Origin of the sequence: Floridaenema fluviatile BLCC-F154 (assembly GCF_041929135.1) — a bacterium.
Taxonomy (GTDB): Bacteria; Cyanobacteriota; Cyanobacteriia; order Cyanobacteriales; family Aerosakkonemataceae; genus Floridanema; species Floridanema fluviatile.
Window position 1 is genome coordinate 57,672 of record NZ_JBHFNS010000079.1, and the last position, 44,771, is coordinate 102,442.

At 39.6% G+C, this 44,771-nt stretch carries 52 protein-coding genes (1 of these 52 only partly in view); 30 read left to right on the top strand and 22 right to left on the bottom strand.

Translation table 11 applies throughout. The annotated features are described in order from the left end of the window. The 5 genes from ACE1B6_RS21825 to ACE1B6_RS21845 all read left to right on the top strand — a co-directional run. Positions 1-367, top strand: the final stretch of a protein-coding gene (locus tag ACE1B6_RS21825; RefSeq protein WP_413259380.1) for a WD40 domain-containing protein. Its footprint begins 1,469 nt before the window's first position; the window shows 367 of its 1,836 coding nt (coding positions 1,470-1,836); the start codon falls outside the window, past its left edge; its stop codon occupies positions 365-367. Positions 368-1,046: 679 nt separating this feature from the next. Further along, complete coding sequence (bchL, locus tag ACE1B6_RS21830; protein WP_413259381.1) at positions 1,047-1,913, top strand: ferredoxin:protochlorophyllide reductase (ATP-dependent) iron-sulfur ATP-binding protein; 867 nt, start codon at positions 1,047-1,049, stop codon at positions 1,911-1,913. A gap of 34 nt (positions 1,914-1,947) precedes the next feature. Continuing rightward, positions 1,948-2,874 (top strand): DUF5331 domain-containing protein, encoded by a 927-nt coding sequence (locus tag ACE1B6_RS21835; protein WP_413259382.1) that lies wholly within the window; start codon positions 1,948-1,950, stop codon positions 2,872-2,874. A 226-nt stretch (positions 2,875-3,100) separates the two neighbouring features. After that, positions 3,101-4,501, top strand: a complete 1,401-nt coding sequence (locus ACE1B6_RS21840) for a ferredoxin:protochlorophyllide reductase (ATP-dependent) subunit N (protein WP_413259383.1) — start codon at positions 3,101-3,103, stop codon at positions 4,499-4,501. 372 nt (positions 4,502-4,873) lie between these two features. Further along, a complete protein-coding gene (locus ACE1B6_RS21845; RefSeq protein ID WP_413259384.1) occupies positions 4,874-5,284 on the top strand; it encodes a late competence development ComFB family protein in 411 nt (136 codons plus the stop codon). Positions 5,285-5,713: 429 nt separating this feature from the next. Here ACE1B6_RS21845 and ACE1B6_RS21850 read toward each other — a convergent pair whose 3' ends face one another. Both ACE1B6_RS21850 and ACE1B6_RS21855 read right to left on the bottom strand, forming a co-directional pair. After that, positions 5,714-6,541 carry a glycosyltransferase family 2 protein gene (locus ACE1B6_RS21850; RefSeq protein WP_413259385.1) on the bottom strand — a complete coding sequence of 276 codons (828 nt, stop codon included), beginning with the start codon at positions 6,539-6,541 and terminating at the stop codon, positions 5,714-5,716. A 19-nt stretch (positions 6,542-6,560) separates the two neighbouring features. After that, positions 6,561-7,337 carry a class I SAM-dependent methyltransferase gene (locus ACE1B6_RS21855; protein ID WP_413259386.1) on the bottom strand — a complete coding sequence of 259 codons (777 nt, stop codon included), beginning with the start codon at positions 7,335-7,337 and terminating at the stop codon, positions 6,561-6,563. Between the two features lie 360 nt (positions 7,338-7,697). Here ACE1B6_RS21855 and ACE1B6_RS21860 point away from each other — a divergent pair, with 360 nt between their 5' ends. Next, entirely contained in the window at positions 7,698-8,003 is a 306-nt protein-coding gene (locus ACE1B6_RS21860) for a hypothetical protein (protein ID WP_413259387.1), read from the top strand. A gap of 196 nt (positions 8,004-8,199) precedes the next feature. Then, positions 8,200-8,394: a hypothetical protein gene (locus ACE1B6_RS21865; RefSeq protein ID WP_413259388.1), complete on the top strand. Its 195-nt coding sequence runs from the start codon at positions 8,200-8,202 to the stop codon at positions 8,392-8,394. 14 nt (positions 8,395-8,408) lie between these two features. Here the strand turns inward: ACE1B6_RS21865 and ACE1B6_RS21870 are convergent, their stop codons facing one another. The 3 genes from ACE1B6_RS21870 to ACE1B6_RS21880 form a co-directional block, all read right to left on the bottom strand. Further along, complete coding sequence (locus ACE1B6_RS21870; protein WP_413259389.1) at positions 8,409-9,407, bottom strand: radical SAM protein; 999 nt, start codon at positions 9,405-9,407, stop codon at positions 8,409-8,411. Between the two features lie 13 nt (positions 9,408-9,420). Next, positions 9,421-9,939, bottom strand: coding sequence for a DUF1622 domain-containing protein (locus ACE1B6_RS21875; protein ID WP_413259390.1), 519 nt, complete (start codon positions 9,937-9,939; stop codon positions 9,421-9,423). A 62-nt stretch (positions 9,940-10,001) separates the two neighbouring features. Continuing rightward, a complete protein-coding gene (locus tag ACE1B6_RS21880; RefSeq protein ID WP_413259391.1) occupies positions 10,002-10,994 on the bottom strand; it encodes a glycosyltransferase family 2 protein in 993 nt (330 codons plus the stop codon). A 13-nt stretch (positions 10,995-11,007) separates the two neighbouring features. Here ACE1B6_RS21880 and ACE1B6_RS21885 point away from each other — a divergent pair, with 13 nt between their 5' ends. Further along, positions 11,008-11,643 carry a metallophosphoesterase family protein gene (locus ACE1B6_RS21885; protein WP_413259392.1) on the top strand — a complete coding sequence of 212 codons (636 nt, stop codon included), beginning with the start codon at positions 11,008-11,010 and terminating at the stop codon, positions 11,641-11,643. Here ACE1B6_RS21885 and ACE1B6_RS21890 read toward each other — a convergent pair. The 3 genes from ACE1B6_RS21890 to ACE1B6_RS21900 are packed head-to-tail and all read right to left on the bottom strand — an operon-like array spanning position 11,611 to position 15,133. Further along, positions 11,611-13,347 (bottom strand): carbamoyltransferase family protein, encoded by a 1,737-nt coding sequence (locus ACE1B6_RS21890; protein ID WP_413259393.1) that lies wholly within the window; start codon positions 13,345-13,347, stop codon positions 11,611-11,613. The genes ACE1B6_RS21885 and ACE1B6_RS21890 overlap by 33 nt on opposite strands. Positions 13,348-13,394: 47 nt before the next feature. After that, complete coding sequence (gene waaF / locus ACE1B6_RS21895) at positions 13,395-14,582, bottom strand: lipopolysaccharide heptosyltransferase II (RefSeq protein WP_459563083.1); 1,188 nt, start codon at positions 14,580-14,582, stop codon at positions 13,395-13,397. Next, positions 14,582-15,133: a PfkB family carbohydrate kinase gene (locus ACE1B6_RS21900; protein ID WP_413259395.1), complete on the bottom strand. Its 552-nt coding sequence runs from the start codon at positions 15,131-15,133 to the stop codon at positions 14,582-14,584. The genes waaF and ACE1B6_RS21900 overlap by 1 nt, the downstream gene beginning before the upstream one ends. A 285-nt stretch (positions 15,134-15,418) precedes the next feature. On the opposite strand from ACE1B6_RS21900, the gene ACE1B6_RS21905 reads away from it, so the two are divergent. Both ACE1B6_RS21905 and ACE1B6_RS21910 read left to right on the top strand, forming a co-directional pair. Next, a complete protein-coding gene (locus tag ACE1B6_RS21905; protein ID WP_413259396.1) occupies positions 15,419-16,612 on the top strand; it encodes an ImmA/IrrE family metallo-endopeptidase in 1,194 nt (397 codons plus the stop codon). A gap of 18 nt (positions 16,613-16,630) precedes the next feature. Next, on the top strand, positions 16,631-17,182 hold the full coding sequence (locus tag ACE1B6_RS21910) for a hypothetical protein (protein WP_413259397.1): 552 nt from the start codon (positions 16,631-16,633) through the stop codon (positions 17,180-17,182). 102 nt (positions 17,183-17,284) lie between these two features. On the opposite strand, the gene ACE1B6_RS21915 is transcribed toward ACE1B6_RS21910, so the two are convergent. The 5 genes from ACE1B6_RS21915 to ACE1B6_RS21935 all read right to left on the bottom strand — a co-directional run bounded on the left by ACE1B6_RS21915 (position 17,285) and on the right by ACE1B6_RS21935 (position 21,777). Next, on the bottom strand, positions 17,285-17,674 hold the full coding sequence (locus tag ACE1B6_RS21915; RefSeq protein ID WP_413259398.1) for a hypothetical protein: 390 nt from the start codon (positions 17,672-17,674) through the stop codon (positions 17,285-17,287). Between the two features lie 32 nt (positions 17,675-17,706). Then, a complete protein-coding gene (locus tag ACE1B6_RS21920) occupies positions 17,707-18,063 on the bottom strand; it encodes a HEPN domain-containing protein (protein ID WP_413259399.1) in 357 nt (118 codons plus the stop codon). A 244-nt stretch (positions 18,064-18,307) separates the two neighbouring features. Continuing rightward, positions 18,308-19,540 (bottom strand): PucR family transcriptional regulator, encoded by a 1,233-nt coding sequence (locus ACE1B6_RS21925; RefSeq protein WP_413259400.1) that lies wholly within the window; start codon positions 19,538-19,540, stop codon positions 18,308-18,310. Positions 19,541-19,576: 36 nt separating this feature from the next. Beyond that, positions 19,577-20,674 carry a glycosyltransferase family 9 protein gene (locus ACE1B6_RS21930; RefSeq protein ID WP_413259401.1) on the bottom strand — a complete coding sequence of 366 codons (1,098 nt, stop codon included), beginning with the start codon at positions 20,672-20,674 and terminating at the stop codon, positions 19,577-19,579. A 26-nt stretch (positions 20,675-20,700) separates the two neighbouring features. Beyond that, positions 20,701-21,777: a glycosyltransferase family 9 protein gene (locus ACE1B6_RS21935; protein WP_413259402.1), complete on the bottom strand. Its 1,077-nt coding sequence runs from the start codon at positions 21,775-21,777 to the stop codon at positions 20,701-20,703. A gap of 512 nt (positions 21,778-22,289) precedes the next feature. Between ACE1B6_RS21935 and ACE1B6_RS21940 the strand changes: the two genes are divergently transcribed. Continuing rightward, a complete protein-coding gene (locus tag ACE1B6_RS21940) occupies positions 22,290-23,852 on the top strand; it encodes a metallophosphoesterase family protein (protein WP_413259403.1) in 1,563 nt (520 codons plus the stop codon). 229 nt (positions 23,853-24,081) lie between these two features. Further along, the gene (locus ACE1B6_RS21945; RefSeq protein WP_413259404.1) at positions 24,082-24,627 is read left to right on the top strand and encodes a Dps family protein; all 546 of its coding nucleotides are present in this window, start codon (positions 24,082-24,084) and stop codon (positions 24,625-24,627) included. A 61-nt stretch (positions 24,628-24,688) separates the two neighbouring features. Here ACE1B6_RS21945 and ACE1B6_RS21950 read toward each other — a convergent pair whose 3' ends face one another. Next, positions 24,689-25,144, bottom strand: a complete 456-nt coding sequence (locus ACE1B6_RS21950; protein ID WP_413259405.1) for a regulatory protein RecX — start codon at positions 25,142-25,144, stop codon at positions 24,689-24,691. 133 nt (positions 25,145-25,277) lie between these two features. On the opposite strand from ACE1B6_RS21950, the gene ACE1B6_RS21955 reads away from it, so the two are divergent. After that, positions 25,278-26,066, top strand: a complete 789-nt coding sequence (locus ACE1B6_RS21955) for an SAM hydrolase/SAM-dependent halogenase family protein (protein ID WP_413259406.1) — start codon at positions 25,278-25,280, stop codon at positions 26,064-26,066. A gap of 206 nt (positions 26,067-26,272) precedes the next feature. Here ACE1B6_RS21955 and ACE1B6_RS21960 read toward each other — a convergent pair whose 3' ends face one another. Then, the gene (locus ACE1B6_RS21960) at positions 26,273-27,961 is read right to left on the bottom strand and encodes an alpha-amylase family glycosyl hydrolase (RefSeq protein WP_413259407.1); all 1,689 of its coding nucleotides are present in this window, start codon (positions 27,959-27,961) and stop codon (positions 26,273-26,275) included. 449 nt (positions 27,962-28,410) lie between these two features. After that, positions 28,411-28,821, bottom strand: coding sequence for a DUF6335 family protein (locus ACE1B6_RS21965; RefSeq protein WP_413259408.1), 411 nt, complete (start codon positions 28,819-28,821; stop codon positions 28,411-28,413). Between the two features lie 182 nt (positions 28,822-29,003). Here ACE1B6_RS21965 and ACE1B6_RS21970 point away from each other — a divergent pair, with 182 nt between their 5' ends. The 14 genes from ACE1B6_RS21970 (at position 29,004) to ACE1B6_RS22035 (ending at position 37,791) form a co-directional block, all read left to right on the top strand. Next, the gene (locus ACE1B6_RS21970; RefSeq protein WP_413259409.1) at positions 29,004-29,414 is read left to right on the top strand and encodes a DUF2267 domain-containing protein; all 411 of its coding nucleotides are present in this window, start codon (positions 29,004-29,006) and stop codon (positions 29,412-29,414) included. A gap of 35 nt (positions 29,415-29,449) precedes the next feature. After that, positions 29,450-30,550: a DJ-1/PfpI/YhbO family deglycase/protease gene (locus ACE1B6_RS21975; protein WP_413259410.1), complete on the top strand. Its 1,101-nt coding sequence runs from the start codon at positions 29,450-29,452 to the stop codon at positions 30,548-30,550. An 83-nt stretch (positions 30,551-30,633) separates the two neighbouring features. Continuing rightward, on the top strand, positions 30,634-31,512 hold the full coding sequence (locus ACE1B6_RS21980) for an SDR family NAD(P)-dependent oxidoreductase (protein WP_413259411.1): 879 nt from the start codon (positions 30,634-30,636) through the stop codon (positions 31,510-31,512). Between the two features lie 17 nt (positions 31,513-31,529). Next, on the top strand, positions 31,530-32,186 hold the full coding sequence (locus ACE1B6_RS21985; RefSeq protein WP_413259412.1) for a phosphoribosyltransferase: 657 nt from the start codon (positions 31,530-31,532) through the stop codon (positions 32,184-32,186). Positions 32,187-32,207: 21 nt separating this feature from the next. Further along, positions 32,208-32,570 (top strand): hypothetical protein, encoded by a 363-nt coding sequence (locus tag ACE1B6_RS21990; RefSeq protein ID WP_413259413.1) that lies wholly within the window; start codon positions 32,208-32,210, stop codon positions 32,568-32,570. 49 nt (positions 32,571-32,619) lie between these two features. Beyond that, complete coding sequence (locus ACE1B6_RS21995) at positions 32,620-33,789, top strand: zinc-dependent alcohol dehydrogenase (protein WP_413259414.1); 1,170 nt, start codon at positions 32,620-32,622, stop codon at positions 33,787-33,789. A 35-nt stretch (positions 33,790-33,824) separates the two neighbouring features. Beyond that, complete coding sequence (locus ACE1B6_RS22000; RefSeq protein WP_413259415.1) at positions 33,825-34,034, top strand: acetyltransferase; 210 nt, start codon at positions 33,825-33,827, stop codon at positions 34,032-34,034. A 99-nt stretch (positions 34,035-34,133) separates the two neighbouring features. Continuing rightward, positions 34,134-34,472 carry a cupin domain-containing protein gene (locus tag ACE1B6_RS22005; RefSeq protein ID WP_413259416.1) on the top strand — a complete coding sequence of 113 codons (339 nt, stop codon included), beginning with the start codon at positions 34,134-34,136 and terminating at the stop codon, positions 34,470-34,472. Positions 34,473-34,711: 239 nt separating this feature from the next. Continuing rightward, positions 34,712-34,897: a tetratricopeptide repeat protein gene (locus tag ACE1B6_RS22010; protein ID WP_413259417.1), complete on the top strand. Its 186-nt coding sequence runs from the start codon at positions 34,712-34,714 to the stop codon at positions 34,895-34,897. 290 nt (positions 34,898-35,187) lie between these two features. Further along, entirely contained in the window at positions 35,188-35,421 is a 234-nt protein-coding gene (locus tag ACE1B6_RS22015; protein ID WP_413259418.1) for a type II toxin-antitoxin system HicB family antitoxin, read from the top strand. After that, complete coding sequence (locus tag ACE1B6_RS22020) at positions 35,414-35,656, top strand: type II toxin-antitoxin system HicA family toxin (RefSeq protein ID WP_413259419.1); 243 nt, start codon at positions 35,414-35,416, stop codon at positions 35,654-35,656. Before ACE1B6_RS22015 ends, ACE1B6_RS22020 begins: the two co-directional genes overlap by 8 nt. Positions 35,657-35,791: 135 nt before the next feature. Continuing rightward, the gene (locus tag ACE1B6_RS22025; protein ID WP_413259420.1) at positions 35,792-36,127 is read left to right on the top strand and encodes a DUF4870 domain-containing protein; all 336 of its coding nucleotides are present in this window, start codon (positions 35,792-35,794) and stop codon (positions 36,125-36,127) included. A gap of 75 nt (positions 36,128-36,202) precedes the next feature. Beyond that, on the top strand, positions 36,203-37,222 hold the full coding sequence (locus ACE1B6_RS22030) for a VOC family protein (RefSeq protein ID WP_413259421.1): 1,020 nt from the start codon (positions 36,203-36,205) through the stop codon (positions 37,220-37,222). Positions 37,223-37,239: 17 nt separating this feature from the next. Next, positions 37,240-37,791, top strand: a complete 552-nt coding sequence (locus tag ACE1B6_RS22035) for a hypothetical protein (protein ID WP_413259422.1) — start codon at positions 37,240-37,242, stop codon at positions 37,789-37,791. Positions 37,792-37,803: 12 nt separating this feature from the next. On the opposite strand, the gene ACE1B6_RS22040 is transcribed toward ACE1B6_RS22035, so the two are convergent. The 3 genes from ACE1B6_RS22040 to ACE1B6_RS22050 all read right to left on the bottom strand — a co-directional run bounded on the left by ACE1B6_RS22040 (position 37,804) and on the right by ACE1B6_RS22050 (position 40,814). Then, positions 37,804-38,610 (bottom strand): DUF1838 domain-containing protein, encoded by an 807-nt coding sequence (locus ACE1B6_RS22040; protein WP_413259423.1) that lies wholly within the window; start codon positions 38,608-38,610, stop codon positions 37,804-37,806. Further along, on the bottom strand, positions 38,585-39,751 hold the full coding sequence (locus ACE1B6_RS22045) for an AbrB family transcriptional regulator (RefSeq protein WP_413259424.1): 1,167 nt from the start codon (positions 39,749-39,751) through the stop codon (positions 38,585-38,587). Before ACE1B6_RS22045 ends, ACE1B6_RS22040 begins: the two co-directional genes overlap by 26 nt. 187 nt (positions 39,752-39,938) lie before the next feature. Beyond that, a complete protein-coding gene (locus tag ACE1B6_RS22050; RefSeq protein WP_413259425.1) occupies positions 39,939-40,814 on the bottom strand; it encodes an isocitrate lyase/PEP mutase family protein in 876 nt (291 codons plus the stop codon). Positions 40,815-40,914: 100 nt separating this feature from the next. Between ACE1B6_RS22050 and ACE1B6_RS22055 the strand changes: the two genes are divergently transcribed. Together ACE1B6_RS22055 and ACE1B6_RS22060 are read left to right on the top strand one after the other, a co-directional pair. Next, positions 40,915-41,274, top strand: a complete 360-nt coding sequence (locus ACE1B6_RS22055) for a DUF6972 family protein (RefSeq protein ID WP_413259426.1) — start codon at positions 40,915-40,917, stop codon at positions 41,272-41,274. Further along, positions 41,237-41,479: a hypothetical protein gene (locus ACE1B6_RS22060; protein WP_413259427.1), complete on the top strand. Its 243-nt coding sequence runs from the start codon at positions 41,237-41,239 to the stop codon at positions 41,477-41,479. Before ACE1B6_RS22055 ends, ACE1B6_RS22060 begins: the two co-directional genes overlap by 38 nt. Positions 41,480-41,628: 149 nt before the next feature. Here the strand turns inward: ACE1B6_RS22060 and ACE1B6_RS22065 are convergent, their stop codons facing one another. From ACE1B6_RS22065 to ACE1B6_RS22075, 3 genes are read right to left on the bottom strand one after another with little or no spacing between them, the layout of a single operon-like run. Further along, complete coding sequence (locus ACE1B6_RS22065) at positions 41,629-42,090, bottom strand: DUF29 domain-containing protein (protein ID WP_413259428.1); 462 nt, start codon at positions 42,088-42,090, stop codon at positions 41,629-41,631. 59 nt (positions 42,091-42,149) lie between these two features. Then, the gene (locus ACE1B6_RS22070) at positions 42,150-42,413 is read right to left on the bottom strand and encodes a hypothetical protein (RefSeq protein ID WP_459563081.1); all 264 of its coding nucleotides are present in this window, start codon (positions 42,411-42,413) and stop codon (positions 42,150-42,152) included. Continuing rightward, a complete protein-coding gene (locus ACE1B6_RS22075) occupies positions 42,364-42,699 on the bottom strand; it encodes a DUF6972 family protein (protein ID WP_413259430.1) in 336 nt (111 codons plus the stop codon). Before ACE1B6_RS22075 ends, ACE1B6_RS22070 begins: the two co-directional genes overlap by 50 nt. A gap of 110 nt (positions 42,700-42,809) precedes the next feature. On the opposite strand from ACE1B6_RS22075, the gene ACE1B6_RS22080 reads away from it, so the two are divergent. After that, a partial coding sequence (locus tag ACE1B6_RS22080) for a CHAT domain-containing protein (RefSeq protein WP_413259431.1) occupies positions 42,810-44,771 on the top strand: 1,962 nt, incomplete at its 3' end.

Here is a 44,771-nt window from a genome sequence, read left to right on the forward strand (position 1 = left end):
AAACACTCTCGGAGGTCATTCTGGCTCAATTTGGGCGATCGCACTCAGTCCCGATGGCGAACTTTTAGCCAGCATCAGCGGCGATAACACAATTAAACTCTGGCAGTTAAACAACGGAAATTTACTCAACACTCTCACCAGTAGTTCCGGTTCTGTTTGGTCGATCGCTTACAGTCCCAACGGTGAAACGATCGCCTGTGACAGTGGCGATAACACCATCAAAATCTGGCAAGTAGAACAAGGCAAACTACTCCGCACCCTCAGCGGTCACTCCGCCCAAGTCCGCACCCTCGCCTTTAGTCCCGATGGCAAAATTTTAGCCTCCGGCAGTGACGATCGCACCATTAAACTGTGGCGACATGATTAGTGCTAGGGACTGGGGATTGGGTACTGGGTACTGGGTACTGGGGATTGGGGACTGGGTACTGGGTACTGGGTACTGGGTACTGGGGATTGGGGACTGGGTACTGGGGACAAGGAGATAGGGCACTGGAGACATGGGTAAAGAAATAATTTAACTACATCTTCAACTCTCCCCAGTCCCTAGTCCCCAATCCCCAGTCCCTAGTCCCCAATCCCCAGTACCCAGTCCCCACCAAATCTTTAATAATAATTTACGAAAATTCTGGACATTTGAAAGAAAGGGCTTTTCGGAGTCTGCGATCGCCATTTACCTCCCCAGAAATCTAGGAACGTAGGGTGCGTTAGTGCAGCTTAACGCACCATTAACAGGCTTTTCCGTATCTGCTTTCCTTACCCAGAGCCGAGTCTGTTTTTGTCTTTTGTACCCAAATACAAAATTTACAATCATAAAACTTTAAATATAAATTTTTTATGGATTGAGAGATTTTCACAGAGATTTAATATATAAATTGAGAGTTTATCAGCAAAATAATCGATATTACATAGCCATTCGTTCTGCTAGACCCTTTCTTTTCCGCGAAACTTGGTCAATAATGCAGACAAAGAGCTTAAAAAAACGCGCCCTCAAGCAGCGAATCAGATTCCCAGAGTTAGAAAAAGCACCATTTAAGGAGAACACAAGCGTGAAACTTGCAGTTTACGGAAAAGGCGGCATCGGCAAATCAACAACAAGTTGTAATATCTCCGTAGCCCTAGCGAAACGAGGCAAAAAAGTCCTACAAATTGGTTGCGATCCGAAACACGACAGCACCTTTACCTTGACAGGATTTTTAATTCCGACAATCATTGACACGCTGCAAGCCAAAGACTACCACTACGAAGACGTTTGGCCGGAAGATGTAATTTATAAAGGCTACGGTGGTGTTGACTGCGTAGAAGCTGGTGGGCCACCTGCTGGTGCGGGATGTGGTGGTTACGTTGTGGGCGAAACGGTAAAATTGCTGAAAGAACTGAACGCTTTCGACGAATACGATGTAATTTTGTTTGACGTTCTTGGTGACGTAGTGTGTGGTGGTTTTGCGGCTCCCCTCAACTATGCTGATTACTGCATGATCGTCACAGACAACGGTTTTGATGCCTTGTTTGCCGCTAACCGTATCGCTGCATCTGTCAGGGAAAAAGCCAGGACTCACCCTTTGCGCCTTGCCGGATTGATTGGCAATCGGACTTCTAAGCGAGACTTGATTGAAAAGTACGTCGAATCAGTACCCATGCCAGTGTTGGAAGTACTGCCGTTAATTGAAGATATTCGGGTTTCTCGCGTCAAGGGCAAAACTCTGTTTGAAATGGCAGAGAAAGACCCTTCGTTAAATTATGTGTGCGATTATTACCTAAATATTGCAGATCAGATTTTGGCTCATCCAGAAGGAGTAGTGCCAAATGACGCTCCAGATAGGGATTTATTTGCTCTGTTATCAGATTTTTACTTAAATCCGACAAAACCACAGATCAAGACGGAGGAAGAAGAACTAGACTTAATGATGGTTTAGAAAAGTCTAGTTATCAGGATGAGGGAGAAGATCAGTGGCTTTTTTTGATGACTTTACATCAGCTTTAAAACAAAAATGGTTGCAATATTACCAGCTTAATCATTCTTGGCTGGCTCTACAAATGGAAGTAGAGAATGTGAAAACACCAGATGGGGGTCGGCGACCATCTTCTTACCTCATCCTGGGGGTTCTCAACGCACTGGAGCCAAAACTGGCGCAGTTGATGTTACCGTTTTCCAAACTCAACTCCGATCCAGATTCGCTAATTGAGGTTTTAGAGTTGAATTTTGACCCGGATGTAGCTTTAGGGAAACGTCCACCCATGAAAGCTGCACCAACAGCGCCTTCTGCTGAAGCAACTTCGGCAACTGAAGAGGAAGCAGAATCGGAATTAGATGATTTGTCGGGCTTTGGTGAGTCAGAAGAGTCTGATTCTGATGCCGCAGTACTGGGTATTGCCGCAGTTAGTGGGGCAACAGTGGGCGCTGGGGTATTCGCTGCCTCGGAACTGATTCAGGAAGAGGAAAGCGGATTAGAAGAGATGGATCTTGATGACTTGGGAGATGAATCAAGTTTTGCGATCGAGGAGTCAGCTGAGGAAGGTTTAGATGATATCGTCGTCGGTGATTTGGGCACAGAGGAGTCTTTGGAACTCAGCGATGAGGACAGCGAGGAAGGCTTTGCTGATATCTCGCTGGATGCCTTTGGCGATACTTCTGATACTGAAGAACTCAGCGAAACTTCTGATTCGGAATTTGGTGAATTAACAGATGTTTGGGGTGGTGACACTACTGAAGAATTAAGTGAGGAGTCCCTAGCAGATTTTGGCGATCTCTCACTTGATGACTTTGGCTCTGAGTCAGAGAAGAAGTCCGAAGATGAAGAAGATGCCTTTGGCAGTTTAGATTTCGATCCTTTTGCCGATCCAAATCAAAATAGCCTAGATGATGAGTGGAAATAGCTAAATTGAGGAGAGTTTGAAGTTGTAGGGGTGGGTTTAGCATAAAATCCTCTACTCACAGCAGAAGGGTTGAGAACAAAACCCGCCCAAGAGAGAGTTTTGAGTTAATTCTTGATTTAATTTAAAACTCATCACTCTCTTTTTCTCCTACTTCTGTGTCCCCCTATTCCCACTTCAGATTTAACCAAAAAATTATTGACATAACTGGAAGGAAAGAGGTTATTTTATGACTGTTGCTCAACCTGAAGGGCTAAATTTCGATTGCGAAACTGGGAATTATCACACTTTTTGCCCGATTAGCTGTGTGGCTTGGTTGTACCAAAAGATTGAGGATAGTTTCTTTTTGGTAATTGGAACTAAGACTTGTGGCTATTTTCTGCAAAATGCGATGGGGGTGATGATTTTTGCTGAGCCTCGCTATGCAATGGCGGAGTTGGAGGAGGGTGATATTTCGGCGCAGTTGAATGATTATGAGGAGTTGAAGCGGCTGTGCGTGCAAATTAAGCGCGATCGCAATCCTAGTGTTATTGTTTGGATCGGTACTTGCACTACCGAAATTATCAAAATGGATTTGGAAGGTTTAGCTCCGAAGTTGGAATCGGAAATTGGCATTCCGATCGTAGTTGCCCGGGCTAATGGTTTGGATTACGCTTTCACTCAAGGTGAAGATACGGTTTTGGCGGCAATGGCGGCTCGTTGTCCTGATAAGGCTCCGGTGGTGGAAGCGGAGAAGAGTGAGCGAAATGCGATCGCTAAATTACTAAATTTTGGTAAAAAGAAAGAAGAAGTGCAAGCCGAAGAGTCGGAATATGTCGATCATCCGCCTTTAGTTTTGTTTGGTTCTTTGCCCGATCCAGTGGTGACTCAATTAACTTTAGAATTGAAGAAACAAGGTATTAAAGTTTCTGGTTGGTTGCCTGCAAAACGATTTACGGAATTGCCAACTTTGGAAGAAGGTTATTATGTGGCTGGTGTTAATCCTTTCTTGAGTCGCACTGCTACTACTTTAATGCGTCGTCGGAAGTGTAAGTTAATTGGTGCGCCGTTCCCGATCGGTCCTGATGGTTCTCGTGCTTGGATTGAAAAGATTTGTTCGGTGTTTGGTATTGAGCCGAAAGGTTTAGCAGAAAGAGAACAACAAATTTGGGAAAATTTAGAGGATTATATCCAATTAATTCGCGGTAAATCTGTCTTTTTCATGGGCGATAATTTGCTGGAAATCTCTTTGGCTCGTTTCTTAATTCGCTGCGGCATGACTTGTCCTGAAATTGGCATTCCCTACATGGATAAGCGTTATCAAGCTGCTGAGTTGGCAATGTTAGAAAAGACTTGTCAGGAAATGGGTGTTCCGCTGCCAAGAATTGTGGAAAAGCCGGATAATTATAATCAAGTGCAACGGATTTATGAGTTGAATCCAGATTTGGTAATTACTGGTATGGCTCATGCTAATCCTTTGGAAGCTAGGGGAATTAATACTAAGTGGTCAGTTGAGTTTACTTTTGCTCAAATTCACGGTTTTACTAATGCTAGAGATATTTTGGAATTAGTAACTCGTCCTTTGCGTCGGAATAATAATTTGAAGGATTTGGGTTGGGATAAGTTGGTGAAGGAAGAGGCGAAGGTTTAGTTTTCCTCCTGATTGACTTTGGTATGATTTGGGGCGATCTTTTGGCGATCGCTCTTTTTTTGTTTGGCATTCTTTGCTTTCCCAAGCTAGGAAATAGTATATTTACTTATTAATTAATTTCTCAACCCAACTATTTATTATAACAAAACTCTACACAAAACTACTAAACTGCAATGATGAACTTACCGAATTCTTAATAAATCGCTCTGCTTGTTAAGTGCCTGGAAACCAGGTAAAACAAAATCTTTACCAACTATACCAGTTCAGTCTGTAATGTAAAATTTTGATGAACTTAGGAGCGGACAATTGACTACCTTGCCTAAATCTCGGTATATTTCCTTACGTAGGTTAAAATACATTTCATTTGTTCTCATGAGTGCATCAGATTATCAAAATATTGTTTATCGCAATGCGATCGAGCCATTAGTAATTCAAGAAGTAGAACAACAACTGGAAAAGCTATCACCAAATATCCTGCAATATGTTAACTCTGCACAAATTGTTGCCTACGCCCTAAATAGATTACCCGCTTTGTATGCTACCAGTCAAGAGGGCTGGAATGCTCAACAATTACGGGCGAAAAAGCAGATGAAACAGCAAATTACTACTGCTGTGCGTCAAGGTTTGGCAGCTGTGCAAAGAGATCCTTTAAAAATTTCTACTCCTTTGTTTGTGGAGGAGAAAGTTAAACCAGAAGTTACAGAGGCAGAGGCAGCGGCAGCGAAAAGTTTTTACCAGAGACAGAAAATTACCTCTTTTGTTGATGGATGGGATGTTGGTTAGTCAGCTTTTTCCTGTGAATTTGAAGAGACGCAGGCATATTTTTGGATAATAGTTTTAAATAATCACTTTTTTGTGTGGTAGTAGGAGAAATGCTACCCTTACCTTGAACAATACTCTGTCTCATCTTGACAATAAGCTGTTACGCATTTAAATCACTTATTAACGAGTAGGGTGCGTCAGACGGTAAAGCCTATGTAGAAAGGAAAATATCTAAATCTGACGCACCCTACAATATGACTTTTAAATGCGTAACAGCTTAGTTTCTCGAACAGGAAGTATTGCCAGAGTTGACGGCAGCACAAGGTAGGGTAGCTGTTTCCTCATTGGAGAGATGGTGAGGAATTAGATTAACTCCATTGTCTCGCAAAACTATTGATTTTGCCAAGGCTAATCAGAAAATTTACTTAAATTTGCCATAGAAAATGCAGTTTACTGGACATATTTTTCAATCATGTTGGGTAACAGATCTAAGGCGTGCGCGTCAACTGTTCCCCGATCGTTAAGTACAGTTGATGGCACTTCTGCGTGATAGGTTCCAGAAGGAATAATGGCACATCCGCCCCATTTTCGCATTAAAATGTTTTGCACTAAAACTTCTTCTCCCGAATGATACCTTGGCAACTTTGTCCAAAAGGAAAAGCCGCCAATTTCTAATAATTTTTCGCGATCGTAAAGGATGCAAGAAGCAATCCAAGCAACTTTATAAAGTCGCGTTTCTTCTGGTGGTAAAGTTTGACTAACATGATATAAATTAGCTGCCCGATGTAAATGCCATCTTTCCCATTGTGGAGAATTTGGATTAACAATTTCTGGATGTACGGAATCTTCCCAAAATTCAATGATTTGTTGTTGAGGGCGCACATCTTCACGATAAGATAAACCAGTGGGAAAAGCGCCAACAAAACCGCATTTTTGAGTTTGCAAAGTTTGCCAAAGTTGCTCAATTACCCAAGGTTCCATAAATACGTCATCGTCGAGATACAAAACACTCTCAGCAGTGGCACTTTTGAGTAAAAAATCGCGTTGTTCGGTAATTCCTTGGGAAGGAAAGCGATAATGATATTCTACAGAACCGCCTCTAGTTTCTATTAGGCGAGTGAAGGTTTTAACTATTGGTGAATTTTCAACGGTTTGGGAACTTTGATCGGCAATAATTACATGAATATCGGTTAATGTTTGGGAGGCAATACCGGAGAGGGTAAAAATTAGAGATTCTAAACGGTTACAAGTTGGAAGCAGAATATCGACGGTTGCCATGATTCAGAAATGGGGAAATTTAAAGGTTAATATCAATCTTTCTGGCTACAATTAAGCGACCTCCACCAGTTGTAGAAGTGGAAAGATCTAATTGAGAAAACCACTCTGCCATTTTATCTATTGTGGATAATGGAATGCGCCGCCAAATGACTCCAAAAACCCGTTTTTTAGCAATCCAAATTTGCTGCAAGAGTTCTAAACTATCCCAAATACTAACTAATTCTCGGTTTAAAATTGGTTGGACGATTTCCACTTTTAAACCTACTTTTTCTAATTGTTCTGTCCAGGTTTCTACCGACCACAAATTTAAGTGTTCCAATTGGCGGTTTCGCCAATTGGAGTAGGGTTTAATGGGTAGGGTAAGCCATTGGCTGAAGGCTTCTGTGGGTGTGGTTAAAATTAATTTTCCACCGGGTTTTAAGATTCGGGCAACTGTCTGAAGGATGATATCTAATTCGGGTATGTGTTCTAATACGGAGTTACTAATAATTGTGCTGATACTGGCATCGGGAATATTTGCTTTTTCTAGGGGGAGGGGAATTAGGCGATCGTATATTTTGCGACTTTCTGCTTGAATTAATGCGCTTTCGTTGGGGTCAATTCCGATTTCAACTTGTGGTAATACCATTGAGGTTACTAAGCCATCACCACAACCTAAGTCTAGGATAGGGCGATCGTATTTTTGTTGCCGTAAAACTGCTATTTCCGCTGCTCGCCATAAGCCTAATGATGGCCCTTGTAATTGTAGTAATTTGCGGAAAGTTTCGGTGTCTAAGTGAAGGGGAGGAGAAGTCATATTTAAAGTAAAATTTCAACTAGAAATTTCATTTTTTGCCTGTAGTTCCTCTTTCAGATTTAATTCAAGTGAAGTGAACCTTGCATTAGTTATAGCAGCTTTACAGGGAGACGATCTAATTCTTTGTGATGATTATTAGTATTCAGTGTTAGAAACTGCTTTTTGGCGTGGAAGTATTCGGAAAACTGAAGTCTACCCTTGTAGTAATCAATAAGCGTTATGAAATCAAATAGTTAATGCTTTTGAACCCTTTTGTCCGCGCAATTAAAGCTGTTGGGTGCATAGTGAACTTGCTCTCAGAACTATAACGGAGCAAGGAAATAGGTAGATAATAACTAAAAAAAGTTAAGGAATCAAATAATGGTGATTAATTATACTTTAACCACTGAAACAACTATACCCAAAAAGCAACCTACTTCTCCTGTGAAAAGTGCGATCGCAAATCGTTGCGTTAGCAGTATCGTTAATTCAGTCAAACTAGGTTGGATATTAGTAAATAAAAAGATTATTTCCCAAGCACAGTTAGAATCCGTCTTGACTGTTCAATTTCGTCGTGATAAAAAATTAGGTGAATTGTTACTTGAGCAAAAGCTAATTTCTCATCAACAGTTAGAGCAAGCTTTGAAAGAACAATATTGGCGCAGGAATGGATATTGGGTAATTTAATTTTAGAAATACTCAAGCTTAATTAGCTGAAAAGCCGATGTCATGTTTTGCCCATAGTTCCTCTAAAGCTTCTCGTGCGGGTCGTCCTTAAAACATGAAATTATATGTTAATTCTATGTTGCTAGATTTAAACAGGTTTGTCAAGACGCACTAAATTTAGCTTAAAATATGTCTAAACGTAACTAAATAAAGAGAAATGACTGCAAAAGACTTGATTCTTCAAGAAGTTGAGAATATGCCGGACTTTCTTTTAGATGAAGTTTTGGATTTTCTCCAATTTATTAAAGCGAAATATCAACAAGAAAAATTAGAAACAACCATTTTAAGTGAATCTTCTCTCCAAAAAGATTGGTTAAGACCTGAAGAGGATAGAGCATGGCAAAATTTGTAAAAGAAATAACTGCATCAAAAAGTACCTGAATAAATGGAACAAGAACGACAAATTTCTGGTGGTTGATCTGAGGCTAATTTATCTCGAAATGACTGATAATCTTTGCTGTTCCAAGTGTTATCAACTCCTTGTTCTGTTACGTTGCCAAAATTTATGCGATCGGGCGTAGAAACCATACAACAAGGCATTGCATAACCCTGATAACTAATATAAGCACCTCTCCAAGGCCAATCACATCTTTTTTGCCCCGGTGTCCCTGGTGGATGCAGGCGTGGTTTTGTGCGAGGTAAACGCAAATTTACACCCAAATTTTGGGCTAAATTTCGGGCTTCATTAAAGTAAGTTTCTACTTTTTGGGAATCTTCTTCTAGTAGGGTTTGCGATCGCACAAAATCTCGCATTGGTTGATAATTCGCTGGTAAACTTGACTCGCCAAAATCATGACATAAGTGCTGCACAAAAAACTGTTCTACTGACCATTTATGTGCTAATTTCACTAAATCTGGTAATTCATGTAAGTTTTGCCGCATGATTACCATTACTAAGTGAATATGGGGAGTTTCACTAGCAAGTTTTTGCCGCTTTTCTAAGACTAATTCTAAGTTCTTAACTACCTGTTCAAAATTGGAACCTACGCGAATTTTGTTATAGGTTTCTGCGGTTGCGCCATCAATGGAAACATGGAGACAATTAAGACCGCTAGTAATACATTTTTCCGCACGTTTTTGATTTAAAAGTGTCAAATTGGAGTTAGTTGTAACCCGAATTCCTTTGTTAGCGGCGTAAGTTACCATATCAAAAAATTGTGGGTGCATCATCGGTTCTCCTAATCCCTGAAGATGCAATTCTTCTAAGGTGTAAAATTGGTCAATAATGCGAGTAAAAGTGTCAAATTTCATGAAAGCTGGGGGGCCAAAGGGAGGGCCATCTTGACGAAATTGAATTGCACACATTTGACAGCGTAAATTACATTGTCCAACGGGTTCAATTTGTAAATAAGTGGGTAGTTGCATGGTTTTTACCTAATTAAATATCTATTGATTGATTGGGTGGTTGGTTCTCTTCTGTACTCGATTGACGACGTTTTTCTACTTCTTGAATTTCTTGTTCTAAAAAGTAGTTAAGTAAAGTTCGCAAAAAAACAATGGTAGCTAAGTTTAGAATATCTGGTCTAGTGGGAGCGACAACAGTACGTAAAATGTCAGCAGCTACGGTAAATTCTAATCCTAAAACTAGGGTGCGACCTAATCGTAATCTGATAGATTCTGTAGTGTTAAAGCGTCTTTGTGAGCGAGAAAATAAAGTACTAACATAAGCAAAAACACTGCGAAAAACTCCAAATCCAATAATTGCTGCGGCAGCTATTTCTGCACCAGCAGCTAAGTAACTTACAATTGGATTAACCCAAACTTCTACAGGATTTGCTGATACAGGTTCTTTAGTGGGGTTTTCTATGTCGAGATTAAGTAATAGAACTAAACCTAGAATTAAGGCTAATGGTACTAAAATATTAAACAATGAATTAGGGGAAGAATTTCGTTGCATTTTTGTTAGAAATGATAGTTCTGCAATAGCAAGTATAAACTACCCACTGCTCATTAGTTACGTTAAAGAAAAAACACGCGAAATTTTAAAGCACCGAAAATGCGCCAAAATATTGAGAGAAATGGTATTAGTAAAGATGTAAAAATCATTTCAGCAATATGTTTTGGGGTATGAGATGTTTGCTGTAATCTTTTTATACAAAACCGTCCAGTCATTATTACCCATATCATCAAAGCCACAATAGCAAGATATAGATTTTCAGTTAAAATTGTTAACAGAAATACAATAAAAGAGCTAATTATTAAGTAATAATGCCAAGGGGTGACAGGTGGGAGTTTTTCTTTATATAAATTTGGATGTTTTTTATAGAGTAAAGCGTTAAACATACTTTTATGTTGCTGACTTAAACTAATTCCCCAAGATGCCGATCGCACTGGATGAGTTACGATCGCATCTGGCGCATAAACAAATTTACCACCTTGTTTTAAGAGAGTAAAAAATAGGTCGCTATCTTCGCGCCAAGGCATAGTAAAACGTTCGTCAAAACCGTTTATGGATGCGATCGCTTCCCGGCGATAAAAACAATTAGCGGTGACAAATTCCGCTTTTTCTAACCCAGCAGTACTTAATTCATAATCAGTTGGTGGATTTGGCAAAGGCACAATTATTCGTCCTCTAACTCCGACAATTTCATCTTTAAAAGCACTAATTCCGGCTTTTAACCAATTAGAATCGGGTATACAATCATCATCAGTAAAAGCAATAATTTCGCCACTAGCTGCACGCCAACCGACGTTTCGCGCCGCCGCAGGGCCATGTTTTTCTGTTACTGGAATGTAGCGCAATAAAGGTGTATTTTCCGTCTCTCCAGGGACGTAACCAATGCGTTCTAACCAGTATTCAACTAATCTTTTTGTTTCCTCGGTTGCGGCATCGTCAGCGATAATTATTTCGTAGGCAGTGCGATCGAAGTTTTGCTGAGTAAGTGCAGCTAAACAGCGGTTTAAAAGTTCAGGACGCTTAAAAGTTGGGATGACGACAGAAACAAGGATCATTTGGCTAAAAAATATGGAAAAAATTGCAATTATTTCTGATATTCACGGAAACTTTTCTGGACTACAAACAGTTATGACAGACATAGAAAACTGTGGATGTAACAGAATAATATGTTTGGGTGATTTGGTGGATGGCGGAGATTACAATGATGAAGTTGTCAGATTTTTGCGAGACAATCAAATTGCTTGTGTCCGAGGTAATCACGATGAATTTAATAATTTGGAATTGGCTAAAGATGTACAAGAGTTTATCGATTCCCTCCCAAATGAAATAGTAGAATTAGATAGAATTTATACTCATATATCTCCTAGAATCAAGAAAAATACAATTAGCAGCCCTGTTGAAGCATGGAATGTATTTTGTGAAATATCTTATAGAATCGTTTTTGTTGGTCACGTTCATGTTCCTTTGATTTTTGGGGAAAAATGTGAAGAATTTGGTTCATCAACGGTTTATGAATTTAACTATGGGGAACCATTTCACTTAGATCTTAAAGACAGATATGTAATTTCAGTTGGTGCAGTTGGTTATGGGCGAGATCAAATTAAGAAACTACGCTATGTAATTTATAATCAAACAGAAAATTCTGTTGAATTTAGGGCGGTTGATGGAGAATTACTCCCTTTGGGATTTTGGGCATTTTTCTAACAGAAATGAACCGATTATTAAAGCATCCAGGGGTGATGTCCAAAAACATTCGATCGCATCTCTAGGCGAACAAACAATAGGTTCACCTCTAGTATTAAAAGAAGTGTTAACCAAAACGGGCACACCAGTTCGCATTTGAAACGCTTTAATTAAGTCATAATAAAGCGGATTTTGTTGACGGTTAATAGTTTGAATTCTGGCAGTACCATCTACGTGACGAACTGCGGGAATTTTCTTAGCTTTTTCCGGCAAAACATCGTAAATAAATAACATAAATGGAGAGGTTTTTGCATTAACAAACCAATTTGCTGCTTCTTCTTCTAAAACCACAGGCGCAACAGGTCGAAAATCTTCTCTATCTTTAATTTCATTCAACTTTGCTTGCATTTCTGCATCAATTGGTGAGGCTAAAATCGATCGTCCTCCTAACGCCCTTGGCCCAAATTCCATCCGACCTTGAAACCAACCGATAATTTTATTTTGCGCTAAAATTTCCGCAGTTTCTTCAGCAATATTTGTCAATTTTCGATAGGGAAGTTTCGACCATTGCAGAAACTTTTCAATTTCATCATCGCTGTAACTTGGGCCAAGGAAAACATGATTCATCTGGTAAGAACGATAATGATTTTCACCTTTTTTAGCATCAATCCAAAGGGCTGCACCTAAAGCCGTTCCCGCATCTCCCGCAGCAGGTTGCACCCACAGATTTTTGAATGGGCTATTGTCACGTATTCGCGCATTCATCACACAATTAAGCGCCACACCTCCAGCCATACAAAGATTATCTAATTTAGTGGTTTCATGCAACCAATTAGCAATTTGTAAAACTGTTTCTTCCAATACTAACTGTAAAGAATGAGCGAGATCGTAATGATACTGTTCTAAAGGTTCTCCTTTCTGGCGTGGTGTTCCGAAATGCTCTTTTAATTCAGGTGTTTTTATAGTATATTGACCATCAGTTTTTAAAGTGATAATTTCTCGGAAATAATCTACATATTTGGGTTGACCAAAAGATGCTAATGCCATTACTTTGTACTCGTCCGAAGATTGCAGAAAACCCAAATATTCGGTAACTTGTTCGTAGAGAATTCCCAGAGAATCAGGCATATTTACTTGCCCTAAAATTTCCAGATTATTACCCTTACCAACAGCATAGTTTGTGGTGGCTTTTTCTCCTCTTCCGTCGAGAGTTAAAACAGCAGCTTCTTCATAAGGTGAAGGGTAAAAAGCACTAGCAACATGGGCTAAATGATGGGGGACAAAATGCCATTGTAAATTATTTAATGAAATACCTTTAAATCGGGCTTTTAAATGATGGGGAACACCACCTACTAAATGCCTGGGCGCATTGACAATATAGGACAAAAATAGCGGTTCCCAAACTGATTCCCATTCGGCGGGTATGGGGTGGGCGCTTGGTTCTAAAGGTAAAGTAATTGTTGCTTCATTATTGTATTTGCCAAGCGAAATAAAGGGATCGTAAGAGTAGGCAATATGGTTAACTTCGGTGAGAATTATTCCCGCTTCTTGCAAGCAGTAATTAATCGCATGAAAGGGTAGTTCATAAGTGGAAAAAGGAATGGGGCGCTTGGCGTGTTTGATGTGTGTAAAACGTTCTTCCTCGGCTGCGGCAATTACTTTTCCATCTTTAACTAAACAAGCAGCGGAGTCATGATAAACGGCATTAATTCCTAGTGTATACATAAGTTAACTTGCTAATTAAAAAGTGTTTGAAGGAGAGAATTTCGCTATCATTTCCAAATTTGTTTGGCAGAACTTAAAGGATTTGTAACTAGTAATTGAGAGAAATTTTGCCCATTTACTAGTCCTGTAGGAGAAATTTTTGGTAATTGTTCAACACCAGTTTTGCTATTTTCATAAAGTTCCCAAGCCGCACGCACAATTTCATCAGGAGTAACTAATTTCAAACAATTATTATGTCCTTCGGGGCAAATGCTTTTATAACAAAACTTGCAGGAAACATCGTGAAATAAAACACGATTGGGAACTGCCCAAGGTGTGTGCTGAGGATTAGTTAAAGCGTAAAGGTCAACAACCGGAGTACCTACAGCAGCAGCAATATGAACAGGGCCAGTATTATTAGAAATTAATAAAGGTGCTAATTGAATTAATGCTGCCATTTCGGTTAAATTAAGACAACCGACAAGGGAATGAGAGGTAACATTAACTGCCTTTTGAATAGTGGCAATTAACTCTTTTTCTGACTCAATTCCTGTGAATAATACTTGAAAGTTTCTATCTAAAATTAAGCTGCGTGCAACTTCGGCAAAACCCTCTGGGGGATAACGTCTTGATACAGCAGTAGCACCAGGATGAATCACTACCCAAGGTTTTTCTAAGTCAATATCTAATGATTTTAAAATATTAAAAACTCGGTAACGTATTGCTTCGGGAACTTGCAATGACATTCGCTCATTTTGGGTGGTACAACCAACCGTTGCAACTAAGTCAAGTTGTCGTTGAACTTCATGGCGAATACCGTTAGATGGTTCGGGATCTAAAACCCAATTTGTGAGTAATTGATAGGGGTTTTCGTGACAATGAGCGAGTCTTAAAGGGATATCTGCTAAATAACATAAAAAAGCCGAAGGTAAAGGGTTTTGACTAAAAACTGTGAAGATAACAGCAGCATCAAATTTACTTTCTCGCAGTTGTTCTACCATTGCAAATTCGGGGCTACTATTTGTCCTTAATGCAGTGGCTTTCATCCAAGGTGCATCGTAAACAATTACCTCATTAATTTCGGGAATAAGTGAGGCAATTTCTTTGCCAGATGGCGATGTTAAAAGGGTGATTCTTCTGCCGGGAAGCGATTCTTTTAAGGCGCGAATAGCGGGAGTTGTCATTAATACATCGCCGATCGCATCAAGTCTAACACAGAGAATATTTTCTGCTTCATCCCAGTTATTTTGGCTCATCATGCTACCTCCAGAGGAGTTTTTTTCATCCTATTTAAATTGCTGGATAAATGCTGTTGTAATTCAGCAAAAGAACAAGTTGCAGTTCCTTGTTTAGCAACAACAATTGCGGCAGCCATAGATGCTATTTCCGCTGCTAAGTTTACAGCATTACCTGATGCTAAAGCTAGAGATAATGCACTGATAAAAGTGTCGCCCGCACCTGTAACATTGGCGTGATTTATTGGTTGGGCAAAGGTGCGGTAAGGTGAGTTACCTTGGGCAAAAATCAAAGCGCCATCACTATCAAGGGTGACAGCGGCAATTTTAGCACCTGTAATGTCTAAAATTTGTTTTCGGTTTTGCAGAATGTAGGAAATGCGGCTTTGGTTTTCTGGTAATTCGCTTTCTCCTAATAAACGCATGGTTTCTTGATAGTTTGGTTTGACTGCGGTAGCGCCAACTTTGCGATAAGCAGCGAGATTTTTTGAGTCAATTACTAAAGTTTTGGGGAAGTTTTGTTGGAGATTTGCGATCGCCCACACACCCTTTTGTGCATTTGCACAATTCAAAAAAAATCACAACTTATCTAAATTAATGATTTCATCACTGACACCCCGACGCTTTAAACTGCCTCAGCAGCTTGCTGGAAAGTATAGCCCACTCAATAATTCTGACATTTTTGCTGAAAAAATCTCTTAATAGTTGACAATGTTATTATCCATGTTTACCATCATAGTAGAAAAAACTCCAATAATGAGAGGGATCGCATTATGCCTGATGGAGATATTTCACAGCAGTCTTGGACAGGTATATCAGAAGCCATACAAGTTGCTTTGTGAGGGAAAAAAAATGCTATGACTATCAACATTCTGGACAATATTGATCTGCGGAAATTGGGGGAACTTCTGCAACAGGCGCGTAAGAAATGCGGCATGACTCAGGCTGATGCGGCTCAAGTTATTGATGCTGCACGAACTACTATTGTTGCTATTGAAAAAGGAGAACGTCGCCTTAAACCAAAAGAGTTAATTAAACTGGCTCGTGCTTATGGAAAGGCTGTTAGTGATTTTGTTAGACCTAACCCTGTAATTGAGCCTTTTGAAGTTCAATTTCGAGCAGTTTATCGGCGCAGTGAAGAGGAAGAAGCGCAGATTAATCCGATTATTTTGCGTTTAGAAGAGTTGTGTCGAAACTATTTGGAACTTGAGAAAATTATGGACGCTCCTCTTCCTCGGAATTACCCTCAAGAGTATGAGGTAACAAATATGCCGATCGCAGCTGCCGCCGAAAGTATTGCTATTGCAGAACGTCAACGTTTAGGGCTTGGTGATGGGCCGATTCCTGTGCTTCGGAACGTTTTAGAACAAAGTGTTGGACTGCGTATTTTTTACTTAGAAATGCCCTCTAAATATTCAGGGATTTACAGTTACGATGAACAAATTGGCGGCTGTATAGCTATTAATGCCAACCATCCAGAAGAGCGAAGACGTTGGTCGCTGGCTCATGAATATCTTCACTTTCTTGCCCATCGCCGTAAACCAGTATTTGACTATGAAAATCAGTACCAAAGAAAGCCGGAAACTGAACGATTAGCTGACTCTTTCCCTGACTATTTTTTGATGCCAACTAGTGGTTTGTTAAAACGTTTTAATGATATGTACCAAACTCATAATAAGTTTACTCCCACTAATTTATTTACTTTGGCTCATTACTATGGTGTGTCTATTGAAGCTCTTAGCAATCGATTAGAATCTATCCAGCTGATACCATCTGGAACTTTGGATCGGTTGCGCGATCGCGGTTTGAAAGTGAGAAAAGTACAACAAGAACTAGGTTTAGAAGAAATTCCTCAGCGAACTGATATCGTTCCAACTCACTATCAACATTTGGCGATCGAAGCTTTGGATCAAGGACTGATCGCCGAAGGACGTTTTGCAGATTTTCTTGGTGTCGATCGTTTGGAAGCTCGCCGTATTGCAGAAATACTCCGCGAATATTCAAGCGGAATCATGGAGGAAACTGCTCATTTAGATCTGCGTCAAGCGTAGAATTTTGGGAGAATTTTAATGTATATTAATCACTCCCATGTAGTTCTTGATGCTTGCTGCATTTTGAACTTTTGCGCTTCGGGAAATTTCATCAACATTTTGAAAGCTATTCCGGCTCAAGTTGTAATTAGTGAAGTTGTAAAAAGCCAAGAATTGCTCACACTCCAGCGTCTTGAAAATGAGGAAAATCAGGGTGCAATTCAGTTTGAAACAGCTATTTCACAAGGTTTACTTGCAATAGTCGATTTTGCATCAGAAGCAGAGGAAGAAACTTTTGTGAACTATGCTTTTGAATTGGGAGATGATGGGGAGTCTGCTACTTGTGCGATCGCCTTTCACCGAGGTTGGGCGATCGCCACTGATGACAGAAAAGCAATCTCATTTTTTCAAAAAGAGGCTCCACATTTACAGATTTTGTCAACCTTGGAAGTCATAAAGCATTGGTCGGAAGAAGTAAATCTTGATGCAACAGAATTGCGCCTTGCACTCAATAATATACGAATCAAAGGGCGATATGTACCTCAGAGAAATCATCCTTTGCTTACTTGGTGGCAAACTTCTATCAAGTGATACTAACCTTTAAGAAGCAGTTAAATTAAGGAATTGATTAGAATTAGGCTTTTAGAGCGTCTATTAATATTTGACCTTTTTCTATTTCTTGATTTACCATTCTCACTTGAGTTGATAAATGTAAGCATCTTCAATCCACATTTGATTAACCAGATTATTGGTCAACCTTTTTCCTGATAAATTTAATTTCCTATGCTGTTGTAACTGACGTAAACCCTGGATTAATTCATGTTTTGGACTTACTGCTACAATTGCTGTCCAATCGATTTTTAATTCTGGTTTAACTTGACGAAATACTGACAGGATCTCCTCATAAGTTTTAAGTGGCCCTTTGGTATCATACAGCGTTGAGGTAAGCATCAATCGCCATGTTTCCCTTTCTGATGAATAGATCCAAAGCGCCGAATCAACTGATACACCTGCGGCTTTGAGAGCGTCTATTAATCTTTGACCTTCTTCTATTTCTTGATTTACCAATGTTGCTGTAGCCATTGTAAAACTCCGTGATTTGGGTCAGTAATTGCTCAATAAATATCGATCGCTTCTTGTCGGGTATGTTTTTGGTAACGGCTTTCTTCTGACCAGTCTTTAACCACTGACCATCGAGACGCAAAATCTGGATCGTTGAGGAGAGACTTTATTTGTGTATCTAGTTTAGCAACTTTAACTAACTTTTCTAAATCGTGAGTGTAACTATCCAGCGTAATTTTCTTGTCAGGAAAATCAAATTTCCGAGTTTGTTTGGCAATGCAAGCTTTTAAAGCGCATTCAATCACATAACCGCTCAGATAATAAGCCCCTGAGTATTGACGATTTTTGAGCAACACTTCTACTTCTCTAAGTCGAGTGAGTGCTAAATTCTTTAAGTCTCGCCTATTCAAAAAATTTGCTTACCTCCATCACTGTTTCGTTTTCAACTCGCTCTAAATCGTTACGCAATCCCTGACCAATATAAGCGCGAATCAACGGCTCATATCCCTTCATACACCAGTTCTGATGTTACCTGTTTTCCCAATTCCCAACTGATATTCATTGTAAATCACAGGGTTTTACTCCAGCCGATCGAACTTGCGAAAACAAGTTAAAGATTGCCCTTTTCATGCCAAAAGTTTTTGCCGTTCTTCCTCAAGATGCTTTTGGCATTGTGCGTTTGCACAATTTCTCAGAATTATCTCCCAAACATCCTAACAACAAAGCTAAACGAATTTGCATCGCTTCATCAAATTTTCGCGGATCGAGTCCGGTTAAAGAAGTAATTTTCTCTAAGCGATAACTCAGGGTATTGCGATGAATAGAAAGTCGCTTTGCTGTGGAGGAAGGACAACAATTTTCTAAGAAAAAAGCGTCTAAGGTTTTGATTAAATCTGTTTCTTGTTCTAAAGGACTTAGCAAATGTTGCGCTAAGTCAATTTTGGTATTTTCATCAGCAATTCCTACAAATGCGGCTATTCCTAATTCATCTAAACAATGTACTTGATTTTTACCGTGAAATCGCCGTCCAAGGGAAAGTGCTGCACAGGCATCTTGATAAGATTTAGCTAATCCTTTAATCTTTGGATGATGGCGACCAATTCCAATACTAATCGGTGTTTTTGTGTCGAATTTTAATCGGGATATTAAAGCTGAACCTGCTCTTTTTAAGGCTGTTAGATTTGCCCAAGAGGGATTATATTCGTCTTCGGAATTAGCCCAAAGTACTAAATCTTGTGTACTGCTGGCTTTTAAAACTGCTACTTCGCCATTACCAATATAAGCGCAAATGGTATCATTGGGAAGATGGAAAAAACTGACGATACTACTAATAATGTGTTGGGCTTTTTGGGAAATCCATTTATCATTAATTTCCTGGTTACTAATTGAAGGCAAAATATAATCGGCAGCATCAATTAAAATTACGGCACGGGGACGAGTTAAGTCCATTCCTAATATTTCACTTTGACGTAAAATGTCGGTTTCGTTAAAAATTACTCCGCTCAGTAAGTCGTGAATAAATTTATTTTTTAGCTCATTTTGAGTAGGTAATTGGGTAACTGCTAGGGTTTGATTGACGATCATTTCTACTAGCATTTGGGCTAAACGTGGGGAAATGTTTTCGCCTTCTTCGGTTTTGGCAATGATTATTTCGCCTGTATCATTAGCTATTTTAATTGGGATGCGAATTGAAGGAGTTGCTGTTTTAAATGGGGAATAAAGTGTGTTTTTGGGAGTTTGCGCGATCGCCTCTCCCCCCCCATCCACCACTAACACCGAAGCACACAAAAGTTCCGCAACTCTCTCAGTTAAAATATTCGCAATCCTCTGAAATTGTTTAGTTACTCTCCGCAAGCAATTCACCCCCTTAACTGCCTTAAAAAACATCTGTGTTCATCTGTGTTTATCTGTGGATATCTGTGGTTAAAAAAACAATATTTCGGACTTAGGCAAAATCTTTAGTGATTCCGCCAACAATTTCACCGCCTCACTAACAACTTCATCAGGCGAAATATCCAAACATTCCATTTCATAAGGACATTGAAATCCATAACAAGGAGAACAATCTGTATAACGGCGTAAAAGCTTTGTTGGCGCATTTCTTGGTTGCCATTGACTTTCTAATTCAGTACCCGAATATAAAACTACCATTGGTTTTAAGAAAGCCTCAGCAATGTGCATAGTTCCCGAATTATTAGCTATAACTAAACTGCTACGTTTAACAATTGCTGCTAGTTCTGGAATTGAAGTTTTCCCTACTAAAGAAACAACATTTTTTTGATTTAAAATAGGTTTGAATAATTCAGTTTCTCGATCGCTCCCCACCACCACAACCTTTAACTTACTTTCCGCTGCTAACTTCGAGGCGACAGTAGCAAAACGCTCCATATCATAGCGACGAGCCGCACAACTAGCACCGGGAGCTAAAACAATAAAAGGCTGATTTGGAGCAATATCTATATTTAATAGTAAGCGATCGCCATCCCGCTGCATTTCCTCAGTTACAACTAATTCCAAATGACGATCTTTAACCAGAAAACCAGCAGATTCTAACAAAAATAAATTGCGATCGACCTGATGACAACCATCTGCTAACGGTTTCACCCATTGAGAAAGTACGCTACCTCCAAACTCTTTTGATTGACCAATTCTTAACGGAATTCCAGCCAAATAACAAATATAAGCTGGCGGATAAGGTGACTGAGAAAAACTCGTGAAAATTAGCGCCGCATCGAAATTTTCCGCCCGAATTTTGGCAATCAAACTTTCTTCCCTAGCGGGATCTAACGGCATTACCCAACTAGCATCTTGCCACACAACTCGCTGGACAATTACTCGATCGACCCCAGGTAATAAAGGCGCAACTTGACTGCCAGCCGGAGATGCCATTAAAGTAATTGAGGCAAAAGGTAAATGAGAATGCAAAATCCTTAAAGCCGGACTAAGCATTACCACATCACCAATATTATCTAAGCGAATTACCAGAATTCGGCGGACATTTTGCCACTCAATTGGTAACATTGGCATCTCCTTTGGCGAGACAGGAATTAGATTTTGGATTGGAGATTTTTCAGCGAAATTTCCTCCTCTTCCTTTCCTCCCATAACTAAATCAAAAGCTTGAGCAATTACCATCTCTGGGGAAATTCCTGAAGTGTCGTAAATGGCACGATGCAGAACTTCATTTAATGGTGCCCAGCGATCGGGATCTGAGATCGTAAACACCACCACACTCGGAACTTTTAAAGCCGCTGCTAAATGAGAAACTCCAGTATCATTGCAAACCACCAACCGCGCACGAGTTAACAAAGTCGCCAAAGCACCCAAATTAGTGCGACCTACTAAATTCAAACTATCAGCTTGCATCTTAGCGGCTACTGTTTCAGTTAACTCGATTTCGTGTTGCGAACCTGTGAGTACCACTCGTAAACCTAAACTCGCCAACTCATCTGCCACCTGTGCAAAACCAGCTGGCGACCAACAACGAAGCGGTGTACTTGCACCCGGATGAATGCAAACAAATTCGCCCTCCCGTAATTCTTGCGCTTCGGGAATTTCTCGCAGTGCTTGTTTGTCTTCCTCCAACAAGGGAAACTCTAACTCCTCCCCTTGGGAAGGCACCCCAATAAATTCTAAAAGCCTTAAATAACGCCGCACTTCTGATTCATGGGCGAGGTAAGGCAAAAAGGATCTTTCATCCGGGCAATATTCCCCAGGTGCGAAAAAGCCCGCACAGACACGAGCAGCAAACAGTTTAATCAGTGGATTAGTGACTGTACCGCTACCGTGCATTTGCATTGCCAAGTCAAACTTCTGACTTTGAACATATTGCAAAAACAGAGGAATTTGTTCTAATTGGGGTGTTAACTCCGGTAATCCCGGAAAACCAGGAAATATCCAGAGTTCATCTAGATAGTGCCGAAAGCGATCGAACAATGGTTTAATCTGCGACGATCCAATCAGAATAATTTGTGCTTCTGGAAAGGCAGCACGTAGCGATCGCCAGGTCGGAACAGCGCAAAGAAAATCACCCAATCCTACCAAAGCACGTAAAACCACTATCCGTTGAGGACGAAACTGTAAGGTTTTAGCAGAATGGAAGAAACGTTCAGGAATCTGATTCACACTTAACAGCTGGTAAAAACATCAATAGGACAAAGTTAACCCAAGAGGCTATTGACCGACAAAGCCTAATTACCCTTGCGTAACCCAGTGAAATTCTTTGCTGTTAAGTAAAATATCCCCTAATTACTGCCTCTACTTCTACCCCAAGAGTTAACTTTTCGCAACAACTCACAGCTAACCTGCTGTTTTCGTGTATTGAAAATCACAAGAAAGGGAATGAGGAAGTGGGGAAAAGTTTTGAGTTTTGAGTTTTGAGTTAGGGAAAGTTTGGGGAGTTTTGAGTTTTGAGTTTTAAGTCTTGAGTTTTGAGTTAGGAAGAGAGTTTTGAATTTTCCTCTCCTCCTGCCCCCCTGCCCCCCTGCCCCCCTGCCCCTCTGCCCCCCTGCCCCTCTGCCCCCCTGCCCCTCTGCCCCCCTGCCTCTTTCTCTAGGATCTGTACCATTGAGCGCAAAGGTTTTAAGCTACTAACTGTGATAATCGCAAAGTAAATAAAACTTAGCCAGTTAACAATTATGGAATTTGTATCAGATCCTCCCGTTGGGAAAAAAATCCAAAAAATGAAACAAAGAGTCAGATGGCAAGAACCAGTAATTGTGAAACGGGGAATCGATCAAACTCGGTTAGTAATAGATGATGGTCAAGAAGATCGGCCAGAATTCTCTTTTTTAGTAGTGGGGGATAGTGGTTCTGGTGCCCACCGCGGACATCACCCGCAACGCAAAATTACTGAACAAATGTTGCTGCATCGAGATAATTGTCGATTTGTGATTCATACAGGGGATGTCGTTTATTTAGTTGGTTCTAGGGAGTACTATCACAAAAATTTTATTGAACCATATCGAGAATTTTTAGTGAATGGGGAAAACCCGAAAAATATTAATTACGATCGAATGCTGTTTAATCAGCCATTTCTGCCTGTACCGGGAAATCACGATTATTATGATTTGCCATTTATTTATGGATTATTAGCACAAACAGCTTTACCTTTGCGTCGTCTTTTTCGTTCCCAAATTGACTTTGATGCTGGTTGGCATGGTTCATTTCAAGGAGAAGCTTATGCCAAAGCTTTTTTAGATTATCTCTGTTCAATTGATAATAGACAAAAGTTGGAGGAACATCTCGATCGCTATTACAATGCCATAACTAAAACCGGGCGTTGTTTACGTTATCAACCTAAAAAATTCACTCGTTTACCAAATCGCTATTACACTTTCCGTTGTGGAGATATTGATTTCTTTGCTTTGGATTCTAATACTTTTAATTCGCCTTTACCTTTGGCGAAAGATGCTGAAGGAGAAGCCAATCGCCGGATATTAGAAAAGCGGCGTGCTGAGGCAAGGCGACAACAGCAAGAAATTTGGCAAAGTATGAATTTTCTGAATGACGATCGCCCCGAAGAAGCCGAAAGATTAGATGATTTACGCACTAAACTAGAACAATTAGAAGAAATTGAAAATGATGTAGATAAACAGTTAAATGCTACCGGAGATGTTACAGTTGATTGGGAACAATTAAACTGGTTACAACAAAGGTTAATTGAATCTTGGCATACAGATTCAGTGCGCGGTAGGATAATTTATTTGCATCATCCCCCTTATGTAACTGAAGCAACAAAGTGGTATCAATCCCAAACTTTAGCTGTGCGCGATCGCTTGCGCGAAGTCTTAGATGAAGTAGCCAAAGCGGTGGGTAATTTAGCTGGCGATCGTCCGGTAGTAGATTTAGTTTTGACTGGTCATGCTCACTGTTTAGAATATCTCCGCACTACTCAAACTGGACACGCGGATTCACATATTAATTGGATTGTTTGTGGTGGTAGTGGTTATAGTTTACGTCGCCAAAGAGAGGAGGGTTTAGAAATAACTGAACAGATCGGAAAAGAGATTCGCACTGTGGCGCGATCGCTACTTTTTATCGGTCGTAACGGTCAAGGTTCCCATAAACGCCGACCTTATTCCTTTTTGCGGATTGATGTGCGATCGGGAACACCTCCTAAATTTGTAATTCGCCCCTTTGTTGCCGAGAGATATCAACAACAATGGTACGAAAGTCAAATCAAATCATTCGAGATTTGAAAACTCTCGAAATTAAACTATTTTCCCAGTTCTTAAAGGTCATCGCATCCACTATAAGGCAGAAAAAATGTAGTTACCTAAACATACAGTTTTCCATCAATAAGTTTAACTAATCGCTCTAAATACTGATGAGCAAAATATATTTTCTCTCCCATTAGGTTGATGCGTATCCTCACCTAAATTTGTTGCAATAAATATTTAGGATATAGCTTAGGGAAACATAAAAATCATGCGTCCATTAAACATAGGATTGTCACAAGAACAACGTCAAGGTGTTATCGATTTACTAAATCGTGACCTGTCAGATGCTTATTTACTGATCATTAAAACCAAAAAATATCATTGGGATGTAGTTGGCCCACAATTCCGTTCTCTACATACAATGTGGGAAGAACAATACACAGCATTAGCAACTAACATTGATGCGATCGCCGAAAGAATTCGCGCTTTGGGTGGTTATCCCCTGGGAACAGCAAAAGGTTTTCTGGAAAACGCTTCCCTTAAAGAAGATGCTGGAAATCTACCCAACGCTTATGGCATGGTAGAAAATTTGGTAGCAGATCATGAACAAGTTATCCGCAATTTGCGCGATCATGTAGACCAAACTGGCGAAAAATTCCACGATCAAGGAACAGCCGATTTCCTAACAGGATTGATGGAAGGACATGAAGAAATGGCTTGGATGCTGCGTTCCTTCATTGAAGGCGAACAAATTTCCCCAGATGGTCAACTATCATCTGATTTAAAAGTACCTGTACAAGCCAATAGCAGATAATTTTTACTCACACTAAACCCCTGATACCCGACTTCTTGAAGAAGTCGGGTATCTCTCGCTATTATTCATCTTCTTCTTTTTGCCATTGCGCTAAAATTTGCCAAGCATTAAACCCCCGATACTGAAGATAATTAACCAATTTACTTTTAGTTTTTGGATCGATATTGCCAAAATCTGTAAGATGATATTTCCGCATTACCTTAGCTTTCAGGTCAGCCAAATCATCTGTTTCTTCATGCTCTTCTTGTGCTAACCAAACTTCCTCAAATACATCACTGGAAATGCCTTTTTCAAAACACTTCCGTTTGACCATAGACTTGCCATACTTCCCTTGAGATGAAGCAATCAAGCTTTCTACTAAACGGGTATCCGACTGATAACCTAAATTTTGCAAATGATTAATAGCGTCAGTAATTTCGCTTGCTTCAAATCCTTTTTCCTGTCCTTTCTTCTCTAATTCCCGGACGCTATATTCGCGACGAGCTAAGAGTTGATAAAAGTAATTAAGACAAGTCATATATAACCTTCATTAATTAAAGAATGGTTAGGAAAAGATTATTTCCTTGTTAATATTCTAGCATTTTACATATTTAATGAATAACTAAAATATACTAGAAATGTTTACAGTAATAATTTCAGTGGTAAAAATTATGTTACTCCATTTAATTGCAGATTACGGTAATGGCGATCCAGCTTTTGCAGAAGTAACGCAACGTTTGTTAGCAGAAATACCGGAAGCGCAGATTAACTGTCTTTCCGTACCGCCTTTTAGTACTTTAGCAACGGGTTTTTGGGTAGGGCAACTAGGTTTAAATAAAGGGCCAAAAAATCGCTTAATTTATCATAACTGTGCGCCGCGACAAGATAACCCAGAAGCAAGGCAAAACAACGAGGGAGAAGGGTTAACTTATGCTTTGTTACCCAATGATGTCAAAGTTGTCGGAGTTTTTGCCGGATATACGCTTTCTTTTATTAAAAATTATGCCCAAGTTTTGCATACAATAGAAGTTTCGCGAGGGGGTTCGCAGTTTCGATCGCGTGACGTTTTTCCGGTTGCGGCTGGTGCGATCGCTAAAGGAGATCTTAGCCTGTTAGGAGAACGATTACATCCCGAACAAATCCCCGACGCACCAACAGATAGAGTAGCTTGGATTGATGGATATGGTAACATTAAAACCACCATTCCTGCCCACACAATTAACTTAAAACCCGAAGAAAAAGTAGTAATTCGAGTTGGCGATGTCGTCAGCGATGCCATATATTCCGATGGCAGTTTTCGCGTCCCAGAAGGGACTTTAGCATTTGCCCCCGGAAGTTCAGGATGGGAAATATCAACCGGAGAAACTATTCGCTGGATGGAACTATTTTTGCGCGGTGGTAGTGCTTGGGAACGTTTTGGTAGACCCCGTTTAAATCAGATAGTAACGCGCCTTTCTTAAATTGTTGATTTCATCATTTTAAATCTTCCATCGGTTCTCAAATCAGTCATTGATCTATCTTCCCAAATCGCCTAAATTCCTATTCAAAGGCAACATCTATGCGTAGGGTGCGTTAACACCAGTGTAACGCACCATCCCACTAAAACATTGGGCGTGAAATACTTGAAAGGCGATCGCAGAAATTTGAGCAACTGAAGTCTGATTCACTACTTAGAAACAAAAACTTTAGCTTCATGTTCGCCTAAATCAACTATTAGCTGATTGTCCTTTGCTTCTACATGATTACCTTCTAACCAATCATACCAATTGCTATGCTCAGGAAATTGATTAACTTTGTATTGAGCTAAATCTCGATCGGAAAAATTAGCGACTACCACTACTCGCGCTCCTTCTTCATTCCAACGGCTATAAGCTAACACTTTATTTTCTGGATCTGTATGGAATAAACTTATATTTTCACTGTAAAGTGCTGGATTTTGTGTTCGCAAGGTAATCAACTTTTTGTAATACTCAAATAAATCATGATTTAGCTGGTTTTCTAACAAATTCCATCTAATAGGACTTGGTTGATCTGTGGATTTAGTTTTGCGTTGGGACTCGCCAAATTCCTCACCCATCCAAATCATTGGTACTCCCACTGCGGTCATTAATAAAACTGCTGCTAATTTCGCCCTTTTAAAAGCATTTGCATCCAAAATACCCACATTAACAAGTTTGCCTAAAAGCCGCTCTCGATCGTGATTTGCTAAATAATTTACCAACTTATTAGTAGTTGCATAATTCTGCTTTTTTGGGTCTAGAACCTCTTGCAATTTGTCTGAATCAAAGACATCATTGCATATATTTTCTGTGATAAACATCCGAAAACTTTCATGCCAAGCTCCGTCCATTGGCCCATTAGGAGTAACGATAGTTGGTTTTTCAGGAATGCACTCACCAATATTATAAAAAGGTTTATTTCCCGCTGCTTTTTTAGCTTCCTGAGTAATCCAGTTAATAAAATCAAAATTCGGTTTTTTAATATCAAGACTAGCAAGTTGGGAAACAGCATCAAAGCGAATACCATCAATGTGATATTCTTGAATCCAAAACCGCACTACATCGCCAATAAATTTCCAAGTTGGACGAATATCTAGTTTTTCATCGTAGAATTCATAATTAAATTCTGGCCCCCAATAATCAGTTTCTTTTTTGTGTTCTTTCTTGGTGGAATAGTACCAGTAATTGCGATCGATCTTGAGCAAAGGACATTCTTCCGCTGAATGATTGTAAATCCCATCAAGGATAACGCGAATTCCTCTAGCATGAGACTCATCAACTAACCTTTTCAAATCTTCCGGGAAGCCATAACTGCACTCTAAAGCAAAGAAATCACTGACTAAATAACCCCAATTATAATTAGCTGGGTGTTCATTTAATGGCATTAATTCTATAGCATTAATTCCTAAGTCTTTGAGGTAATCTAACTTATCGATTACCCGTTTTAATACTTCTCTTTTTTCCGAGTCTGCATCACTACCAGAAAAATCAGCAACGTGCAATTCATAAATTATTAATTCATGATTGTCAGGAAGTGGTTTATCGTCATGTTGCCAAACATAAGTATCAAGAATTCTCTTTCCTTCCTTGACTCGCGCCACAGCACCACAAGTCTGAGGATCTATTTCTGTGGCGTAAGGATCGACTATTTCTACCCATTCTTCTGATAAAGATGAATTATTACTTTGAACCCGAAATTTATACTGATAAATACCATCTTCTAATTCTACAAAAGTCCGAAAATAACCATCCTCACCTTTAGTCATTGAGGTTTCTTGCCAGTTATTAAAAGACCCCATTAAAGTCGCATCTTTATTGTAAGGAGCAAACAAACTAAATTCAATTGAACTTACCATAATTTTCTTGTCGATGTGAAAACTTTTAGTTATAATTTAGGTAGCGATCGCACCAAATAAACCCAGTGAATTGTTGTTATGTAAATTAGTAATTATTAGACTACCACCAAAATCAAAAAAATCACTTCTACCAAAGGAGTGAGAGAAATTTGAAATACTGTGTAATCAAAAATACAAGTAGCAAAGCCCTTAATTCCATAAATCTCTAGCAAAAATCAAAGATATCCATATAAATATCTGTGTTCATCTGTGTTCATCTGTGGACATCTGTGGTAAAAAATCCTAGATCTTTTCAAATGTAACCATGAACTGTTAGCAAAAAATAGTGTAGCTGTTCCTCTTTTACCTTGGAATGAGATTGATGGAACAACTACACAATTGAGTTTGTTTTAAATAGATAGAATTTGGTGCGTTACACTGCGTTAACGCACCCTACGAATTTGCTGTGTTTATTCTCGGCGTTCTTGATAATCTTCTGAAGAAAAAGGATCTAATTCCCAGCGGCGATCGTCCCTTTGATCTAAAATTTCAGTAGTGCGGAGGAAAGCGCGATCGTTCATTTCCAAACCGACAGCAGCACCCAACTCATCAACAATATCTTGATCGGGAGTCGCGACAGTTCCACCCACAGCTTCTTCGCCTACAGAGTCAGCTTGTTCCCAAGCAGCATCCACATCACCACCACTTAATTCTGGACTAGTTGCGTTGTATTGCTTTTCCTCATCTCGCAGTCGGCGCGTACCAATATTGTATCCGGGTTCTGTCTCAATTCCAGTTCCGTAAGACTCGGTAATTTCTGGCGGTAGATTGGAAATTACCTCTTCATTATTGTTTAGGTTTTTATCTGTTTTGTCAGCCATAATATACGCTCCTTCATATTTTTCTAGGTTAGTTTCTTGCCGCAAAATTTATGTCTGACTTTAGAGCGAAACTGATCTATCTCTTTTGAATGACGAGAACTCAGAGCGAAAATACGTAACCTAGTAAGAGATCCGATGAGCGATCGCAACTTTTGTTGAGATAAAGAATATCTGAGGATACCATGCAACGTGATGAATTTTTTAAGCACGTTCAAAGTATTGCCCAGCTTGGCTCTCGTGAAGAAGCCGAGCGTGCAGTTCGTGCCACATTAGAAACCCTAAAAGAACGTATTGTTGGGGATGAAGCTAAAGATTTAGGTTCTCAACTACCAGCAGGAATAGGAGAATATTTGCACGGTAGAGAAGGAGAAAACGGTCAATTCTTTTCCCTACAAGAATTTTATCAAAAGGTTGCTGATAAAGAAAGTGTAGATCCAGTCACAGCTGCTACTCATGCTCGTGCTGTTTTCTCAGTTTTAAATACTGCCGTTACACCTGGGGAATTTGAAGATATTCGTGCTAATCTTTCCGACGATTACTTAGACTTATTACCTTCAGTTAGCCCCAGTTCGGAAGTAATTTCTGGAAGTTAAATTGAACTAATTTTTACCAAAGTAGAGGAAATAAAATGGCACATCATAACGGTCACAGTAATAACAAACGAGTAGCAATTTTAATTGAAACCGGAGTCGAGGATTCCGAATTTCAAGTGCCTTATAAAGCCCTAAAAATGGCGGAATTTGATGTAGTTGTTCTCGGTTCTCGGATGAACAGCACTTATGTAGGAAAGAACGGCAAAGTTTCTCAAAAGCCCGATGCAACTACTACCGAATCTCGTCCCGAAGAATTTGATGCAGTAGTTATTCCTGGGGGAATGGCTCCTGACACCATGCGAAATAATCCCAATACGGTGAGATTTGTTCAACAAGCAATGCAGCAAGGTAAATTAATTGCTGCTGTTTGTCACGGCCCTCAAGTATTAATTGAAGGCGATTTACTTAAAGGTAAAAATGCAACTGGCTATCGTTCAATCCGCAAGGATATGATTAACGCTGGAGCTAATTATATTGATGAACCTTTGGTGATTGAAGGCAATTTAATTACTTCTAGAAGACCGGGAGATTTAGCAATTTTCACCACGGCAATTTTAAGCCGTTTAGGTTATGGTGGTAAAGAAGTAGATTTGCCTCAAGAAAATGATATTACAGCCGAATGGTGGAAACTGGCTGATGCTTGGGGTGGTTCGACAAAAGGCGACATTACTAAAGCTTTGAATACCTCTTTGGCAGGCGAACGTTATTCACATGAAGAGTTTAAGAAATATGCAGAAAAATGCTCTGATGTGGCATTGCGATCGATCTTACAAGAAATAGTCGCCAACAAAGAAAGCCACATTCAAATGTTAGAAGCACGCCTGAATGCACTAGGCGAAAAACCTTCTTTACCAGCACAGGCAGCTGATACTTACGCCAAGCTAAAAACTGCTTTACAAGGTACTGATGAAATGTTCATGCTGCGTACTGCTTTAGGCGATATGCAAACAGCAGTTGTAGATACGTATCAACTAAGTAGTCAACTTACCGATCCAGTTTCTACAGCATTGTTTGTCGAAATTGAAGAAGATTTAGCCAAATATGAACGGCGTTTAGCAGACATTTATAAAGCGCGTTTTGCTGGAGAAATTGCACCAGCAGCTAAACCTTCTACAAGTCCTGCTGTAGGTGTTTAATTGGGGACTGGGGATTGGGGACTAGGGACTGGGAAATTTAGTCTTTAGTTCCCTATATTTTGGAAAAATTAGGAGGTGAAAAAGTGGAAAGACGGTTAGAAGGAAAAGTTGCGATCGTTACTGGCGCTGCAACAGGAATTGGCGAAGCAATAGCTCACAAATTTGCCAAAGAAGGTGCTAAAGTTGTAGTGAATGGTCTCTCCAGCGATCCGGTAGCAGAAGTAGTAGCTGCAATTAAGAAATATGGCGGTCAAGCTGTGGCTTATGTGGGTGATATTTCTGAAGAAAATCATGCTCAAGCTTGCGTTCATGCCGCAATTACTGAGTTTGGAAATCTCCACATTTTAATTAACAATGCTGGCGTTTTCCTAACAACTTCGGAAATGCAAAGTTATCCGGTGGAAGATTTCGATCGCACTATCAGAATGAATCTTCGTTCCGCATTTCTAATGACAAAATATGCTTTACCGCACTTACAAAGAACCAAGGGAAATATTGTTTCCGCAGGTTCAGAAGCTGGGTTTAATGGATTAGCGCAAAATGCGGTTTATGGCGGAACAAAAGGCTGGATGCACTCTTTTATGAAAGGAGTTGCTGTTGAACAAGCTAAAAATGGAGTGCGGGCAAATTGTGTTTGTCCGGGTGCAATTGATACAGCTTGGACGCATAAAGAAACTGGGCCAATGGATGCCAAAATGGAGGAAACTTTAATTAAAGGAACGCCAATGGCGCGACGGGGAACACCGGAAGAAATTGCCAATGTTTATGCTTTTTTGGCATCTGATGAAGCCAGTTATGTAACGGGTGCATTGTGGTTAGTTGATGGCGGCGTAACTGTTGCTAAAGGCGGAGTTGGTAGCGATACACCCAACTATTTACGAGAAGAACCTCAAGGTGAGTTGCGCTTAGATCATTCGTTAGAAGGATTAAAAAACAAAGAAACTCACGCTATCAAGAAATAAGCAAGCGAGGGGGAAGTATGACACCATTTCGCGATCGCAGACAAGCAGGTAAATTATTAGCTGAAAAACTGACAAAATACGCTAATCTTCCAGATGTTTTAGTATTAGCATTACCTCGTGGAGGGGTTCCCGTTGCTTTTGAAGTAGCCAAAACTTTAAATGTGCCACTGGACGTATTTATAGTGCGAAAATTAGGAGTTCCTAGCCATACAGAATTAGCGATGGGTGCGATCGCTACTGGTGGTGTCTGCTTCTTAGATCGAGAAATTGTCAGGTCGTTTGATGTTTCTGATACGGCGATCGATTTAATCAAGCAACATGAAACAAAAGAATTAAAACGTCGGGAAGATAGTTACCGAAAAAATCGACCAGCACCTAATTTTCGCGATCGAGCCATCATTTTAGTAGACGATGGTTTAGCTACTGGTGCCACAATGCGTGCTGCTGTAATGGCACTAAAACCTTACGAACCTAAGTGTATTGTGGTGGCGGTTCCTGTTGCTGCTACTCAAAGTTTTTCTCAGTTTGGCGCAGAAGTAGACGAAGTAGTAAGTGTAATTTTACCTGAAAGACTTTGGGCGATCGGACATTGGTATGATAACTTCTCCCAAACCACAGACCAAGAAGTTTGTTCATTATTAGAACAGGCGAATTATCAACTTTCAACAACTTGAGTATCTCGGAGAAATTCAGCAATGAAGAAGTTAAATTTGCGGAAATTCATAGTTATTTCCCTTGCTACAGTTACACTATTTTTTGGTCAATTTTTTAATTCTGGTAACTCCCTGTTAGCACAATCTGCCGCTATTACTCCAGAGGGTGACTATTATCAAGTAGCCCCAGAATATGCAGGTAAGGGTACAGTTAATAACGTTAAAGGAACCGTGAAAAATGCTACAGAAAATGTAGTAGAAAAGCTGAATTTGAATGAACCACTACCTCCGAGTACGAAAAAGTTTTTAAATCAGGTGGAAGATTCAGTTAATAACACTGCAAAACCAATTACGGGAAATCAAGAAGGATACTTTGAGAAGGAAAACACCCAAATTAGAAGATAGTTAATTAAATAAAAATAGTTAGTCCTTTAATTTCAGGAGATTCAGATTAATGAAAGCAGTTTGCTGGCATGGTGCTAATGATGTCCGGGTGGAAACCGTACCCGATCCCAAAATTATTAACCCTCGCGATGCGATAATTAAGATTACTTCAACAGCAATTTGTGGTTCAGATTTGCACCTTTATGATGGCTTCATTCCCACAATGGAAAAAGGCGACATTTTGGGACATGAATTCATGGGAGAAGTAGTTGAATTAGGCAGCGAAGTTAAGAATGTCAAAATTGGCGATCGCGTAGTAGTTCCCTTCACCATTTCTTGCGGCAACTGCTTCTTTTGTAACCGCGATTTATGGTCGCTTTGCGACAATTCTAACCCAAATGCTTGGATGGCAGAAAAAATGATGGGTCATTCACCATCAGGATTATTTGGTTACTCCCATTTATTCGGCGGATATGCAGGCGGACAAGCAGAATATGCCCGTGTTCCCTTTGCCGATGTGGGATTATTTAAAATACCTGATGGACTCACAGACGACCAAGTTTTATTCCTCACAGATATCTTTCCAACTGGTTACATGGCAGCCGAAAATTGCCAAATTGAACCAGGCGATACTGTAGCAGTTTGGGGTTGTGGCCCAGTGGGACAATTTGCCATTAAAAGTGCTTATTTGTTGGGGGCCCAAAGGGTGATTGCGATCGACAGAATCCCCGAACGTTTACAAATGGCAAAAGAACAAAGTAACGCCGAAATAATTAATTACGAAGAAGTCGATCCAGGCGAAGCATTAAAAGAAATGACAGGCGGAAGAGGCCCTGATGCTTGCCTCGATGCCGTAGGAATGGAAGCACACGGAACCGGACTAGATGCCTTCTACGACAAAGCCAAACAAGCAGTACGTTTAGAAACAGATAGACCGACCGCATTAAGGCAAGTAATGGTTGCTTGTCGTAAAGGTGGAAGAGTATCTTTAGCAGGCGTTTATGGCGGCTTTTTAGACAAAATTCCAATGGGTGCAGCCTTCAACAAAGGCTTATCTTTTAAGATGGGACAAACTCACGTTCATCGCTACTTAAAACCCTTATTGGAACATATCCAAAACGGCAAAATTGACCCATCTTTTGTAATTACCCACAAGATGAATTTAGAAGATACACCCAAAGGCTACGAAATCTTCAAACACAAAAAAGACAACTGCATCAAAGTTGTTTTAAAACCGTAAATACTCATTTACCAAACAACAAAACAGGAGGTTATATGTTACTCAAAAGTAAACAAGATGGTACGCTGATTAAAATTCAGGATACAGAATCTTTGATCAATCCTAATCAACAAGAAATCATAGGAAAAGATCAAGCCGGACAAGAAGAACAAAATCCCGCTACTTATAGCAAACAAGAATTAATTTTCCCATCCGGTGAAAGTCTCCCCCGTTGCTGGTTAGATAGCAACTACACAAAAGCTTAGTTGTAGTCGTAGTCGTAGGGTGCGTTAGTGAAACGTAACGCACCATCCCACTGAGCTTTTAAATAACCAACAATTTGATCGATTACCAAAGGAAAAACCATGCCCGACACAAGTGTAAAAAAAGTAGATTCTACTCATTCTCCTAAAGGCGAAATGGGGCAAAAATATCTGGCTACTGGAAAAAGTCTTTCCATGCGTCTTTGGGAAAATGAACAACCAAGCGATGCTAAACCAGAAGCAAAAAGAGATTACGAAACTGTAGGTTATGTGATTAAAGGTCGTGCCGAATTGCATCTTGAAGGACAGACAATTTTACTAGAACCTGGTAATTCTTGGGTAGTTCCTAAAGACGCATCTCATAGTTACAAAATTCTAGAATCATTCACCGCAGTAGAAGCAACTTCTCCTCCCGCACATATTCACGGACGCGATGAGTAATAGGGAATACCTAAATGTTTGCTACAGATGTCCGATCCCCCCTAGCCCAATACTGCTTAATTGGGTTTTCAAGTGCTCGGTGTAAAATACAGGTAATAAATTCATTTTTTTCAATTAACTAGGTCTTCTTGAGAATAGCAGACCTATTTTTTTCGGACAACAAACTGTCAAACCCTGACGCAGTAGGGGTTTGACAGTTTGTTGTCCCCCCTTCAGAACATTGGCATTTGCTTCAGGAAGTGCGTCAGGAAACCTATCGTTTAGAATTTCTGGATGATGAGGATTTGATTACACCTTTTAACGGTTTAGGTAGGTTTTATAAAGGTCAAAGTTTCTCTCAGCAAGCAGAAGTTTGGTATCAGCAATGTCGGGATATTGTTAAACAAAGATTGGGTGAAGAACATCCGCATTTTGCCGCAGGCTAATAGCCCAAGTCCATTAAAATGGACTAAAAATTTTTGAATCATTACAAGGTTGCGACAATAGCTTCATCTAATATCATATTTAGTGCATCAAACTCGGTTGAGTCCACTGATTAATTCTTGTTCGGTTTCGTTTATTCTTGATTCAGGCGATCGACTAGTTCTAATATTTCTGAAGGAATGGTTATTGATAGGAAAAATTGTTAATTTATTATCATAAATATACTATAAATAATGCTAAAATAAGCAAATATCCAAGAAACAATTGAACTTTACCTTTCATCAACAGAACAATGAAACTGCGACAAAACATAAATGCTTTTATCCGTCCAGGCGAACAGAAAGGCTATGTAGCTGAGTGCTTAGAAATTTCTGTGGTAACACAGGGAGATACATTAGATGAAGTGGCAACAAATATCGTTGAAGCTGTTACTCTCCATTTGGAAGATGAAGATCCGGCTGAATTTGGATTAGTGGCTAAACCGACAATTATATTAACTTTTGAATTACAACCAGAATATGCCTAAAATCAAAAGATTATCGGGTGCAGAAGTAGTTGATATTTTCGCTAATTTTGGCTTTCAGATACACAGCCAAAAAGGGAGTCACATCAAATTGCGTCGCCAAGGAATTGCGGGAAAGGAAACTCTTACAGTACCTAATCATGCAGAGTTAGATACGGGAACTTGTAAAGCAATTTTCAGACAGGCAAGCAAATATATTCCAGAGTCAGAATTATATCCTTATTTTTATAGTTTGTAATCTCTGCGATCGAGTTAAAAGTTAAATTGATTACACCCAAAAATCCGCGATCGCTAATTTTAACATTTGATAACAACAAGAAAATTAGATAGTCTAAGATCGATGAAAGGTAAAACTTAGCTCTGAGGATCGTTTATGAAGAACAAGGATCAGAGAAAAATTTTATCGCTGTTATGTCATGGATCGGTGTTTTTTAGTTTTCTAATTGTGTCAATTGGTATACCAATTGCTGTTTGGTTATTCAACGAAGATCCGGTTGTGCAAGCGAATGCCAAGGAATCTTTGAATTTTCACATTAATCTTTATGTGTATGCGATCGCATTTGCCTTACTAATTTTTCTGTTAATTGGCATTCCGCTGTTGTTTCTGTTAGCGAGTGCCAGTTTTGTCATGCCCATTATTGCTATAATGAAAGTTTATCGTAATCCCCACCGTCCCTATTACTATCCATTTATTATTCGCTTATTGTAGTTTTGCTATAGATTTATGAACCTTTGGCAAGTAGAATATGTAACAACAAATCAATAGCAAAAATTGGCGCTGTTTATGGAAACATCTACCCCAATTGCCGGAATTTATGAAGTATGTATTGGAGTAGAGGATGCCATGCCTCTAATTCAATATTGGGCACAATTTGGTTATGCGATCGGGCAAACTGGAGAATTATCCCCAGAACAAGCATTCAACTTATATGGAGTTAATTCTAGTTTGCGTTCCTTTCGCTTATTTCATCAAGATTCCGACCACGGTTTAGTCCGCTTGATGATTTGGGAAAACCCAACAAATGAAGGGTTAAAATTAAGTTCAATGAAGCTGAAAGGCAACCGTTGGACTACTACATTAACTGCTGATTTAATGAATATTTTAAATCATACTGAAGCAGCAGTAAAAGCAGGTTTACCAATTGTATATACTTTTCCATATTGGGAAATTATCTATAACCAAGATAGACCAACTCGACCTTTTATCGATTCACCTACCGGGGTACGAGAAATGCTATTACTGCAACCTTTAACCCGACAAGTTTTGTTTCAACGCTTCAATTACAGTTTAACTGATTACGGAAAAATTAACGAAGGTGCGCCTTTCAAAGCTAGTCAAATTACTCATTTAGGTATCATTGTTCAGGACGATAGTAAAGAAATCCTACGTTTTTATGAAGAAACATTGGGTTTGCTGCGAGTAAGAGATGATGATGAAACTACTTATAATAGTTCGGCAGCGGCAAGAGAATTTTTTGATTTACAACCGCCAGAAAAGTTAATAGTTACAGCTTTTGACGATCCTCGTTCTTCAACTGATTTTAAAGCTGCACGTTCTGGCAGACTTTATATAATTCGCTTTCCTGAATCTATGAATTTAGAAAGTTGCTTTGAAAAAGCACAACCAGGCTGTTTAGGAATGTCGTTATACACTTATCGAGTGAGTGATATTGAAGAGTACTTTCACCGAATTAAAGAAAGTAATGTGAAAAGATTTTCCGAAATAGAAATTAACGAATTTGGCGAAAAAAGCTTTTCTTTTGTTGCGCCAGATGGTTATTTTTGGACTTTGATTGCAAAATAATTTATGGTGAGTTGTTTATGTTTAGCCGAGTTAACAGTTCAATTCTTTTAATGAGTTTAATTATCGTTATTTGCTTGGGTAACTTAGCGAATGCACAGGCAAACTTAAGCGAAGGAGCAAAAGTATTTATCAATGGAATTGGGCCAATTCGAGTGGGAATGACGGTTAATCAAGCAGCACAAGCAGCGGGAACTAAGTTAGTTCAAATTCAAAGCGGAGGTGAAGAAGGCGGTTGTTTATACTTTAAGCCACAAAACCAACCAAAAGGTGTTAGTTTTATGGTGACAAATAATCAAATTGCTAGAGTTGATATTCGAGAAAACAAACGCATTACTACAGGAAAAGGTGCAAAAATTGGGGATACTGAAACTAGAATTAAGTCACTTTATCCGCGACAAATTGAAGTAACTCCCCATAAGTATGTGCAAAATGGGCATTATTTAACTTTTGTTCCCAAAGATAATGCTGATAAAAATTATCGCGTATTGTTTGAAACTGATGGAACTCGCGTTACTCGTTACAGATCTGGTAAACTTCCAGAAGTTGAATTTGTCGAAGGTTGTCTTTAAGTAAACTGAAAATTATTCCTCAGCTTCAGGAATCGGAAATCTTTCCCCAGCTAAATAAGCATCAAAATGCTTTTTAAAGTATGTCCAAGAAGTCATATCATCATCTAAAGGAGATTTCGGCGCATTTTTATATAAAGGAACTCGCGAGTTAATTTCATCTTGCAGTAATTGCGGTAAATCAGTAAAATCTTTTACCTTCAAACCACTCGCACTGTAAATCAAATTACCAGCTTTATTTCCCATTTTCATCCAAGGTAGCCAAGGGCCGATTCTATCCCAAGCAATAAACATTTCTGACACTGTAACTGTGTCTGGATTTTCTAAATCTTTAGTCGGAACTGTCAGTTTAAATAACTCCGCAGCTTGATAAGTTTCTTGGGGACTGTAATCCTTAAATCTTTCATCTGCTGCTAAAGAATTAGGATAGGTAGGAAATAAATCAAAGACAAAAGTAGTAATTTCACCATTTACTTGTCCGGGAAACTTACCTTTAAAATGTCCTTCTACCGGACTATTAGCTACATGAACTACAGTCACAGTTTCCCCTGTCCAAGGGTTTTGCCATTTATGCAAAATTTCGCCTGTTTCCGGGTCAAGATAATAAGTTAATTCCCGTGAAGTAAAATCCCAACTATCATCATCATTAGCGATACATCTACTAACACTCATCCCCACAATGTTAAACAAACGTTTCTTTTTTTCATTAGGGACAAAAGAGTAGATTGAACCTGTCCAAGTGAGAAAAGTTTGATTTCCATCAAGGGAAGAACGCACTTTCACCCATTCTTTAGTATCAAATTCTTTTACTTGATTGATCATTGGTTAATCCTCTTAATAGGTAATTGTTTTTTGCCACTTTTTCTTCAAGATAACGAAATAACAATAGCCACAAAGGAAGAGAAACGTTCAAAGCAATTAGTCGCATTAAATGCCCAGCTGTGACTATTTCCACATTATGATTTAAGGAGAGGGCGACTAGGATCATTTCTGCTGCGCCTCCAGGTGCGGTGACTAGCATACAAGTTAGCCAATCCCAAGGAGTTAACACCCAGGCGAAAGTAGCAGCAATAAATCCGGCTACAATAGTTAAGCTTACAGGAATTAAAGCATAAACGATCGCTCTTTTCTTAATTTTCGGATTGTTTCCCCAAGCTTCACCAATGCTAATTCCTAGTAATGCTTGACCAATTAAGTTAACGATATAAGGTGGAGTAAAGTTGATCTCATGCAGAAATGGTACAAGATTTAAGAAATAGCTAAAGCTTGTACCTACTACTAACGCACCAAAGAAGAAAGGAGTGGGAATTTGCCATTTTTTAGCTAGTCGCACTACCAAAAATGTGCAGCTTAAGAGGATAATTAGCAACAGTAACGATAAACTACTTGCAGGGAATAAACTTTTGATTGAATTGCTTACAGAAGTAACATTACTGTTAGTTATTGACCGGGCTAATATTGGTATAATAATGACAACGCTGGTTACTCTGATTACTTGAACTAGGGAAACTATGGCAACATCTTTTTTATATTCAGCGGCAAAGCTGGACATAATTCCTACACCACCTGGGGTTGTGGCTAACATAGCTGTGAAGATGTTTGTGCGGCTAACTTTGGAGAAAAAACCGCCAATAAATACGCCAGTTATCATAATAAATAGCGTTAAAAATAGGAAGGTTGGTAATTGTGAGTAAACTGCTTCTAGGTTGCCGTTAGCTATAGAAAATCCGATCGCAGTTCCCACTAAAGCTTGTCCAATTTTTCTGCCTATCGGGTGTGGTTTAATATTCCATTTTGCGAAACGCGAAGTATAAATTGTTAAGGCACCAGCAGCAATGCCGCCAAATATCCAAGTAATTCCTCCTATGGGCAAAATTTTACCAAAAGCAAAACTGAAAGGTAAAGAAAGAAGTAGTTCTAAACCCAAAATTACTAACCAATTTTTTGCTATTCTATTGTTCACAGTTAAGTTTTTATTATCTCCAAAGTTAAGTAAGTTAGTTGCAAGTTTGCGGCATCAAACGATCGATCTCAGCGGGTAAGTTTGATTTGAGTTTCTGTTAATAAAGCCAGATTGACTAAATATTCGCTAGAAGCCATGTTTAGTTAAATTGTGATTCTTTTGTTTTAATATAGCATTAATACCTACATTAAGCTTCTTCCAGTGGAATAAATTCTTGTTCTATTTGGCGATATTTGGGAATACCGATAAATTCTTGGAAATCTTTAAATTGCACCAAGTCAGTAAAATTTGCGGTGGTGCCATGTTCTTTCAATTGGCGGAAACAAGCTGTCATTATTTGAGTTGTGGCTAAAAGTCCGGTGACGGGGAAAAAGGCAATTTTGAAACCCATTTCTTGTAATTCTGGGGCAGAAATTTCCGGGGTTTTCCCACCTTCGACGATGTTAGCAACTAATGGGACGTTGGGGAAGGTTTGTGCGATCGCCTTCAATTCCTCCACCGACTGCGGCGCTTCCACAAACAACACATCTGCGCCAGCTTCAATATAAGCCTTTCCCCGCCGAAAAGCTTCTTCTAAACCCAATGGCCCACGAGCATCCGTTCGGGCGATAATAACTAAACTGCTGTCTCCTCGCGCTTTCACAGCGGCGCGAATTTTTCCAGCGTGTTCCGCCATTGAAATCACTCTTTTCCCTTCAAAATGACCGCATTTCTTCGGCCATTCTTGGTCTTCCAAAATAATCCCAGCTAAACCCAATTGAACGGCATCTTTAACTATTCGCATTACATTTAAAACATTACCATAACCAGTGTCCATATCCGCAATTAAAGGAATAGTTATTGATTGGGCAATTCTGCCAACACTGTACAACATTTCCGTTGCCGTGAGAAAACCGTAATCAGGTAAACCAAGAGTAGAAGCAGCAATCCCAAAACCGCTGGTAGCCGCAACTTCAAAACCTAATTGTTCGACAATTTTTGCCCCCAAACAATCATAAACTCCAGGGATAACGATAATTCCGGGACGTGCAATTAATTGACGTAGTTTTTGTCCTGCCGACATAGAAGTAAATTTGTGAGAGATAGATTTATAATTTTGCCCTAATTTACTGGGCTATTGGTAGTTTTTTTCAGATTTTCGGTGAGAGAGTTGTTAATTAAGTATGCCAGAAGAAAACCAAACCCCGCCTAGACCATCGCGCACTCTAGTTCGTGCGGAACGTCATGTGGCAAAGCACTTACCAGATACACCTCAAATGCTAAAGCTTTTGGAGAAAGAAGGTAAAGCTCATGTTTTTCTGGACGAAGAAACAATGCTGAGAGTCACGCAGGAAATTTTTGACCGAGGAAATTTTATCGGAGTGATACGCAATCACGAACGCTATGGACTATTGTTTGATGAACCAATTGGCTATAGAATTGATAGACAAGGCGATCGCATCCCGCTGTACTACGCTGAAATGAAAATTTTGCGAGTGAAATATCATGTTGTCCCACGACCCAGACCAAGTACAGATAGCTGATTGGAAGTTCGTTGAAACTTGGATCGATCCAACTTTGGAAATTCCTTATTTATTAATGTTAGTTGGGGATATTGCTGGCAATTACAAAGTATACGACCCCAAAGAGAATTATAAGGTGATCTATTCAAGTCGCGACTACGAAGAAGTTAAATTATTCCTGCTTGAAGATGAATACGAACAAGTTGAAGGTCGCTACGAGGAATGAAGTCAAAAATGTGGACTGAAACCTTTTGATTACAACTATTTAGTCCTCTGAAGAGGACTTTCGCTATTAGCCTGCGAATTGATTCGCAGGCGGATTTTGGCACTCGTCCAAGATGGGAATAAACAAAGTAAACTCCGCGCAACACAACACTAAATAATCCAAAATTCTGCTGATAAAATTGCTTCTACATCTTCAGGAAATGGACAATCATCAGGGAATTTGATTTGAGGATAATCTTTTTGGGCATCTGCTAAAGCAACTTGCCAAATTTCGGCAAACACTTCTAATAAATAACCTTGTAAACTAGGAGATTGTTCTAGTAATCTTTGTAATTGTTTGCGTTGTTCTCTGATAGTTAATTCCCAGCTTCGGTAGTTTTCCGGTGTGGGAATGTAACAGCGTTTAAGTAAATGATTTAGGAGAACGTCCAGACGGTTTTTTAACTCTCTTTTGTCTCGTTTGGACAAGCTTTCAATCTCCTCAATTAGATTTTCTAAATCCAGTTCATCAAAGTTTTGTGCTTTCAACTTGGAGACGGTATCTTCTACCCACAAGCAAAAGTCACTTTCGTATAACTTACTTTTATTATCGAGAAACACTCTATCTGTCACTCGGCTACCTCCAAGTTTCGGGGGAATGCTTTTAGTATAAATCAAGCCTTTATACAAGCCTAATTATAACTAACAACTCGCCCTTCAATTGGTTCATATTCATCTTCTAACAACCAAAGTTGGGCTTCTTCGTAAGTTGAACTAGTAAAGATAATTTTGTAACCTTCAGTAGGATCGTATACACAACAATTCCCGGCTTTGTCACCAAGTAACAACAATATATAAGGAGGAAACAGCATTGCATCCATCCAAACTTCGGCAAATTCCCAGTTATTATTCACTAAATCTGGTGCGGGGAGTGACGTGGTATCGATTTTCTGCATCAATTTTCACCTCTCCATAAAATAGTGGGATGATTGAACCATCTGGACTAATTCTATAACCAATGGCTTCCTCGAATAACAGACCAAAACGCTCATAGCCTCTGATAGTTCCAGTGTAATTTCCTCTTTCAATTACGGTTTGAGCAACTCGATTCATTGTAGCTTCGTCGTTGAAAACATGAGCAGCCCTTCCACGCCGCAACAACCTTTGCACTTGAGGCGTATCGGGTAAATGTTTGGGAATATGACGAGTATCAAGAATTAATTCGCGTTCAATGCCACTCATAAATTTGAGAATATCACACGCTACAGTGAGATAATTTGCATAAGTTCTCAGTGATGAGAGATAAATGTAATTGAACAGCCAGTGGATAACTGTTAGTTGCGGAGTTATATATGAGTCGTCTGAGTGTTTTTGCTGCTAGTTTTATGTTTGCAGTTGCTTCTACTTTCCCATTAGGAGAAACTACGCCAACTATATTAAGTGCAATGGCACAGACGACAACAAATCAACAACAAAAAGCTGAGGCGGATAGATTACTTCAACAAGCACAACAGCAGTATCGTCAAAGTCAATTCCGAGAAGCATTACGAAATTTCGAGCAAGCTTTGGTAATCTATCGAGAAATAGGAGATAAAAGAGGGGAAGGGGTGACTCTGAGTTATATTGGCACAGTTTACGATAGTCTTGGACAGTACCCGAAAGCTTTGGAATTCTTTAGCCAAGCTTTAGCGATTTACAGGGAAGTTGGCAACAAGGCGTATGAAGGGACAGTTCTCCATAATATTGGGAATGTTTACAAAAATCTCGGACAGTACCCGAAAGCTTTGGAATACTTAAGCCAATCTTTAGCGATTTTCAAAGAAGTTGGCGACAGGGCGGGGGAAGAAAGGACTCTCGTTGGTATTGGGTTAGTTTACGACAGTCTTGGACAGTACCCGAAAGCTTTAGATTTCTATCAGCAAGCTTTGGCGATTAACAAGGAACTTGGCAACAGGGCGGAGAAAAGGACGATTCTTAATAATATTGGGAACATTTACCACAGTTTTGGAGAGTACCCAAAAGCTTTGGAATACTATCAGCAATCTTTAGCGATTTACAGGGAAGTTGGCGACAAGGCGGGTGAAGGAACGACTCTTAATAATATTGGGTCAGTTTACCGCAATCTCGGACAGTACCTGAAGGCTTTGGAATACTATCAGCAAGCTTTAGCGATTCACCAGCAAGTTGGTAACAAGGCTGTGGAAAGGCTAACTCTTAGTCATATTGGTTACTCACTAAACAAACAAAACCAACCAGAATTAGCCATCGTTTTCTACAAACAATCAGTTAACGTTACCGAAACTATTCGCCAAGATTTACGCAAACTACCCCAAGAACAACAAAAATCCTACACCGAAACTGTTGCATCTACCTATCGCGATTTAGCTAATCTCTTACTGGGACAAGGCAGAATTTTAGAAGCACAACAAGTTTTAGAACTCCTGAAAATCCAAGAAATCCGCGACTACACCCGCAACACTAAAGCGAGTAACCAAACTTCCGGCATCGACCTTAACTCCACTGAAGAACAGATTATCAAAACTCACGGCAGTTTAATCGCTTTCGGGCAAAAAGTTACGGAATGTCGCAAAACTCAATGCAGCGAATTAAGCCAACTCAACGATCAATTACAAGCTTTAACTACTCAATATAATCAAAGCATTGCTACTTTAAAACAAATTATCGCTAACCGTCGCGCCCAAGACGAAAAAGTTCTCGACCCCAACGACTTCGGACGCAAAGCTAGAGAAATTATCGCCGCCCAACCTGGTACTGTGTTAATTTATCCCTTCGTTGTGGAAGATAAAACTTGGTTACTTTTAGCCGCTGAAGGTGGAGTTCTCAAAAGTGTTGAAGTTCCGGTTTCTCGCAAGCAATTAGGGGAAACTGTGTTAAAATTCCGCCAATTACTGCAACGCCCTACTTCCGATATTCAGGAATTAAAAGCTACCAGCAAACAACTTTATGATTGGTTGATTAAACCTTTGGAATCTGAGATTAAAGGGAATAAAAAAGTTACTAATCTGGTCTTTTCCCTTGACCGAGTTACCCGCTATATTCCAATGGCGGCTTTGTTTGATGGGGAAAAATATTTAATTGAAAATTACACCGTTTCTACTATTTTATCAGCTGGGTTGACTGATGTAAGTAGTAGACTTCCCCCAGGCACCGCAAACACTCCCGTTTTAGGACTCGGTTTATCTAATGCAGTTGCAGGTTTTAACCCTTTACCAAATGTACTCGCTGAAGTAGATATGGTAGTCCGCGAAAATGACGCAGATAAAAACGGTATTTATCCCGGTTTAGCTTTCTTA

Excerpts from the sequence above, each read along its gene's own strand:
- ACE1B6_RS21985 (WP_413259412.1), top strand. The coding sequence starts at position 31,530 with ATGACACCATTTCGCGATCGCAGACAAGCAGGTAAATTATTAGCTGAA.
- ACE1B6_RS22005 (WP_413259416.1), top strand. The coding sequence starts at position 34,134 with ATGCCCGACACAAGTGTAAAAAAAGTAGATTCTACTCATTCTCCTAAA.
- ACE1B6_RS22000 (WP_413259415.1), top strand. The coding sequence starts at position 33,825 with ATGTTACTCAAAAGTAAACAAGATGGTACGCTGATTAAAATTCAGGAT.
- ACE1B6_RS22050 (WP_413259425.1), bottom strand. The coding sequence starts at position 40,814 with ATGTCGGCAGGACAAAAACTACGTCAATTAATTGCACGTCCCGGAATT.
- ACE1B6_RS21875 (WP_413259390.1), bottom strand. The coding sequence starts at position 9,939 with ATGCAACGAAATTCTTCCCCTAATTCATTGTTTAATATTTTAGTACCA.
- ACE1B6_RS22035 (WP_413259422.1), top strand. The coding sequence starts at position 37,240 with ATGTTTAGCCGAGTTAACAGTTCAATTCTTTTAATGAGTTTAATTATC.
- waaF (WP_459563083.1), bottom strand. The coding sequence starts at position 14,582 with ATGAGCCAAAATAACTGGGATGAAGCAGAAAATATTCTCTGTGTTAGA.
- ACE1B6_RS21890 (WP_413259393.1), bottom strand. The coding sequence starts at position 13,347 with ATGTATACACTAGGAATTAATGCCGTTTATCATGACTCCGCTGCTTGT.
- ACE1B6_RS21885 (WP_413259392.1), top strand. The coding sequence starts at position 11,008 with ATGGAAAAAATTGCAATTATTTCTGATATTCACGGAAACTTTTCTGGA.
- ACE1B6_RS21870 (WP_413259389.1), bottom strand. The coding sequence starts at position 9,407 with ATGCAACTACCCACTTATTTACAAATTGAACCCGTTGGACAATGTAAT.
- ACE1B6_RS21970 (WP_413259409.1), top strand. The coding sequence starts at position 29,004 with ATGCAACGTGATGAATTTTTTAAGCACGTTCAAAGTATTGCCCAGCTT.
- ACE1B6_RS21850 (WP_413259385.1), bottom strand. The coding sequence starts at position 6,541 with ATGGCAACCGTCGATATTCTGCTTCCAACTTGTAACCGTTTAGAATCT.
- ACE1B6_RS21940 (WP_413259403.1), top strand. The coding sequence starts at position 22,290 with ATGGAATTTGTATCAGATCCTCCCGTTGGGAAAAAAATCCAAAAAATG.
- ACE1B6_RS22025 (WP_413259420.1), top strand. The coding sequence starts at position 35,792 with ATGAAGAACAAGGATCAGAGAAAAATTTTATCGCTGTTATGTCATGGA.
- ACE1B6_RS22030 (WP_413259421.1), top strand. The coding sequence starts at position 36,203 with ATGGAAACATCTACCCCAATTGCCGGAATTTATGAAGTATGTATTGGA.
- ACE1B6_RS21845 (WP_413259384.1), top strand. The coding sequence starts at position 4,874 with ATGAGTGCATCAGATTATCAAAATATTGTTTATCGCAATGCGATCGAG.
- ACE1B6_RS21975 (WP_413259410.1), top strand. The coding sequence starts at position 29,450 with ATGGCACATCATAACGGTCACAGTAATAACAAACGAGTAGCAATTTTA.
- ACE1B6_RS21995 (WP_413259414.1), top strand. The coding sequence starts at position 32,620 with ATGAAAGCAGTTTGCTGGCATGGTGCTAATGATGTCCGGGTGGAAACC.
- ACE1B6_RS22060 (WP_413259427.1), top strand. The coding sequence starts at position 41,237 with ATGTTGTCCCACGACCCAGACCAAGTACAGATAGCTGATTGGAAGTTC.
- ACE1B6_RS22040 (WP_413259423.1), bottom strand. The coding sequence starts at position 38,610 with ATGATCAATCAAGTAAAAGAATTTGATACTAAAGAATGGGTGAAAGTG.
- ACE1B6_RS21905 (WP_413259396.1), top strand. The coding sequence starts at position 15,419 with ATGACTATCAACATTCTGGACAATATTGATCTGCGGAAATTGGGGGAA.
- ACE1B6_RS21855 (WP_413259386.1), bottom strand. The coding sequence starts at position 7,337 with ATGACTTCTCCTCCCCTTCACTTAGACACCGAAACTTTCCGCAAATTA.
- ACE1B6_RS21930 (WP_413259401.1), bottom strand. The coding sequence starts at position 20,674 with ATGTTACCAATTGAGTGGCAAAATGTCCGCCGAATTCTGGTAATTCGC.
- ACE1B6_RS22070 (WP_459563081.1), bottom strand. The coding sequence starts at position 42,413 with ATGCAGAAAATCGATACCACGTCACTCCCCGCACCAGATTTAGTGAAT.
- ACE1B6_RS21955 (WP_413259406.1), top strand. The coding sequence starts at position 25,278 with ATGTTACTCCATTTAATTGCAGATTACGGTAATGGCGATCCAGCTTTT.
- ACE1B6_RS21925 (WP_413259400.1), bottom strand. The coding sequence starts at position 19,540 with ATGTTTTTTAAGGCAGTTAAGGGGGTGAATTGCTTGCGGAGAGTAACT.
- ACE1B6_RS21960 (WP_413259407.1), bottom strand. The coding sequence starts at position 27,961 with ATGGTAAGTTCAATTGAATTTAGTTTGTTTGCTCCTTACAATAAAGAT.
- ACE1B6_RS21910 (WP_413259397.1), top strand. The coding sequence starts at position 16,631 with ATGTATATTAATCACTCCCATGTAGTTCTTGATGCTTGCTGCATTTTG.
- ACE1B6_RS22020 (WP_413259419.1), top strand. The coding sequence starts at position 35,414 with ATGCCTAAAATCAAAAGATTATCGGGTGCAGAAGTAGTTGATATTTTC.
- ACE1B6_RS21990 (WP_413259413.1), top strand. The coding sequence starts at position 32,208 with ATGAAGAAGTTAAATTTGCGGAAATTCATAGTTATTTCCCTTGCTACA.
- ACE1B6_RS21860 (WP_413259387.1), top strand. The coding sequence starts at position 7,698 with ATGGTGATTAATTATACTTTAACCACTGAAACAACTATACCCAAAAAG.
- ACE1B6_RS21915 (WP_413259398.1), bottom strand. The coding sequence starts at position 17,674 with ATGGCTACAGCAACATTGGTAAATCAAGAAATAGAAGAAGGTCAAAGA.
- ACE1B6_RS21945 (WP_413259404.1), top strand. The coding sequence starts at position 24,082 with ATGCGTCCATTAAACATAGGATTGTCACAAGAACAACGTCAAGGTGTT.
- ACE1B6_RS22015 (WP_413259418.1), top strand. The coding sequence starts at position 35,188 with ATGAAACTGCGACAAAACATAAATGCTTTTATCCGTCCAGGCGAACAG.
- ACE1B6_RS22075 (WP_413259430.1), bottom strand. The coding sequence starts at position 42,699 with ATGAGTGGCATTGAACGCGAATTAATTCTTGATACTCGTCATATTCCC.
- ACE1B6_RS21840 (WP_413259383.1), top strand. The coding sequence starts at position 3,101 with ATGACTGTTGCTCAACCTGAAGGGCTAAATTTCGATTGCGAAACTGGG.
- ACE1B6_RS21865 (WP_413259388.1), top strand. The coding sequence starts at position 8,200 with ATGACTGCAAAAGACTTGATTCTTCAAGAAGTTGAGAATATGCCGGAC.
- ACE1B6_RS22055 (WP_413259426.1), top strand. The coding sequence starts at position 40,915 with ATGCCAGAAGAAAACCAAACCCCGCCTAGACCATCGCGCACTCTAGTT.
- ACE1B6_RS21950 (WP_413259405.1), bottom strand. The coding sequence starts at position 25,144 with ATGACTTGTCTTAATTACTTTTATCAACTCTTAGCTCGTCGCGAATAT.
- ACE1B6_RS21965 (WP_413259408.1), bottom strand. The coding sequence starts at position 28,821 with ATGGCTGACAAAACAGATAAAAACCTAAACAATAATGAAGAGGTAATT.
- ACE1B6_RS21880 (WP_413259391.1), bottom strand. The coding sequence starts at position 10,994 with ATGATCCTTGTTTCTGTCGTCATCCCAACTTTTAAGCGTCCTGAACTT.